The sequence below is a fragment of the Chromatium okenii genome (assembly GCF_016583745.1).
GTDB classification, from domain to species: Bacteria; Pseudomonadota; Gammaproteobacteria; order Chromatiales; family Chromatiaceae; genus Chromatium; species Chromatium okenii.
Window position 1 is genome coordinate 1 of sequence record NZ_NRRQ01000017.1, and the last position, 57,671, is coordinate 57,671.

Annotated in this window: 54 protein-coding genes (1 of these 54 running past the window's edge); 18 read left to right on the forward strand and 36 right to left on the reverse strand. The window is 53.3% G+C overall.

Annotated elements, in window-relative coordinates; all coding sequences use genetic code 11:
* Positions 1 to 196: 196 nt before the first annotated feature.
* Genes CKO12_RS08010 through CKO12_RS08035 form a run of 6 tightly spaced genes read left to right on the forward strand, consistent with a single transcriptional unit; the run spans position 197 to position 6,089 of the window.
* A complete protein-coding gene (locus tag CKO12_RS08010) occupies positions 197 to 646 on the forward strand; it encodes a GspH/FimT family pseudopilin (RefSeq protein WP_200154216.1) in 450 nt (149 codons plus the stop codon).
* Positions 643 to 1,116, forward strand: a complete 474-nt coding sequence (locus tag CKO12_RS08015) for a type IV pilus modification PilV family protein (protein ID WP_200154217.1) — start codon at positions 643 to 645, stop codon at positions 1,114 to 1,116. Before CKO12_RS08010 ends, CKO12_RS08015 begins: the two co-directional genes overlap by 4 nt.
* Positions 1,113 to 1,811, forward strand: coding sequence for a prepilin-type N-terminal cleavage/methylation domain-containing protein (locus CKO12_RS08020; protein ID WP_200154218.1), 699 nt, complete (start codon positions 1,113 to 1,115; stop codon positions 1,809 to 1,811). Before CKO12_RS08015 ends, CKO12_RS08020 begins: the two co-directional genes overlap by 4 nt.
* A complete protein-coding gene (locus CKO12_RS08025) occupies positions 1,769 to 2,752 on the forward strand; it encodes a type II secretion system minor pseudopilin (RefSeq protein WP_338032718.1) in 984 nt (327 codons plus the stop codon). The genes CKO12_RS08020 and CKO12_RS08025 overlap by 43 nt, the downstream gene beginning before the upstream one ends.
* Positions 2,749 to 3,831: a PilN domain-containing protein gene (locus CKO12_RS08030; protein ID WP_207146307.1), complete on the forward strand. Its 1,083-nt coding sequence runs from the start codon at positions 2,749 to 2,751 to the stop codon at positions 3,829 to 3,831. Before CKO12_RS08025 ends, CKO12_RS08030 begins: the two co-directional genes overlap by 4 nt.
* A 44-nt stretch (positions 3,832 to 3,875) precedes the next feature.
* Positions 3,876 to 6,089 carry a RelA/SpoT family protein gene (locus CKO12_RS08035; protein ID WP_200154221.1) on the forward strand — a complete coding sequence of 738 codons (2,214 nt, stop codon included), beginning with the start codon at positions 3,876 to 3,878 and terminating at the stop codon, positions 6,087 to 6,089.
* A gap of 15 nt (positions 6,090 to 6,104) precedes the next feature.
* Here the strand turns inward: CKO12_RS08035 and CKO12_RS08040 are convergent, their stop codons facing one another.
* Positions 6,105 to 6,467 carry a hydrogenase maturation nickel metallochaperone HypA/HybF gene (locus tag CKO12_RS08040; RefSeq protein WP_200154222.1) on the reverse strand — a complete coding sequence of 121 codons (363 nt, stop codon included), beginning with the start codon at positions 6,465 to 6,467 and terminating at the stop codon, positions 6,105 to 6,107.
* Positions 6,468 to 6,584: 117 nt separating this feature from the next.
* Here CKO12_RS08040 and CKO12_RS08045 point away from each other — a divergent pair, with 117 nt between their 5' ends.
* The 8 genes from CKO12_RS08045 (at position 6,585) to CKO12_RS08080 (ending at position 15,888) form a co-directional block, all read left to right on the forward strand.
* Positions 6,585 to 7,340 carry a HesA/MoeB/ThiF family protein gene (locus CKO12_RS08045; protein WP_200154223.1) on the forward strand — a complete coding sequence of 252 codons (756 nt, stop codon included), beginning with the start codon at positions 6,585 to 6,587 and terminating at the stop codon, positions 7,338 to 7,340.
* Positions 7,341 to 7,501: 161 nt separating this feature from the next.
* On the forward strand, positions 7,502 to 10,645 hold the full coding sequence (locus CKO12_RS08050; RefSeq protein WP_200154224.1) for a response regulator: 3,144 nt from the start codon (positions 7,502 to 7,504) through the stop codon (positions 10,643 to 10,645).
* A 23-nt stretch (positions 10,646 to 10,668) separates the two neighbouring features.
* On the forward strand, positions 10,669 to 11,985 hold the full coding sequence (locus tag CKO12_RS08055; RefSeq protein ID WP_207146308.1) for a hypothetical protein: 1,317 nt from the start codon (positions 10,669 to 10,671) through the stop codon (positions 11,983 to 11,985).
* Between the two features lie 10 nt (positions 11,986 to 11,995).
* Positions 11,996 to 12,403 (forward strand): type 2 periplasmic-binding domain-containing protein, encoded by a 408-nt coding sequence (locus tag CKO12_RS08060; RefSeq protein ID WP_242466259.1) that lies wholly within the window; start codon positions 11,996 to 11,998, stop codon positions 12,401 to 12,403.
* A gap of 102 nt (positions 12,404 to 12,505) precedes the next feature.
* Entirely contained in the window at positions 12,506 to 13,810 is a 1,305-nt protein-coding gene (locus tag CKO12_RS08065; protein WP_200154226.1) for a hypothetical protein, read from the forward strand.
* Positions 13,811 to 13,825: 15 nt separating this feature from the next.
* Positions 13,826 to 14,224: a hypothetical protein gene (locus tag CKO12_RS08070; RefSeq protein WP_200154227.1), complete on the forward strand. Its 399-nt coding sequence runs from the start codon at positions 13,826 to 13,828 to the stop codon at positions 14,222 to 14,224.
* Positions 14,225 to 14,306: 82 nt separating this feature from the next.
* Positions 14,307 to 15,050, forward strand: a complete 744-nt coding sequence (locus CKO12_RS08075; protein ID WP_200154228.1) for a metal ABC transporter ATP-binding protein — start codon at positions 14,307 to 14,309, stop codon at positions 15,048 to 15,050.
* Positions 15,043 to 15,888, forward strand: coding sequence for a metal ABC transporter permease (locus tag CKO12_RS08080; protein WP_200154229.1), 846 nt, complete (start codon positions 15,043 to 15,045; stop codon positions 15,886 to 15,888). Before CKO12_RS08075 ends, CKO12_RS08080 begins: the two co-directional genes overlap by 8 nt.
* Before the next feature lies 1 nt (position 15,889).
* Here CKO12_RS08080 and CKO12_RS08085 read toward each other — a convergent pair whose 3' ends face one another.
* A complete protein-coding gene (locus CKO12_RS08085) occupies positions 15,890 to 16,756 on the reverse strand; it encodes a M23 family metallopeptidase (RefSeq protein ID WP_338032719.1) in 867 nt (288 codons plus the stop codon).
* Between the two features lie 95 nt (positions 16,757 to 16,851).
* On the opposite strand from CKO12_RS08085, the gene CKO12_RS08090 reads away from it, so the two are divergent.
* The gene (locus tag CKO12_RS08090; RefSeq protein ID WP_200154231.1) at positions 16,852 to 17,313 is read left to right on the forward strand and encodes a DciA family protein; all 462 of its coding nucleotides are present in this window, start codon (positions 16,852 to 16,854) and stop codon (positions 17,311 to 17,313) included.
* On the opposite strand, the gene lpxC is transcribed toward CKO12_RS08090, so the two are convergent.
* The 10 genes from lpxC to CKO12_RS08140 form a co-directional block, all read right to left on the reverse strand.
* Positions 17,299 to 18,210: a UDP-3-O-acyl-N-acetylglucosamine deacetylase gene (lpxC, locus tag CKO12_RS08095; protein WP_200154232.1), complete on the reverse strand. Its 912-nt coding sequence runs from the start codon at positions 18,208 to 18,210 to the stop codon at positions 17,299 to 17,301. The two genes, CKO12_RS08090 and lpxC, sit on opposite strands and share 15 nt — an antisense overlap.
* Positions 18,211 to 18,456: 246 nt before the next feature.
* Positions 18,457 to 19,623, reverse strand: a complete 1,167-nt coding sequence (gene ftsZ / locus CKO12_RS08100) for a cell division protein FtsZ (RefSeq protein ID WP_200154233.1) — start codon at positions 19,621 to 19,623, stop codon at positions 18,457 to 18,459.
* Between the two features lie 123 nt (positions 19,624 to 19,746).
* Positions 19,747 to 21,006, reverse strand: a complete 1,260-nt coding sequence (gene ftsA, locus CKO12_RS08105; RefSeq protein WP_200154234.1) for a cell division protein FtsA — start codon at positions 21,004 to 21,006, stop codon at positions 19,747 to 19,749.
* A 5-nt stretch (positions 21,007 to 21,011) separates the two neighbouring features.
* Positions 21,012 to 21,827: a cell division protein FtsQ/DivIB gene (locus CKO12_RS08110; protein ID WP_200154235.1), complete on the reverse strand. Its 816-nt coding sequence runs from the start codon at positions 21,825 to 21,827 to the stop codon at positions 21,012 to 21,014.
* 8 nt (positions 21,828 to 21,835) lie between these two features.
* Positions 21,836 to 22,765 carry a D-alanine--D-alanine ligase gene (locus CKO12_RS08115; protein ID WP_200154236.1) on the reverse strand — a complete coding sequence of 310 codons (930 nt, stop codon included), beginning with the start codon at positions 22,763 to 22,765 and terminating at the stop codon, positions 21,836 to 21,838.
* Entirely contained in the window at positions 22,749 to 23,645 is an 897-nt protein-coding gene (murB, locus tag CKO12_RS08120) for a UDP-N-acetylmuramate dehydrogenase (RefSeq protein WP_200154237.1), read from the reverse strand. Before murB ends, CKO12_RS08115 begins: the two co-directional genes overlap by 17 nt.
* Positions 23,642 to 25,141 (reverse strand): UDP-N-acetylmuramate--L-alanine ligase, encoded by a 1,500-nt coding sequence (murC, locus tag CKO12_RS08125; protein WP_200154238.1) that lies wholly within the window; start codon positions 25,139 to 25,141, stop codon positions 23,642 to 23,644. The genes murB and murC overlap by 4 nt, the downstream gene beginning before the upstream one ends.
* Positions 25,142 to 25,208: 67 nt before the next feature.
* Entirely contained in the window at positions 25,209 to 26,405 is a 1,197-nt protein-coding gene (gene murG, locus CKO12_RS08130) for an undecaprenyldiphospho-muramoylpentapeptide beta-N-acetylglucosaminyltransferase (RefSeq protein WP_200154239.1), read from the reverse strand.
* Complete coding sequence (ftsW, locus tag CKO12_RS08135) at positions 26,390 to 27,595, reverse strand: putative lipid II flippase FtsW (protein WP_420826834.1); 1,206 nt, start codon at positions 27,593 to 27,595, stop codon at positions 26,390 to 26,392. The genes murG and ftsW overlap by 16 nt, the downstream gene beginning before the upstream one ends.
* A 29-nt stretch (positions 27,596 to 27,624) precedes the next feature.
* Positions 27,625 to 28,899, reverse strand: coding sequence for a CNNM domain-containing protein (locus CKO12_RS08140; RefSeq protein WP_200154240.1), 1,275 nt, complete (start codon positions 28,897 to 28,899; stop codon positions 27,625 to 27,627).
* Between the two features lie 123 nt (positions 28,900 to 29,022).
* Here CKO12_RS08140 and CKO12_RS08145 point away from each other — a divergent pair, with 123 nt between their 5' ends.
* Positions 29,023 to 29,922: a recombination-associated protein RdgC gene (locus CKO12_RS08145; RefSeq protein WP_200154241.1), complete on the forward strand. Its 900-nt coding sequence runs from the start codon at positions 29,023 to 29,025 to the stop codon at positions 29,920 to 29,922.
* Positions 29,923 to 29,988: 66 nt separating this feature from the next.
* On the opposite strand, the gene CKO12_RS08150 is transcribed toward CKO12_RS08145, so the two are convergent.
* Positions 29,989 to 30,624 carry a carbonic anhydrase gene (locus CKO12_RS08150; protein WP_200154242.1) on the reverse strand — a complete coding sequence of 212 codons (636 nt, stop codon included), beginning with the start codon at positions 30,622 to 30,624 and terminating at the stop codon, positions 29,989 to 29,991.
* Between the two features lie 137 nt (positions 30,625 to 30,761).
* Between CKO12_RS08150 and CKO12_RS08155 the strand changes: the two genes are divergently transcribed.
* Positions 30,762 to 31,733: a DUF58 domain-containing protein gene (locus tag CKO12_RS08155; RefSeq protein WP_200154243.1), complete on the forward strand. Its 972-nt coding sequence runs from the start codon at positions 30,762 to 30,764 to the stop codon at positions 31,731 to 31,733.
* A complete protein-coding gene (locus CKO12_RS08160; RefSeq protein WP_242466260.1) occupies positions 31,723 to 33,780 on the forward strand; it encodes a transglutaminase TgpA family protein in 2,058 nt (685 codons plus the stop codon). Before CKO12_RS08155 ends, CKO12_RS08160 begins: the two co-directional genes overlap by 11 nt.
* A 61-nt stretch (positions 33,781 to 33,841) precedes the next feature.
* Here CKO12_RS08160 and CKO12_RS08165 read toward each other — a convergent pair whose 3' ends face one another.
* From CKO12_RS08165 to fliI, 23 genes are all read right to left on the reverse strand, one after another.
* Positions 33,842 to 34,294 carry a DUF2802 domain-containing protein gene (locus tag CKO12_RS08165; RefSeq protein ID WP_200154245.1) on the reverse strand — a complete coding sequence of 151 codons (453 nt, stop codon included), beginning with the start codon at positions 34,292 to 34,294 and terminating at the stop codon, positions 33,842 to 33,844.
* Between the two features lie 36 nt (positions 34,295 to 34,330).
* Complete coding sequence (locus CKO12_RS08170) at positions 34,331 to 34,813, reverse strand: chemotaxis protein CheW (protein WP_200154246.1); 483 nt, start codon at positions 34,811 to 34,813, stop codon at positions 34,331 to 34,333.
* 91 nt (positions 34,814 to 34,904) lie between these two features.
* Entirely contained in the window at positions 34,905 to 35,771 is an 867-nt protein-coding gene (gene motD, locus CKO12_RS08175) for a flagellar motor protein MotD (protein ID WP_200154247.1), read from the reverse strand.
* A 6-nt stretch (positions 35,772 to 35,777) separates the two neighbouring features.
* Positions 35,778 to 36,524 carry a flagellar motor protein gene (locus tag CKO12_RS08180; protein WP_200154248.1) on the reverse strand — a complete coding sequence of 249 codons (747 nt, stop codon included), beginning with the start codon at positions 36,522 to 36,524 and terminating at the stop codon, positions 35,778 to 35,780.
* A 1-nt stretch (position 36,525) separates the two neighbouring features.
* The gene (locus tag CKO12_RS08185) at positions 36,526 to 37,608 is read right to left on the reverse strand and encodes a protein-glutamate methylesterase/protein-glutamine glutaminase (RefSeq protein WP_200154249.1); all 1,083 of its coding nucleotides are present in this window, start codon (positions 37,606 to 37,608) and stop codon (positions 36,526 to 36,528) included.
* 3 nt (positions 37,609 to 37,611) lie between these two features.
* Positions 37,612 to 39,678, reverse strand: a complete 2,067-nt coding sequence (locus CKO12_RS08190; RefSeq protein ID WP_200154250.1) for a chemotaxis protein CheA — start codon at positions 39,676 to 39,678, stop codon at positions 37,612 to 37,614.
* Positions 39,679 to 39,702: 24 nt separating this feature from the next.
* Positions 39,703 to 40,470: a protein phosphatase CheZ gene (locus CKO12_RS08195; RefSeq protein ID WP_200154251.1), complete on the reverse strand. Its 768-nt coding sequence runs from the start codon at positions 40,468 to 40,470 to the stop codon at positions 39,703 to 39,705.
* 146 nt (positions 40,471 to 40,616) lie between these two features.
* Positions 40,617 to 40,991, reverse strand: a complete 375-nt coding sequence (gene cheY, locus CKO12_RS08200; RefSeq protein ID WP_200154252.1) for a chemotaxis response regulator CheY — start codon at positions 40,989 to 40,991, stop codon at positions 40,617 to 40,619.
* Positions 40,992 to 41,026: 35 nt separating this feature from the next.
* On the reverse strand, positions 41,027 to 41,782 hold the full coding sequence (locus tag CKO12_RS08205; RefSeq protein WP_200154253.1) for an RNA polymerase sigma factor FliA: 756 nt from the start codon (positions 41,780 to 41,782) through the stop codon (positions 41,027 to 41,029).
* Positions 41,783 to 42,203: 421 nt separating this feature from the next.
* A complete protein-coding gene (locus CKO12_RS08210; protein WP_200154254.1) occupies positions 42,204 to 43,040 on the reverse strand; it encodes a MinD/ParA family protein in 837 nt (278 codons plus the stop codon).
* A gap of 4 nt (positions 43,041 to 43,044) precedes the next feature.
* Positions 43,045 to 44,298: a flagellar biosynthesis GTPase FlhF gene (gene flhF, locus CKO12_RS08215; protein WP_200154255.1), complete on the reverse strand. Its 1,254-nt coding sequence runs from the start codon at positions 44,296 to 44,298 to the stop codon at positions 43,045 to 43,047.
* Between the two features lie 40 nt (positions 44,299 to 44,338).
* A complete protein-coding gene (gene flhA, locus CKO12_RS08220) occupies positions 44,339 to 46,435 on the reverse strand; it encodes a flagellar biosynthesis protein FlhA (protein ID WP_200154256.1) in 2,097 nt (698 codons plus the stop codon).
* 6 nt (positions 46,436 to 46,441) lie between these two features.
* The gene (gene flhB / locus CKO12_RS08225) at positions 46,442 to 47,590 is read right to left on the reverse strand and encodes a flagellar biosynthesis protein FlhB (RefSeq protein WP_200154257.1); all 1,149 of its coding nucleotides are present in this window, start codon (positions 47,588 to 47,590) and stop codon (positions 46,442 to 46,444) included.
* Between the two features lies 1 nt (position 47,591).
* Entirely contained in the window at positions 47,592 to 48,374 is a 783-nt protein-coding gene (gene fliR / locus CKO12_RS08230; protein ID WP_200154258.1) for a flagellar biosynthetic protein FliR, read from the reverse strand.
* Positions 48,375 to 48,389: 15 nt separating this feature from the next.
* Positions 48,390 to 48,659: a flagellar biosynthesis protein FliQ gene (gene fliQ, locus CKO12_RS08235; RefSeq protein ID WP_200154259.1), complete on the reverse strand. Its 270-nt coding sequence runs from the start codon at positions 48,657 to 48,659 to the stop codon at positions 48,390 to 48,392.
* 13 nt (positions 48,660 to 48,672) lie between these two features.
* Entirely contained in the window at positions 48,673 to 49,419 is a 747-nt protein-coding gene (gene fliP, locus CKO12_RS08240; protein ID WP_200154260.1) for a flagellar type III secretion system pore protein FliP, read from the reverse strand.
* Positions 49,416 to 49,853, reverse strand: a complete 438-nt coding sequence (gene fliO, locus CKO12_RS08245) for a flagellar biosynthetic protein FliO (protein ID WP_200154261.1) — start codon at positions 49,851 to 49,853, stop codon at positions 49,416 to 49,418. The genes fliP and fliO overlap by 4 nt, the downstream gene beginning before the upstream one ends.
* A gap of 5 nt (positions 49,854 to 49,858) precedes the next feature.
* Positions 49,859 to 50,404: a flagellar motor switch protein FliN gene (gene fliN, locus CKO12_RS08250; RefSeq protein WP_200154262.1), complete on the reverse strand. Its 546-nt coding sequence runs from the start codon at positions 50,402 to 50,404 to the stop codon at positions 49,859 to 49,861.
* 13 nt (positions 50,405 to 50,417) lie between these two features.
* Positions 50,418 to 51,401 carry a flagellar motor switch protein FliM gene (fliM, locus tag CKO12_RS08255; RefSeq protein ID WP_200154263.1) on the reverse strand — a complete coding sequence of 328 codons (984 nt, stop codon included), beginning with the start codon at positions 51,399 to 51,401 and terminating at the stop codon, positions 50,418 to 50,420.
* 14 nt (positions 51,402 to 51,415) lie between these two features.
* Positions 51,416 to 51,982 carry a flagellar basal body-associated FliL family protein gene (locus tag CKO12_RS08260; RefSeq protein ID WP_200154264.1) on the reverse strand — a complete coding sequence of 189 codons (567 nt, stop codon included), beginning with the start codon at positions 51,980 to 51,982 and terminating at the stop codon, positions 51,416 to 51,418.
* A 91-nt stretch (positions 51,983 to 52,073) separates the two neighbouring features.
* Positions 52,074 to 57,011 carry a flagellar hook-length control protein FliK gene (locus tag CKO12_RS08265; RefSeq protein ID WP_200154265.1) on the reverse strand — a complete coding sequence of 1,646 codons (4,938 nt, stop codon included), beginning with the start codon at positions 57,009 to 57,011 and terminating at the stop codon, positions 52,074 to 52,076.
* Positions 57,012 to 57,029: 18 nt separating this feature from the next.
* Positions 57,030 to 57,515 (reverse strand): flagellar export protein FliJ, encoded by a 486-nt coding sequence (locus CKO12_RS08270; protein WP_242466261.1) that lies wholly within the window; start codon positions 57,513 to 57,515, stop codon positions 57,030 to 57,032.
* On the reverse strand, positions 57,473 to 57,671 hold the final stretch of the coding sequence (fliI, locus tag CKO12_RS08275) for a flagellar protein export ATPase FliI (RefSeq protein WP_200154267.1). 1,196 nt of this gene lie beyond the right edge of the window; the window shows 199 of its 1,395 coding nt (coding positions 1,197-1,395); its start codon lies off the right edge, out of view; the stop codon is at positions 57,473 to 57,475. The genes CKO12_RS08270 and fliI overlap by 43 nt, the downstream gene beginning before the upstream one ends.

A 57,671-nucleotide genomic window follows, 5' to 3' on the forward strand; every position in this document is an offset into this window, starting at 1 on the left:
ATACTTAACTGAACTGTCTTCTTCACGTCTTAAGAAATTCAAAAGTTGGTCTTCGTTGCACAGTTTCACTGTCGTAAGCTCCTACATTTTCTCTTATAGTATAGTATGTTTTGCGGATAACTATAAATATCAACACGCACTTTTCAAAATTCAACTGTGTCACAATTCACTGACAACTGACAACTCAAAAAAATCCATGCCTCGTCAAACCGGCTTCACCCTCGTTGAGCTTTTAATCGTGTTGGCGCTCGCCGCATTATTGATGAGTGCTGTGCCCGCGTTATTTTCCGCCGCCTTGCCCGGTTTGGAATTAAAAGCCGCTGCCCGGCGCACCGCCGCTACTCTGCGATTGGCGCAGGAAATGGCGATCCGGCGCGGCACCGTTACTGAAGTGCTGATCGACGTGGAATCGCGCCAGCTCACGCTCGCCGCCGCCCGTCCCGTTACTCTGCCGGCAAGTCTCACCCTGCAATTGGAAATCGCCGCCCGCGATTTGCAAGATGACCAACGCGGGATCATCCGCTTTTTTCCCGACGGCACCGCCACCGGTGGGCGCATCATGCTGACGTACAACGCACACGGCTATCAGGTCGGCGTCACTTGGCTGACCGGACGCATCACCATTGCTCCTTGGACGGAACCATGAACGCGCAGCGTCAACGCGGATTTTCACTGCTGGAGGTGCTCGTCGCCTTTGCGATTCTCGCCCTCACGCTCGGCGTGTTGCTCAACATTTTTTCTCGCGCCAGCCACAGCGCCATTCTGTCAACGCAATACAGCCAAGCAGCCGCGCTGGCAGAAGCGAAACTCAACGCCATCGGGATAACGACGCCGCTTGAAGCGGGCACCTACACCGGCGAACCGGAATACGGTTTGACGTGGGAAATCAGCGTGATACCAGTTGAATTCGCCAGCATCGCTCCGTTGCCAGACGCCGAAATAGTCGCGCCCACAGATGATGCCAACGCCGTGTCTACCGTCGCCACCGTCACGCCGTATCAACTCACTGCCACCATTCTGTGGCGCGAAGGCGAGCATGTGCGCCGCTTCAGTGTTGTCACCGTGCGACTGGGCACCGCCACAGATGTCGCCCCAATCGAACCCACCGCGCCATGAACACGCACCGGATTCCGCAGCGCGGCTTTACTTTGGTGGAATTATTGATCGCGCTGGCGCTGATTAGCCTCATCACGTTGCTGCTGTTTTCGGGTTTGCGCTTGGGCAGTCGGGCGTGGGAAGCGGTGGATGCTGCCGCCGAACGCACTACCGCCGTGCGGCTGGCGCACGGCTTTTTAACCCGCACCTTGAGCCAACTGCGCGTGACCACCGTCACGCTGGAGACCACCGCCGTGACCGTGTTTGCTGGTGATCACGACCGCCTCGAATTCGCTGCGCCATTGTCAGAACACGTCGGCAGCGGCGGGCTGTATGTGCTGCGGCTCACGCTCGAAACTCACGCAGGCACACCGATGCTGCTGGTCACGCGCTGGCTGCTGCACCCGGAAATCCTGCACGGCACCGATGATGTGCCTGCGTGGGAACCTCTCAGCGCCGATGCCGCGCCCGATCTCGCGCAGTTGCCGATTGAAATGGACGCTGCTGACGGCGCGTTTGGGCGCACGCCGCTGTTGGCAACGGTGGACACGTTCCAGCTCAGTTATTACGGCATCGCCGACGGTGAGACCGAACCGGCGTGGCGAGACGATTGGTTGGAGCAACCGCATCTGCCGCTGTTGCTGCGCATTCGCCTGACCAGCCCGACGCAAGCGTGGCCGGAGCTGGTCATCGCCCTGCCGCGAGCATCGACCTGATGCGCCCGCGCCCCAGCGCCAGCAGCACCCACCAACGCGGCATCGCGCTGATGCTGGTGCTGTGGGTATTGACCTTGCTGACGGTGATGGCAATCAGCATGACCACCACTCAGCGCGGCGAGTTGGCGCTGACGGAGCATCAGTTGGCTGCCACGCGCTTTCGTCTGCACAGCGACGCGGCGCTGGCGTACATGGCATGGCAATTTATCCAACCCTTGCCGCAGTTGGAGCCGACCTCCGGCGTGGGCATGACCGCTGCCGATGAAGCGGCCGTTGCGGCGACGCAGTGGCTGCCGGACGGCACTCCGCACGAGTGGCAGTTTGCCGGCACCACGTTCACGATCACGGTGTTTAATGAGCAGTCGCGGGTGGCGCTGAATCACGCCTCGGCTGCGACCTTGGCGGCATTGCTGGAGGCGCTCGCGGTGCCAGAAGCGGAGGCGTTGGCAGTGGCAGATGCGCTGGTGGATTGGCGCGATGCTGACGATTTGGCGCAGCTCAATGGCGCAGAAGATGGTGATTATGAAGCGGCTGGCGCGGCTTTCGGGGCGAAAGATGAGCCATTTACGGCGTTTGAGGAATTGCGGCAGGTGCGCGGGATGACGCCGGAGCTGTATCAGCGGCTGGTGCCAGAATTGACGTTGACGGACAGTGGCGACGCGCCGGTGCTGGAGTTTGCCTCAGCAGCGGTGCTGGCGGCGACGCAGGGCATCTCGTTGATAGACGCGCAAATGCAGCAGTCCGCGCAGGTGCAGCCGCGCAGTCGCGGCGGACCGTTGTATCGCGTGCGTGTGACGGCTGCGGAGCCGGACGCCGGTCAGCAATTCGAGGCGTTATTAGAACTGACGCCCGCGCAGCCGACGCCGTATCTGGTGCATTGGCGGCGGTTTGGATGGGCAGGTGCTGCGCCGCCGCTCGTCGCAGTTGATGGTGAGCAATGATGATATTTAAGGATTTTTTTAACCGATTCTCGCGCTTCCCGCTGCCCGGCGCGGGGCAGATGGCACTGCACCGGCGCTGGCGTCAGTGTGTGCCGCTGCGGTGGCGACGGGCGCTGGCGCGGCGGCATCGCCACTGGTTGCTGGATGTGCGCAGTCTCACGACGGCGCAGCAGTGGCGCGTGAGTGGTGAGGAACAGACGCTGCTGGGCGAGCTTGATCTGAGCGCCAGCGCGGACTGGTCAGCGCAGTTCAAACCTGAGCCACGGGCGTTGCCAATCCAAACGGTGTTACGGCTGCCGACGGCTGCGGTCTTAACGCGGCATGTCTCGCTGCCGGCACAGGTGCGCAGCAATTTGGCGCAAGTGGTGCTGCACGAGCTGGATCGGCTGTCGCCATTTCAGGCGCACGAGGTGTTTTTTGCATATCGGCTGCTGCCGACTGCGCCAGCGGCACTGCGGTTGACGCTGGAGCTGGCGCTGTGTCGGCGCGATCAGGTCACGGGATGGTTGACGCCGTTGGCAACTGCCGGAGCGCCCGTTGCTTGCGTGACGTGGCCGGGCGCGTGGGCGGAGGCCAATCTGTTGCCAGTGGCGGAGCGTCCGCAGCGTCGTTCGCACGTCACGCTGACGCACGGTTTGCTGGTGCTCACGGCGGTGCTGGCGCTGGCTGGGATATTTAGTCCGTTATGGCAATTGCAGCATCAGGTGGCGATGGTGGATGCCGAATTACGGCGGGTGCGGGAGCAGGCGGTGATGGTTGACACGCTGCGGCAGGAGTTGGAACGCGCCCGCGAGCGCAGCACGGTGTTATTGCGGCAGCAACGGGCGCAGCCATCGCTGTTGGAATTGTTGCGCGAATTAACGGAACGCTTGCCCGATGACACTTGGATTCAGACGTTGGAATATAGCGACGGTCACGCTGAGGTGCGGGGCGAGTCGGGGCAAGCGACGGCGTTAATTGCAATTTTGGAGCAAGCGCCGCACTTCGAGGAGGTGACATTTAAGTCACCAGTGACACGCATCGCCCGCACTGGCAAGGAGCGTTTTAACCTGTCCTTGCGCGTTCTCACCGACAACTGACAACCGCCAACTTTTTCCCGCCATCATCGTCTTTCTCAAAACACATGGTCACATCTACCGGCAATCTTCCCGACGCCACGACGACTGACGAGGGCGCAATTCACCACTGGCTGACGCAGTTAGCCCCGCATTATCCCGCCGAGGCGCTGACGCAGATCAGCGCGGCCTGCGCGGTGCTGATCGCGCACGAGGGCAATCGTCGTCTCGATACCGGCGAGCGTCACGTCCGCCATGTTCTGTCAACCGCCGACATCTTGGTCAAGCTCCAAATGGATGCGGAAACCGTTGTCGCTGCGCTGCTCAACGGCTGCCTCAATCATCCCGATTTAACCGCTACCGCGCTGCAAACGCAGTTTGGTAGCGGCATCGCCCGCATGGTCGGCGATCTTGCTCGCATCGGTCAGCTTGCCAATGTGGACGCGATCATCGCCGCCAAAGATCAAGAAGAGCATGAGGAAAATCTGCGGCGGCTGCTGTTGGGCATTGCTGAGGATGTGCGGGTGGTGCTGGTGGTGCTCGCCGAGCGGATGCACCTGATGCGGGCGATCAAAACGCTGGAGCCGGAGCGTCGCGCCAAGCTGGCGCGTGATACCCAGCGCGTCTATGCCCCGCTCGCCAATCGGCTCGGCATCTGGCAAATCAAGTGGGAATTGGAAGATTTGAGCCTGCGTTATTTGCAACCTGATGAATATAAACGGATTGCAAATTTGCTGGTGGAGCGCCGCGCCGAGCGGGAGCATTACATCGCGGCGGTGCTCGACATTCTGCGCACGGCATTTGCGGAGGCGGGAATTGAGGCTGAAATCACCGGTCGCCCCAAACATATTTACAGCATCTGGAAAAAGATGCGCCGTAAAGCCGTTGATATTGAAGAGATTTTCGATTTACGGGCGGTGCGGATTTTGGTGCCGAGCGTCGCCGATTGTTATGCCGCACTCGGGCTGGTTCACGGACGTTGGCGGCATATTCCCAAAGAATTTGATGATTACATCGCCACACCGAAGGGCAATTTTTATCAATCGCTGCATACCGCCGTGATCGGTCCGGAAGATAAACCGCTGGAGGTGCAAATTCGCACGCACGACATGCACCGCCACGCGGAATTCGGGGTGGCGGCGCATTGGGCGTACAAAGAAGCGAAAGGTCACGATGCTGCGTTTCAGCGCCGCGTGGTGTGGATGCGCAATTGGCTGGAGTTGAAAAACGAGGGCGAGCGCAGCGACGGCATCTTGCAGCGGTTTAAGTCTGAATTTGAGCCGGTTCATATTTATGTGCTCACGCCGCAGGCGAAGGTGATTGAGCTGCCGAAGGGCGCGACGCCGTTGGATTTTGCTTACGCGATTCATTCTGAGATCGGCAATCGCTGTCGCGGGGCGCGGGTCAATGATCGAATTGTGCCGCTCAATCAAACGCTGACCAGCGGCGATAAAGTGGAAATTTTGACCCAAAACAATGCGATGCCGAGCCGGGATTGGCTCAGTCCGCATCATGGCTATTTGGTGACGGCGCGGGCGCGGAATCGGGTGCGGCAGTGGTTCAAACAGCAGCATTTTGAGCAACACGTTCAAGACGGGCGCACCGCGTTGGGGCTGGAGCTGGCGCGGCTGGGGATTGCGGACAAGTTGCGGCTGGACGAGCTGGCGACCAAGTTTAATTTCCGGCGCGGTGACGATGTGCTGGCGGCGATTGGCTGCGGTGATCTCGCGGTCGGGCAGGTCGCCCGCCAAGTAGGTGAGCCGAAGGTGGTGGAAACGCCGCTGCTGCGGCCGGCGGTGAAAGCCAAAACCACTGCGGCAGCAAAATCCGCTGGCAATGATGTGGTGGTTGAGGGCGTGGACGATTTGCTCACGCAGTTGGCGCAGTGCTGCAAACCGGTGCCATTTGATGAGATCGTGGGTTTTGTCACACGCGGGCGCGGCGTCACCATTCATCGCCACAATTGCCCGAATATCCAGCATTTACCGGCGGCGGAGCGCGAGCGCCTGATTCAGGTGCGGTGGGCGGGGCAGCAGCCGACGGCGCTGTATCCGGTGGACATGCTGGTGATTGCGACGGATCGCAAAGGGTTGTTGCGCGATGTGTCGGCGGTGTTTGCGGATGTCGATGTGGACGTGATTGGCGTCAACACCTATTCCGAGCGCAGCACGGACTGCGCGACGATGCGCTTTTCGATTGAAATCAAAAACATGAAAAAAATCGAGCAGTTGACGAATCGGCTCCAGCAGCTTCCCGAAGTGTTGGAAGTGCGGCGCTCCTGATTGGTTGAGTAGTTGTCAGTTGGCAGTCGAATCCGACTGCGTCATTTCCACCTGCGCGAGCAGTAGCTCATCACCACTCAGCAACTGCGTGGTCACACTTCCACATGCGCCACAACTCAAGCGATTTGCCGTTGCTGGCGTGACTGCGCCGCAGTCCAAACAGGTCACGCGAATCGGCGTGGTCTCAATCACCAATTCCGCGTGTTCCGCACAGGTACCGAGCGCCGCCAGCGGGTAGGCATGTTGTAACAGCGTCGCCTCCACGCCGGCTAACGGGCCAATGATGAGGCGGATGCGCGTGACCTGCGTGGCGCTGTGTTGGATTGCCAACTGTTCTACTTGGGTGAGTAGCGCCTGACATAAGGATAATTCGTGCATGACAAGGTTCCTTGTGGGCGTCAAGCGAGGGCTTTAAGTGCCGCTGTTTGCAGGCTTTTTTAGGCCTATCGTTTCGCATAGACTGCAAAAATAAGCATTTCACTGATATTGATACCGATGACTGATGACCAATTGCTGCGCTACAGCCGCCAAATGTTATTGCCCAGCTTGGGCGTTGCTGGCCAACAACGCCTCGCCGCAGCGCGGGTGCTGATTGTCGGCTTGGGCGGTTTGGGATCGCCAGTGGCGATGTATCTCGCCGCCGCTGGCGTGGGACGCTTGCTGCTGGCAGATGGCGATCACGTCGATTTATCCAACTTGCACCGCCAAATCCTTCACCCCACCGCCCACGTCGGGCTGACAAAAACGGAGTCGGCGCGACGGACGCTGGCGGCGCTCAATCCTGACGTTGAATTGATACCGCTGGCAACGACGCTGACGGCGGAGACCTTGCCGCAGTGGGTAACGCAGGTGGATGTGGTATTGGATTGCAGCGACAACTTCGCCACCCGTTTTGCGATCAATGCCGCCTGCAACGCCGCCCGCGTGCCGTTGATTTCTGGGGCGGCGCTGCGGTTAGAAGGACAGGTGACTGCGTTTTCTGGGCAGCCGGGCGATCCTTGTTATCGTTGTTTATTTCCCGATGGCGCTGACTATGCGGGCGACACCTGCGCAACTAATGGCATCTTGCCGCCGCTGGTAGGCATTATTGGCGGAATGCAGGCGACCGAGGCGCTCAAACTGCTCACTGGCATCGGCACGCCGCTGTTTGGGCGCTTGCTGCTGCTGGATGTGGCAACCATGAGCTGGCGCAGCTTGCGTTTGCGGGCTGATCCAGCCTGTCCCGTGTGCGGACAGCGCCGCTTGAATTAAATACGCAGTTAGCAATTGGCAGTTAAACAACTAAAAAAAGATCATTGACTGCCAATTCGTTTTAATCGTCTTATTAAAAAAATAACTACTCACTTTTGATTCATTTTACTGCTTTGATTCATTTCACTTCCAACTGAACACTGCCAATTGAAAACTTCTTTATGAAATTGAGCCGTCTCTCGCTCGTTTTTTCCGCCACGCTGGCATTGATGCTCATCGTCAACGGCGCTTTTACGCTTTTTGTTTGGAATGCACACGTTCAATTGAGCGCCGCCCATGAACACCGCCAACGGGCGCTGGTGGTGGTGCAAACGCTGCAACGGGAAGCGGAATTGCTGATGCGGCTAGTAACGCTTTATATCAATTCCACCGACATGCGTTTTTTATTGATGTATTACGACATCCTCGCCATCCGCGAAGGTGAAAAACCCGTTATCACGCAACGCAATCCCATCGTGTATTGGGAACAAGCCATTGCTGGCGCGACCCAACATCAACTCCCCGTCATCGGCTTGCGCCAGCCTTTGCGCGAACGGATGCGCTCATTGGGATTTCAAGCCGCAGAATTAGCCGCGCTGGATGCAGTATTCACCGCCACCGAAGCCTTAAAAGAACTCGAACAAATCGCCTTTGCCGCCACCCAAGGTTTATATGATCCCAAAACCAACAGCTTCGTCTCCGACGGCGAACCAGATTTGAATTTTGCCCGCCAGCGCATTTCCAGTCGGGAATACAACCAACGGCGGCTGCGTCTCTCCGAAACGATTGATGTCTTGCTGGAGCGCGTCGATCAACGCACCACCACCGATCTGCAACACGCCCGCGCCCGTCTGCAAGATTGGATTCTCGCCTCAATTCTGGGCTTGACTCTGATGACTGGCTTGATTTTGATCGAAATTCGCATTTTATCGCGGCACGTTCTCGCCCCCGTGCGCCAGCTCCGCCTCGTCGCCGGGCAGTTATCGCAAGGGCAATATCACGTTCGCGTCGGGCGGCTGGCGGGTGTGGAGGAACTCATCATGCTCGGCACCACGCTGGACGATATGGCGCAGGCCGTCGCCAGCGATATTCACCACCGCGAAACCGTGCAGCAGGAATTGGAAAACTCCCGCCAGCGTGCCGAAGCGGCAACGGATGCGAAAAGCCGCTTTCTCGCCAACATGAGCCATGAAATCCGCACGCCGATGAACGCGATCATGGGCATGTTGTATCTCACGCTCGGCACCACGCTGAACCCGCAACAGCAGGATTATCTGGTCAAGGCGCAAGCCGCCGCCAAATCACTGCTGGGCATCCTCAACGACATCTTGGATTTTTCTAAAGTCGAAGCCGGACGGCTGGAACTTGATCCCTCACCTTTTGAATTGGAGCGCGTGATTGGCGAGGCGTTGCTGTTAGTGCAGCAACACGCGCAGGAAAAAGAGATCGAATTGCTCTTTGATGCGCGGGGATTGTGGGCGATTCGTCAACCCGGCGAGGTGCTGGGCGATGCGCTGCGGCTGCGGCAAGTGTTGACCAACCTGTTATCCAACGCGGTGAAATTTACCGCCGTCGGTCATGTGCGGCTGCTGGTGGAACCGATCCGCGAAAGCGCCGACGAAGTCGAGCTGCATTTTGCCGTTGAGGACACCGGCATCGGCATTACGCCGGAGCAGTTGACGCGCCTATTTACGGAATTCACTCAAGGCGATGGTTCGACCACCCGCCGTTATGGTGGCACTGGGCTGGGCTTGGTCATCGCCCAGCGCCTCGTTGACATGATGGGCGGACAGTTGACCGTTGACAGTCAGCCCGGACACGGCACGACCTTTTATTTCACCATCACCTTGCCTCGCGCCCGCACCAGCACCGTTGTCGAACCGCAGCCCGCACAATTCAAACAGTTGCGGGTGTTGGTGGTGGATGACTACCCCGAAGCGCGGATCACCTTGGTTGGTTTATTGCGGCATCTGGGCATTCAGCGGGTAGAAGAATGCAGCACTGGCGGGCAAGCATTAGAGCGTTTGGAAAGCGCGTGGACGGTCGGCAATCCCTACGATTTGCTGGTGCTGGATTGGATGATGCCGGGCATGGATGGTGCAGCGGTGTTGCGCACCCAGCGCCTGCGCAACATTCCCCCGCCGCCACATATTTTGATCGCCTCCGCCTGTGATCCGGGCGACATCCGCGATCAGGCGCTGCAATTGGGCGTGTGCGATTTCATCACCAAACCCGTGTTGCCACAGGATTTGCGCGAACGCCTGCGCCGGATGCTGGGAGCCGCTGCGCACCCGACTGCCGCCACCGTGTCCGCTGCGCCGTCGCAATTTTTTGGAATGCGGGTGTTGCTGGTGGAAGATAACTTATTAAATCAACAAATTGCGCTGGAATTGATGCAGGCGCAGGGCGCGATTGTGGAGCTGGCAAATAACGGTTTAGAAGCACTGGAACAGTTAGCCCGCCGCCCGGCGGATGCCTTCGCGCTGGTCTTGATGGATTTGCAGATGCCCGTGTTGGATGGCTATCAAACCACGCAACAACTGCGCGCCGATCCGCGTTATGACCAGTTGCCGATCATCGCCATGACTGCTCATGCGCTGGTGGAAGAGCGCCAGCGCGGGTTGGATTTAGGAATGCAGGGTTATCTCTCCAAACCTTTTGATCCGGCTGATTTATTTGCCATTTTGTCCCGCTACTGGTCAACCTCCGATCCCGCGCCCACCGCCTCCAGTGACGCCGCGCCTGCGCAGCCAGATGTGTTTGCGATTCAAGGGCTGGATGCGCAACAAGGTTTGATGCGCGTGGGCGGCAAATTAGCGTTTTATCAACGCTTATTGACCGGCTTTTACGCGCAATTTCACACCGCTCCGGCGACGCTCCGCACCGCGCTGGCGCAAGGCGATTGGGATGGTGCGCGGCGCTTGATCCACACGCTCAAAGGGTTAGCCGGAACCTTGGGCATGACGGCGCTGCAACAGGCGGCGCTGGCGCTGGAAGCGGCGCTGCGGACACAAGATGCGACGGCAACTGCGCGTTTAACGGAATTAATTGCACTGTTGGAACCGTTATTAGTGCAATTAGACGCGCTCACTATTCAAGAAACGCAACCATCCTTGCCGGCAATTGACAAAGAAGAATTACACCAACACTTAGCAACGTTGCGCCAATTATTAAGTGAAGGTGATGCCGAAGCACTTGAATTGTGGAATACGCACGCGGGCGCGTTTGCCGATTTATTTAATCCCAACACACTGCGCCGGATTCGCGTTGCGCTCGATCATTTTGATTTTGAAGCGGCGTTGGCACTACTCCAGCCAGATGCTTAATTGTATTTATTCAACAGTAAAAAATGATGGTGCGGGAGACTTTAATGACAGCAAGACAGCTTGCTTGGTGTGCGTTAATACTGCTGGGGATGCTACCTTTAATTGGGCGAGCAGAATTAAGCATCTCTGGTTTTGGTACTTTAGGCGGCACGATTTCCGATCAAGATTTCATTTATCAACGCTTTATTGATAATACTGGCACCTTAAAAAACGACACCATCGGCGGCTTACAATTAGACGCAGACCTCGGCACCACCTGGGGATTAACGCTGCAAACCAAACTCGCACCCTCACAGCAACGCGATACCGGTTTTGATCCCACGCTCTCATGGGCGTTTCTATCATGGCGACCAACGAATGAATGGTTATTGCGTTTGGGGCGCTTACGCATTCCGGGATTTCTTCATTCGACAAATATGGATGTTGGCATGTCATTTACTTTTGCCCATCTGCCCTTTGAAATGTATTCAGTGTCACCCACGTTTGATACTGCTGGAATTTCCATCAGTAAAACGTGGCTACAGCCCGGACGAGAATGGAGTTTGGATGGTTATTTAGGCGTATCGGAAGCGGATTGGCGTTATTATTTCCGCGATGGCATTCCAGCAAATGCACCGGCTGGTTCATTTTTTAGTGAAGTAGATATGGATTTAACCACTGGTGTAGTGGCGGCGCTAAATGAACACGGCAATCGCTGGCGCGTCGGTTTGCATCGCGTTGATTTCAAACTAGGTTTGCGTCCGTTATTAAATGAATATTCCTTTGTAACGCTCTTACCCGGCACCGAGATTGGTTATTATCAAACCCTAACCACACCATTGATTCCCAACTCACCGCACAACGTTGAAACCGCGATTGCTTATGCGCTAAATTTAAGCATGGAACTCAACTTACCGTATCAGTTGCGTTTAACCACTGAATATGTGCAACGGCGCATCGTCAATATCACGACTGGCTTGGATGTGAATGTGGGTTATATCGCTTTAGAAAAAAGAATTGGCAAATGGACGCCTTATAGTTATTGGTCAGGAATTCGTTCTCTTGCGCCCCGTCTCAATTTTTACGACGTCCTCAATAACAATCAAGTGCCTACATTTATTCCCAATTCCGCTGTGATTAACGCCACCCAACGCAGCGGTGCTGATTTACATCAATCTTTTGATCAACGATCTATTGCGCTGGGTGCTGCGTATCAGCTCACGCCGCAAAGTAAATTGAAATTTGAATGGATTAACACCCGCAGCGGAAGAGCGTCTAGTTTTATTGATGCACCACTTGGTGAAGAGACCGGGCATCGCCAGTTCAATTTATTTTCTTTTTCTTATAATGCAGTATTTTGAGGAACAGAACTTGCGCCTACTCATCCTCATTATCGTGTTATTGCTTATTATTTTACCCGCAGTTGCCGATCCGTTGATTATTGGTCATGCGGGATTGCCAACCATTGATCAGCCGACGGTGCAGCGCATTTATACGGGCAAAGTCGTTGAAATCCAAGGCATTCGTATCACTCCCATCAATCTTGCAGCGGGTCATCATTTGCGCCAACGGTTTCTGCAACTGTATTTACAACAGGATGAAGATCAATATGCTGCATATTGGATTGTGCGGCGTTATGTTGGCAAAGGTAAACCACCTAAAGATGTCAACAGCACTGCGGAAATGCGGCGGTTTATTGCAGAAACACCCGGAGCAATTGGTTATGTTGATGCTGATGAGGTGACTTCAGAACTCAACATCTTGCTTAAAAATCGCTGAAGATAACAAATGATTATTTCGTACCAAACAACACCAAATCCCATACAATACCCGCTAATTTTTTAAGTGATGTTGGGATTTATCGTCATATATGAGGATAAAATGATTGCGCATATCCAGCATCATTGTCTCGGTTTATTGTTGGTCACTTTCGGGTTATTAGTTGTATCCTTAACTGCATTAGCAGATGTCAAGCTCTCTGGGTTCGGCACCTTGGGTGGTGCAATTTCCGATCAAGATTTTATTTATCAACGCTTTATTGATAACAGCGGGACTCTGTACCGAGATTCGGTCATTGGCGTACAGCTTGACGTTACGCATCAAAATGGTTGGGGCTTGACTTTGCAAGCAAAAGCGGGTGCATCCACACACAACGACACCGATTGGGAAGCCGTATTGAATTGGGCTTTTTTATCATGGCGACCAGCAAACGATTGGTTATTACGCGCCGGGCGGTTACGCTTACCGTTAATGCTCCATTCTGCAAATAGTGATGTGGGCGTTACCTTTCCTTTTGCCCGCTTACCAACTGAACTCTATTCACTTTTGCCAACGGTTGATATGAATGGGTTATCAGTAGCAAAAACGTGGCTGACTGAGACAACGGAATGGACGCTCGAAGGGTATCTTGGCAAAACTCACGCCGATTGGCGCTATTATTTACGCGATGGCTTGGAGCCACTGTTTCCAAGTGGCGCGATGTTTTTAGCGTATGATTTTGAAATGATTGGGGCAGTATTATCTCGTATTAGTGAGCGTCATACTTGGCGCGTTGGTATACATCACACGACTGCGGCATGGGATGTTGGGCCAACGCCAATTCGGTTTCCTTTTGTGCCACTTATGCCCGGCAGTACGCTTGGTTATTATAAAGTTAGCCCTGAGCTGCCCGGCCCGCCAATTCGTTATGCGGAAAACTACGATATTTATTTATTCACTCTTGGCACGGAAATTCGCCTGCCGCAGCAGTGGCAACTCACAATTGAATACGGGCGGCGTCATTTCACAGAAGCAGTCGTTGGCGCTGATACTCATGCCGGTTATTTATCCTTATCGAAACACATTGGACGCTGGACGCCGTATTGCTACTGGGCGGGCATTCGTTCTGATAATCAAGGATTAAACCTTGCTAAAGCGATGAACCGTAATCAATTGCCTGCTACCGTGCCCGGCGCAGCACTTATCAATATGACCCAACGCGCCGGTGCAGATTTAATTGATCCTTATGAGCAAAAGTCTCTCGCCTTAGGTACCGCGTATCATCTATCACGCACCAGTTCTTTCAAATTGGAATGGCTGCACACCCGCACGGGGGCGCTATCAAGTTTTGTGAATGCCCCATTTGGTGAAGATAGCGGCGGACGGCAGATCAACGTTTTTTCGCTGTCTTATAGCCACACCTTTTGAGTGAGGTTTGATGCGATGCCGATTTTTTTAATTCTGTTATTTTTATTGGTGCAGCCGGCAGCGGCTGATCTCAGCATTATTGGTCATGCGACGGTGCCGCTGTTGGATCAAGCGACGTTGCAACGGATTTATACCGGCAAAACGGTGGCGCTCAATGGGGTACGATTAACGCCGGTTAATTTCCCGCCCAATCATCCGCTGCGCACGCAATTTTTACGCAACTATTTAGAACGCGATGAAAATGATTACACCGGTTATTGGACGGTGCGTTGCTATGTTGGCAAGGGCGTTCCGCCGCAAGAATTGCACTCTGTCACTGAAGTGTTACACTTTATTGCCAATACCGCTGGTGCAATTGGCTACATTGATGATAGTGATTTAACGCCAGAGGTTAAGGTATTATTGAAAAAATAATGAGCGATGGTAGTAAGTAACCGCGAATGGCGATACATTCAATGACTTTAATGTTTCATTAAAACCGTATTCTTTAATTATGATGACAGCGACTCCCGCAGTTTTAATTGAAAATTTGAACTTTTCTTATGGCGCAGCGCGGGTGTTGGAACGCATCAATTTAAGCATTATGCCCGGCGAATTTATTGGCTTAGTTGGCCCCAATGCGGGCGGCAAAAGCACGCTGTTGAAATTGATTTTAGGTCTGCTTGAACCGCAAACCGGACGAATTGAAGTGCTCGGACAAGCGCCGCGCCGCGCCGCCCGCCGTGTGGGTTATGTGCCGCAATTTCCTAGTTTTGCACGCGATTTTCCGATTTCGGTGGCCGAAGTGGTGGCGTTGGGCTGCCTCAGCGGGAGCGCGATCTGGAGCCAGCACCGCGCCGCTGATCGTGCCGCAGCGCAGCAGGCGTTGGCGGAAGTGGAGGCGCTCGATTTAGCCACCCGGAGGCTGGGCACTTTATCGGGCGGGCAATTGCAGCGGGTGTTGCTGGCGCGGGCGCTGGTGAGTGCGCCGGAGATGTTGATTCTCGACGAGCCGACCGCAAACATCGATCAGCGCGTGGAGGGCGAGATTTTTAACCTGTTGGCGACCTTGAATCAGCGCCTCACGATTATCGTGGTCTCGCACGACATCGCGTTTATTTCCGCATACGTCAGCCGCGTCGCCTGTCTCAATCGCACCCTGCTGGATCACGACACGGCGGCGGTGGACGACCACATCATTTCGCAACTCTACGGCGGGCACATTCGCCGCATCACGCACCGGCACCCGCACCATGACTGATTTTTTTACTGCATTGATCGCACACAGTTTTTTGCAAACGGCGCTGCTCGCAGGATTATTGGCGAGCGTTGGCTGCGGGGTGATTGGCACCTTCGTGGTGGTCAAACGGATCACGTTTATGGCAGGCGGCATCGCTCACGCTGTGCTCGGCGGCATGGGCGCGGCGCTGTATTACGGCATCGATCCATTATTGGGCGCATTAGCGGCAGCCATTTTGGCGGCGTTAATTATTGGCACAGTGCGGCTAAAATGGCAGGCGCAAGAAGATACGTTAATTGGGGCGTTGTGGGCGGTGGGAATGGCGATTGGAATTTTATTTATCGCCAAAACGCCGGGCTATGCGACGGATTTAATGAGCTTTTTGTTCGGAAATATCTTATTGGTGCCGCCGCGAGAATTATGGTTAATGGCGGGTTTAGATGGGATTTTATTATTAACAGTTGGCGCGTTTTATCGCCAATTCTTGCTCGTTACCTTTGATGAAGAATTCGCCCGCTTGCGCGGAGTGCCGGTGACTTTTTTCTATTTGCTGCTGCTGTGTTTAGTCGCCATCACCGTCGTATTGTTAATTCAAGTCGTCGGCTTGATTTTGGTGATTGCATTATTAACGCTGCCGGCAGCAATTGCCGGTCATTATGTGCATTCATTAGCGGGGATGATGGGATTGGCGACGCTGCTGGGTGGCGCATTCACCACCTTGGGTTTGGGATTGTCTTATGCGCCCGATTTACCTGCCGGGCCGACGATGATTTTATTGGCGGGCGGTGTTTATATTGCCTCCGCGCTGCTCAGTCATTTCATCACCTACCGCCAAGCGCGGCGGCAGGCGACGCTGTGAATTAACCCGCCGTGTTGGGAACCGTGCGCCACGCAGTGTCGCTGTTGAGATACGGCGTCGGATCAAGCGGACGGTTGGCGCGGAGCACTTCAAAATGCACATGCGGGCCGGTCGCCGTTCCCGATGTGCCGACGTTGGCGATTTGCTGGCCGCGCTGCACCTGCTGCCCAACGCGCACCAGATTACTGGCGTTGTGCGCGTAGCGCGTGACCAAACCGTTGTCGTGCCGAATGTCAATCACGCGCCCATAGCCGCTGCGCGTCCCGCTATAAATCACCTCGCCCGCCGCCACTGCCGCAATCGGCGTCCCGCGAGCGCAAGCAATATCAACGCCTTCGTGGAACATCCGCACCCGTTTGGTGGGATGAATCCGATAGCCAAAGCGTGACGAAACATAGCCCGACCGCACCGGCCAGCTTGATGGCGCAGTCACCGTGCGCCCTTCCACACGCAGGTCTTTTTCCACCAACAACTCATCCAACACATCCAGCTTCTGCTGCCGATCCACCAGCGCATCCACCACGCTGCCCAGCTCGTTGGCGAGCTCTTTGATGGTGTAATCGCGCACGCGCTGACGATCCGCTCCGCCCTGCGGCGGGGGATTGACGAAATCAAACTCTCGCGGATCCAAACCCGCCAGCTTCACCAACCGCTCGCCCAGCGCGTTGAGGCGCAACAATTCCGCCTCCATCGCCGCCAACTGCGCGGCCATTGCATTCACATCCTCCGCAGCACCCGCAGTTGGGACGACATCTAAAATGATTTCGCCGCCATCACTGGCGGCGAAAATGGCGCTGGCGGCGTCAGAATCAGCAGAATGCGCCAGCCAAAATCCCAAGCCGGCTCCCGCCGGCATTAAACACAACACGGCCAAAAGTATGACAACGGCCGATCCGCGAACAGGTAAATGATGATCGTGGTGGTACATTCGTTTCTCTCTTGGTTTTGACTTGAGTGGACAACATGAACGCCAAGCCGCAACGCATTGGCGCGTTATTGAGCAACCATCCGTTGCTCCAAACTCTGCTGCAACAGCGCCAGCACGACGCGGAACTGTTGGCGGTGGTACGCGCCCAACTTCCGCTGGCGATGCGGGCACATTGTCTGGACGTCCGCCGCCATGAGCAGTGCCTGACGGTGTATTTAGACTCTCCCGCGTGGCTGACCCGGCTGCGCTTCATGGCGACTGATCTGGCGGTCGCGTTGGCGAGCCATCAGATCAATGCAGTTCAAGGTCGCATCCAACTTGCTGCGCCCCCACCACCAGCGCCCAGCGCCAGCCCGCCGCGCTCCCCACTATCTGCCACTGCTGCCGCGCACCTGCGCAGTGCCGCTGCCGCCACCGCTGATCCTGATTTACAACGCTTATTTTTACAGTTGGCACGGCATCACACCGCAACTGATGCGGATTCAGAGCGCAGTTAGCGGTTGGGCATAGCAGATCGGCGCGGCTGCCGGGTCATCAAACGACACGGCTTCCCACGCAGTGGCATCAGCCAACAGCGCCCGCAACAGCGCGTTATTGAGCGCGTGCCCGGATTTGTGCGCAGTGAACGCGCCGATGAGCGTGTGGCCGAGCAGATACAGATCGCCAATGGCATCCAAAATTTTGTGCTTCACACATTCATCCTCATAGCGCAGCCCTTCTTCGTTCAGCACGCGATATTCATCAATCACGACGGCGTTATCTAAGCTGCCGCCCAACGCGAGCTGATGCTGGCGCAGGGTTTCAATCTCGCGCAAAAAGCCAAAAGTGCGAGCGCGACTGACTTCGCGGACAAAGGAAGCGGTGGAGAAATCAATGATTGCGCGATTGGTGTGGGCGCTGAAGGCGGGATGATCGAAATCAATCGAAAAATCAACCCGAAAGCCGTTGTATGGCGTGAACTGCGCGAATTTGTCGCCGTCGCGGACTTCCACCGGGCGCTTGATGCGGATGAAGCGTTTGAGGCGATTTTGTTCCTCAATGCCCGCTGCTTGCAGCAGAAACACGAAGGGCGCCGCGCTGCCGTCCATGATCGGCACTTCCGCTGCGCCAACATCAATCAACAGATTATCAATGCCCAGCCCCGCGCAGGCCGCCAACACATGCTCAACGGTAGACACGCGCTCGCCAGCTTGCGCCAAGGTGGTGGACAGCCGGGTATCGGCGACATTGAACGGAGTGGCTTTAATCTCAACGGGTTGCGCGAGATCAACGCGGCGAAACAAGATGCCCGTATCGGGCGGAGCGGGGCGGAGGGTGAGCTCGATCTTCGCGCCGGTGTGCAGTCCAATCCCGGTCGTGCCGATCGCAGTTTTTAAGGTACGTTGCCTGAGCATCGTTCGGGTCTCCATCGCTCCACAGTGGCTGACGGCGGGTCATGCGGAGCGACCGGGCGGTGTGATTCAGCATTCCCGGCTGAATCACACCTGATGTCTGATCGTCATCGCATTGTTCTAAGCGCACACAACGGCGCAATTAGTGGTCAGCCTAGGGTTTTCCCGAACTTTTTTCAAGTGTAATGTTGATTAAAGCACAAGGTCATTGTTTTTAATGACAATAAACCCCCACGAAGTCACGCAAGATCAATCGGCTTGCCGCCGCAAAAAGGCGGGAATATCAAGGTAATCGTCATCAATCGTTTCCGAAGCAATCGCCGCCCCGCCGCGCCGGTAAATCGCCGGACGCCGTTCCATTTCACGGTAATCTGGCTGCCCGTCGCCCGCGTCCACCGCCACCAAACGAATCCCCGGCTCGGCATGATTGCCACCGCGTTTGTGCGCACTCGCCGCCCGCCGTTCGCCGAGACCCGTTGCCACCACCGTCACCCGCAGCTCGTCTTCCAAATCCATATCGACGACCGTGCCCACAACGACCGTTGCCTCATCATCGGCAAAATCGCGCACCGTGCTGCCGACCTCGTCAAACTCGCCGATGGTCAGATTCAGCCCGGCGGTGATGTTGACCAAAATGCCCTTGGCACCTGCCAAGTCGATGTCTTCCAACAACGGACTTTTGATCGCCGCTTCCGCTGCTTCTCGCGCCCGATTCGCGCCAGTCGCCGAGCCGGTGCCCATCATCGCCACGCCCATATTCGACATCACCGTCTTCACGTCGGCAAAGTCCACGTTAATCAAACCGCGCCGCGTGATCAGCTCGGCAATGCCCTGCGTCGCGTTGAGCAGCACATCATTCGCCGCTTTGAACGCATCCAACAAACTCATGTCCTTGCCGAGCACCGCCAGCAGCTTTTCATTCGGGATGGTAATCAGCGAATCGACTGATTTTGCCAACTCCGCGATGCCTTCCTCAGCGACGCGCCGCCGTTTTGCGCCTTCAAACGGAAACGGTTTGGTGACAACGGCGACCGTTAAAATGCCCAATTCCTTGGCGACCTGCGCCACGACTGGCGCCGCACCAGTGCCGGTGCCGCCGCCCATGCCCGCAGTGATAAACACCATATCTGCGCCTTCCAGCGCCTCCTGAATCCGATCCCGATCTTCAATCGCCGAATGACGACCGACTTCAGGATCGGCACCCGCGCCCAGCCCTTTCGTAATTCCGGCGCCCAACTGCAAAATCGTCTTCACATTCGAGCTTTTGAGCGCCTGCGCGTCAGTATTGGCGCAGATAAATTCCACGCCCTCGATGGTGGACGCGACCATGTGATTGACGGCATTGCTGCCGCCGCCGCCGACGCCAATGACTTTAATCACCGCATTCGGATGGTTGTTGTCTACGATTTCAAACATCGGTCAAGCTCCTGATTGCGCTCGCGCAACCTTAAAAACAGCGTTAAGTCACACACCGTCTGTGTACGACCGCCTTTCGACATCTTCACACGCCTTCTGGCATCTGACGCAGCCGCATGTGCGCTAAAAATTCCCCTGAAACCAACTGCGCATCCGCGTCCAAGTGCCTTTCAAACCTTGCTGTTCGACCATTTCTGGATTCGGCGCAAAACGATGTTGACGCGCATAAATCAACAGCCCCACGCCGGTGGCATGAATCGGATTATTGACCACCTCATCCATGCCAATCACATGCTGCGGCAAACCCAACCGCACCGGCATTTGAAACACAGACTCCGCCAACTCCAACAGCCCTTCCATCTTGGCACTGCCGCCGGTGAGCACCACGCCGCCAGCAATCAAATCCTCAAAGCTGCTGCGGCGTAACTCGTTGTGCAGCAACGTTAAAAGCTCCTCATAACGCGGCTCCACCACTTCAGCGAGAGCTTGCCGCGCCAGCCGGCGCGGTGGACGGTCGCCGATGCTCGGCACCTCAATCGTTTCGCCGCTGCCGGTCAATTGCGTCAACGCGCAAGCGTGATTCACTTTAATCAATTCCGCGTGTTGCGTGGGCGTCCGCAGCGCGACAGCGATGTCATTAGTGACTTGATCGCCTGCAATTGGAATCACCGCCGTATGACGAATCGCGCCATCGGTGAACACCGCCAAATCCGTCGTGCCGCCGCCAATATCGATCACGCACACGCCGAGCTCCTTTTCATCCTCGCTGAGAACGGCATAACTCGAACTCAATTGCGCCAGCACCAGATCATCCACCGCCAACCCGCAGCGTTCAATGCACTTCTTGATGTTCTGCGCGGCGCTCACCGCACCCGTCACCATGTGGACTCGCGCTTCCAAACGCACCCCACACATGCCAATCGGCTCGCGGATACCTTCTTGATTATCAATGATAAATTCCTGCGGCAGGATGTGCAGGATTTTCTGATCCGCCGGAATTGCCACCGCACGCGCCGCATCAATCACCCGATCCACATCCGCTTGCGACACCTCGACTTCTTTAATCGCCGTGATGCCGTGCGAATTCAGGCTGCGCACATGGCTACCCGCAATGCCGGCATACACCGAATTGATTTCACAACCCGCCATCAATTCCGCTTCTTCCACCGCCCGCTGAATTGCTTGGACAGTGGATTCAATATCCACCACCACGCCTTTTTTTAATCCGCGTGACGGATGAATACCGATGCCGATGATTTCGATTTGATCGTCATCTTTTAATTCACCGACCAGACAGGCAATTTTTGAAGTGCCAATGTCCAATCCCACTAACAAATTCTTATCGTTACGTCTGTCGTTACGTTTATCGTTACGTCGCGGCATCCAATTTATCCTCGATTGCCGGATCGCGGCGGGCGATCCGGGTTCGGTGCGGGAATCGCTGGCTCAACATTTGGCGCCCAAGTCACCGCAAACCCGTTGCGATAGCGCAGATCGACCTTGAGCGGGTGGCCGACAGCCTCAAGCTGGGGCGCACTGGCGATGAAACGGGCGAGTCGTTCTTCCACTGCCTCGGTGCCCAGCCGCAACCGAGTTCCCTTCACTAATTCAAGCTGCCAGTCGCCGCGAGAATCGACCGCCAACACTGCAATCACATGACTGATCTGCTGCAACGCGAGATGCCATTTTTGATACGCCGTCACCACTTCAACGCTGCGCTGATCCTCAGCCCGCAGTTGCGGCAAGCCTGCCGGCACCGTGCCGCCACCTTGCTTGAACACGACGCCATCAGCGGTGACGAGGCAATCATCATTCCACCGCGCCAGCGGGCGATATTCCTCAACCTGCACCTGCAACCGATCCGGCCACACGCGGCGCAAGCTGGCGCGTCCAACCCAAGATAACTCCTCAGCAGCGGTTTTTAAGTCAAGTAAATCAACGGTTAATAACCCACCATGCAGCCGCGCTGTCAGCGTTTGTTGCAGCAACTGCGATGAATGCTGATGGAGTTCGCCCTTGACCTCAATCACGCGAATCGGCAGCAAGCGCGGTTCCCAATCTTTGAACACCCAACTGCCCGCACTCAACGCAGCGATCAATAACAATGCCAAGATCGCACGAAAGCGGGACATTCCCGACCGCTCGCTCGGCGGTGGCGGCGCGGGTGCGGCGGTGGGCGCAGCAGGTGGCGCAGGTTCTGCCATAAACGCAATCAGCCTCGCGCCACACTCGTCGCCAAAATCCGCCGCACCAGCGCATTAAAATCAATGCCAGCCGCTCGCGCCGCCATCGGCACCAAGCTGTGATCGGTCATCCCCGGCACGGTGTTGATTTCCAACAAATACGGCTGCCCGGCGGCGTCCACCATAAAATCCACCCGTCCCCAGCCGCTCGCGCCAGCGGTCGTAAACGCAGCCAGCGCCAGCTCGCGGAAGTGCTGCTCGGTCGCGGCATCCAACCCGCACGGGCAATGATAACGGGTGCTATCGGCTTGATATTTCGCTGCAAAATCATAAAACAGATGCGGCGTTTCCAACCGAATCAGCGGCAACGCCTCGCTGTCTAAAATGGCGCAGGTGTATTCCGGGCCATCAATCCACCGCTCCGCCAGCACCAAATCATCGTAATGCGCGGCAGCTTGCCACGCCTGCGCCAACGCTGGCGCATCTGCCACTCGCGCCATGCCGATGCTGGAGCCTTCGTGTACCGGCTTAATCATCAGCGGAAATCCGAGCGCGGCAGCGGCGGGTAAATCCGCAGCACTGCGCAATAACACCGAGGCAGCAGTCGGCAAACCCGCGCCCGTCCACGCCAATTTGCAGCGATATTTGTCCATGCCCAGCGCCGAGCCGAGCACGCCGGAACCAGTGTAGGGCAAGCCAATCGTTTCCAGTGCGCCCTGAATTTGCCCATCTTCGCCGCCGCGCCCGTGCAACATGATGAAAGCGCGGTCATAACTGCCACGGCGCAACTGCGCCAGCACCGTGTCATCGGGATCAAGCGGATGGGCGTCGATGCCCTGCCGTTGCAGCGCCGCGAGCACAGCTTGTCCACTTTTCAGAGAAATCTCGCGCTCGGCCGCACGTCCGCCGAGCAGCACTGCGACCTTGCCAAATTGTTGGGCGTCAAGCGTGGTTGTCATCAGAATGTCCAGTAATTTGATGCACTTCGGGAATCAGGTGAATGCCGGTGTGCTGCGCCACCTGCTGCTGCACATAGTCAATTAAATGGCTGATGTCAGCGGCAGTGGCGCTGCCGGTGTTGATGATGAAATTAGCATGTTTTTCAGAAACTTGCGCTCCGCCAATGCGATAGCCTTTCAGCCCCAGCGTGTCAATCAAGCGGGCGGCGTGATCATTGGGCGGATTGCGGAACACCGAGCCGCAGCTCGGCTGACCAATTGGCTGCGTCGCCGCCCGGCGCTCCAGCATCTCGCGCATTCGCTCCAACGCTGCCGCACCATCGCCGGGCGTCAATTCCAATTCGGCAGCGACAAACCATTCGCCGGCTGCGCCGCTGACTTGACGATAACCGACGCTGAATTCTGCCGCCTCGCGCCAGCGCAACGTGCCACTGCGATCCAGCGTGTGAACGCAGCGGACGTGCGGCCACGTTTCACCGCCCCACGCGCCCGCGTTGAGCGCCAGCGCCCCGCCAAAAGTGCCGGGAATGCCGGTCAGAAATTCCAGCCCGCATAAATTGTGCTGCGCCGCAAATCGCGCCAGCTTGGCGCTCGGCACTCCCGCGTCAACGACAATGCCGGTCGCGCCGCGCTGTTCCAGTCCGGTCAAGCCGCCGAGCGTGTGAATCACGGTGCCGGCAAAACCGCTGTCAGCAATCAACACATTGCTGCCGAGTCCGAGCCACAGCAGCGGTTCAGCGGGCGGCAATTCTCGCAAAAATGCCGCTAAATCAGCAACATCAGTTGGGCGATACAGTTGTCGCGCTGGGCCGCCCACGCGCCAAGTCGTGTAACGCGCCAGCGGTTCATCATGGCGCAGGATGCCGGAATAGGTGCTCATACAAATCCCCCCAACCCCCCTTTTTCTAAGGGGGGCTCTTGATCTCCCCCCTTTGGAAAAGGGGGGCAGGGGGGGATTTCAGACCACTGCTGCGGCAATCTTGCCGCCAATGCGCCGATGTCGCCCGCGCCAGAAATCAACACGATGTCACCAGATTGGAGCAAATGCGGCAGCAGTTCTGGCACCTCGCTGACCTGCTGCGCAAATACCGGCTCCAGCGCCCCGCGCATCCGAATTGCCCGAATCAACGCCCGTCCGTCTGCGCCAGCAATCGGCGCTTCACCTGCCGGATACACCTCGCACAGCACCAGCGCGTCGGCCGTCGAAAGCACGGCAACGAAATCCTCAAATTGCTCCTGCGTGCGGCTGAAACGGTGCGGCTGAAATACCAGCACCAGTCGGCGCTGCGGCCAACCGGCACGAATCGCAGCGATGGTCGCGGCGACCTCGCGGGGATGATGCCCGTAATCATCAATCAACAGCAGCTCGCGTCCGGCAGCATCGGTGATGGCGCTGGCGACAAACCGCCGTCCGACGCCTTCAAACTGCTGCAATGCGCGAGCAATCGCCGTCTCGCTCACGCCCAATTCCAGCGCGATGCAAATCGCCGCCAACGCATTCAACACGTTATGACGACCGGGCAGATTGAGCGTGATCTCCAGCGGCGCTGCGAGCTGGGCGCTGTGGACGACAAAGCGCGTTTGCATTTCGTGCTGGCGCAGATCGGTCGCTCGCACGTCTGCGTCAGGATGGGTGCCATACGTCCGCACGGCGCGTCCGACCATCGGCACCAGCGCCCGCACTTCGTCGTCATCAAGACAGAGCACCGCCAGCCCGTAAAACGGCAGATGGTGCAGGAATTCCATAAACGTGCTGCGCAAGCGATTGAAATCATTGCCATAAGTGCGCATGTGATCGGCGTCGATATTGGTCACGACGGAAATCATCGGCTGCAAATACAAAAATGAAGCGTCACTTTCGTCGGCTTCGGCGACCAGATATTTGCTGGTGCCGAGCTTGGCGTTGGCTCCGGCGCTGGTGAGACGACCGCCGATGACGAAGGTCGGATCAAGTCCGCCTTCCGCCAAAATGCTGGCAACCAAGCTGGTGGTTGTGGTTTTGCCGTGTGTGCCAGCGACCGCGACGCCGTAATAAAACCGCATCAATTCCGCCAACATTTCCGCCCGGCGCACAATCGGCAGCCGCGCTGCGCGAGCGGCAGCGATTTCGGGATTGGTTTCATCAATCGCAGTGGAGACGACCACCGCGTCGGTCGCGGCGACCTGTTCAGCACGATGTCCGATAAACACGGTGACACCGAGCGCAGTCAGGCGGCGCGTGGTGTCGCTCTCGCGCAGGTCAGAACCGCTGACTTGGTAGCCGAGATTGGCCATCAATTCAGCGATGCCGCTCATGCCAGCGCCGCCGATGCCAATGAAATGCAAACGCCGGATACGCCCCATGCGCTCGGCGGTGTGTTCAAAATGGGTGTTCATTTGAGTTGTCGGTTATCAGTTGGCAGTTGTCAGAAAACAACTGGGAAGTGGGCGGGGAAAAAAGTTGTCAGTTATCAGCCGGTCGGTCGCGGTGCGCGATGGTGAGACAAGCAGCGGCAATGCGAGCGGTGGCCTCGGGTTGCGCCAGTTGACGAGCGCGGGCGCTCATTGCCGACAAAGTGCTGCGATCTGCGAACAATTCGGTCAATAACGCGCTCAGGCTGCTGGCGCTGAGATCGCGCTGCAACACCAGCCGCGCTGCGCCAGCATCGGCGAGATAACGGGCGTTGCCGACTTGATGATCGTCCACTGCGAACGGATACGGCACCAGCACGGAGGCGACGCCTGCTGCGGCGAGTTCGGCAATGGTCAACGCGCCAGCACGACAAATCACCAGATCAGCCCAGTCATACGCTGCCGCCATGTCGTTGATAAATGGCGTGATCTCGGCGCTGACGCCAGCGGTTTGATACGCAGCTTGCGCAAGCTGCAAAGTCCGTTCACCGGCTTGATGACGCACTTGCGGGCGCTGCGCTTCTGGCAACGCGGCGAGCGCAGCGGGCACGATTTCATTTAACGCTTGTGCGCCGAGCGAGCCGCCGAGAATCAGCAGATTAAATCCCCCCAACCCCCCTTTTTCTAAGGGTGGCTTTTCTTCTCCCCCCTTTGGAAAAGGGGGGCAGGGGGGGATTGGTGAGATCGGGCTTGTTGCATCAAATCCCCCCAACCCCCCTTTTCCAAAGGGGGGCTTTAACTCAAGAATCGCCTGCCGCACCGGATTCCCGACCGTGATTGCGCCTCGCGCTGGCGGAAAACTGTTCGGAAAAGCCTCAAAAACTTGCGTGGCGAGCCGCGCCAACCAGCGATTGGTCAAGCCCGGAATTCCGTTTTGCTCGTGAATCACCAGCGGAATGCCCAACATTCGCGCCGCTAATCCGCCCGGGCCGGCGACAAATCCGCCCATGCCCAGCACCAGCGCCGGTCGCCGTCGCCGCAAAATGGATTGCGCTTGCCAAACTGCGCCAGCCAAGGTGAACGGCAGCCGCAGGCGCGTCGCCCAACCTTTGCCGCGCACGCCGGCGATGTCGATCCATTCCAGTTCAAAACCGTGTTCAGCGACCAGTCGCGCTTCCATGCCGCTGCGGGTGCCGATCCAAAACACCTCAACGCCGTGCTGGCGCAGCACTTCGGCGACCGCCAGCGCCGGGAAAACGTGCCCGCCCGTGCCGCCCGCCATGATGCCAATCGTTATGCGCGAACCCATCGCACCCCCTGCTGTGGTTTAGGCGCAGTCTCGACCGCGAGCTGGCGCACGGTGGCATCAATTCGCAACAGAATGGCGATGGCCATGCAGCCAACGATCACGCTGTTACTGCCATAACTGAGAAACGGCATGGTTAATCCTTTGGTCGGTAAAAAGCCGATATTGACGCCGATATTGACAAAGGCTTGCAAACTTAGCCACAGCGCAATGCCTTGGGCAACGTGCGCAGCAAAACGTTGATTCAATGCTTCGGCGCGGCTGCTGATAGCAAATGCGCGTCGTGCTAAAAAAACAAATGCGCCAATTAAGGCGACAACGCCAATTAAACCGAATTCTTCGCCGACAACGGAAACGAGAAAATCGGTGTGCGCTTCGGGTAGAAAGAATTGCTTTTGAATGCCATTGCCCAAGCCAACGCCAAACCATTCGCCGCGCCCAAATGCAATTAACGCTTGGCTGAGTTGATAGCCGCTATTAAACGGGTCTTCCCAAGGATTGAGAAATGAAATGACCCGTTTCATGCGATAGGGCGAAAAAATCACCAATGCCACTAAACCCGCGCCGACACTGCCCAATAAAAAAGCGAATGGCAGCAGGCTGGCGCCGCCGAGAAATAACAATCCCATGACCGTTGCCAGCATGACGGCGGTGGTGCCGAAATCTGGCTGCATTAAAATCAATGCGGCGGCGACGCCAATTAACAGCATCGGACGAATAAAACCGACGATTTGATTGGCGACGGCGCTGGCGTGGCGCACGAGATAGCCGGAGACATAAATCACCGCAAACAATTTGACGAATTCTGATGGTTGCAAATTGAGTGGACCGAGTGGAATCCAGCGCGTTGCGCCGTTGACGCTGCGCCCGATGCCGGGCACCAATACCAGCGCCAGCACTGCAATTCCTAATAAAAATAAAACGGTGCTGGCGCGTTCCCAGCGTTCTAATGGCACAAAATAGGTCGCTAATCCGCAGCCGAGTGCCAGCGTTAAAGCGAAGGCGTGGCGAATCACATAAAAAAATGGATCGTGACAGCAGCGTTCGGCAATCGACATTGAGGCGGAGGCAACCATGATGAAACCAAATGCCAGCAAGCCGAGAGCGCAAACCAACAGCGGATAATCGAGCTGAGATGGGCGCTCGCGGCGGCGAGAAAGTGGGCGCGGAGCGCGTTTGACAATCGCCATCATCAATTATTTCTCCTGTATATCCAAAGACTTCAGCGCCGTAGCTTGCGCACCGCCCGCTGAATCACTTTGACAGTTTTCACGCCCGATTCAACGGTTTGAATGATTTCAAGCGGATGCGTGTGCAGCAACAAGCTGGTGCCCGGCTCGGGAATCGTTTCCAGATAATCCAAAATCAAACCGTTGAGCGTTTTGGGGCCATCAGTCGGCAGTTCCCAGCGCAGCGCCCGGTTGAGATCGCGCAGCCCAATGCTGCAATCAATCAACAAGCTACCATCCTCAGCGTGGTGAATTTCCTCCAAACGGTCGTAAGGATCGGTCGTGAATTCGCCCACGATTTCTTCCAACAAATCCGTCAAAGTAATCAAGCCCTTAAAATCGCCGTATTCGTCCACCACCAGCGCCACCCGCCGTTTGAGGCGCTGAAAATTGAGCAACTGCTGATACAACGGCGTGCCTTCTGGCACAAAATACGGCTCGCGGGCGATCTCACGCAGGCGGGTTTTGGTCAAGGTTTTATCCAGCAGCGCGTGCAGCGCATTTCGCGCATGAAACACGCCGAGCACGTTGTCCACGCCGCCATCAAACAGCGGTAAACGGGTGTAATTGGTGTTGCGGATGGCCTGCAAGATGTCATCTTCACTGTCTTGCAAATCAATTCCTTCGACGGCATGGCGCGGAATCATAATGTCCTCAACGGTGGCGCGTTCAAGGTCAAGAATCGCCAGCAACATGGCGCGGCTGCGTTCTGGCACCATCGCGCTCGATTCGCTCACCACCGTGCGCAATTCCTCGCGGCTCAGGGCAGTGTTGGGGCTGTCGGTGGACGCGATTCCCATCATCTTCAGCAAGCCGTTGGTGATTAAATTCACTGCCCACACAATGGGATAGAACAGTTTGAGCAGCACGGTGTAGACATAAGCCGCCGGCAGCGCCAGCCGTTCTGGATACAGTGTGCCGTAGGTTTTGGGCGTGACCTCGCCAAAAATGAGCACGACCAGCGTCAACAGTCCGGCTGCGATGCCAATCGCCGCCTCGCCGCCCAGCCGCAGTGCCAATACGGTCGCCAGTGCCGAAGCGATGGTATTCACAAAGTTGTTGCCAAGCAGAATGATGCCAATCAACCGATCCGGGCGTTCTAACAGCTTGCGAGCGAGCCGCGCTCCCCGATTGCCCTGATCGGCAAGATGGCGCAAGCGGTAGCGGTTGAGCGTCAGCAACGCGGTTTCGGAACCGGAAAAAAATGCTGACAGCGCAATTAACAACACTAAAGCGATGGATAAACCGGTTAATGACAGATCGTTCACACGGAACCGTGAGGTGAGGACAGTTGCGCGATTCTAACGGAATCGCTCCGCGCTTGAGATTAAGACTGAACGATTCACTGCGCACCGCGCTTGAGCAGGTGCTTTTTCTATTTAGGACGAACCATGTTTAAGAATGCCCGATTATTGCAGCTCACCACCTCTTTACCGCAAGAAGTGACGGCGCTGGCGGAACAATTGGCAACGCGGCGCTTTCGCTCCTGCGGTGCCTTGGAAACGACGACGCTCGGCTGGGCACCCGCGCTCGGCGCTGATCCGCAATTGGTGTTCGCTGTGAACGATTGCCTGTTGCTGTGCGCTCGCAAACAAGAGCGGTTATTGCCAGCGGCGGCGCTTAACGAAGCACTGGAAGAGCGCATCAGCGAGTTGGAAAGTCAGGAAGCGCGGACGGTGGGGCGCTCCGAACGGCGGCGTTTGCGCGAGCAACTGCTCACAGAAATGCTGCCTCACGCCTTCACCCGCTCGCGGCGGACGCGGCTGTATCTCGACACTGCGACCAACTGGCTGGTGATTGATGCCGCCAGCGAAAAACAGGCCGAAGAGGTCGTGACCTTGCTGCGCGAGACGCTGGGCACCTTGCCCGTGCGCCTGCCGGAGCCGCAACGCGCCCCGGCTGCCGTGATGACGGAATGGCTGTTGACACAAAAAGCGCCGTTGGATTTTGTCGCCGGTGACGCCTGCGAACTGCGCGATACCGATGCCCCAGATGGCGTGGTGCGCTGTCGCGGTCAAGATTTAGCCAGCGCGGAGATATTGAATCATTTACGCGCCGGCAAATTAGTCACCAAGCTGGCGCTGGAATGGGATGAGCGGTTCACTTTTGTATTAGCCGATGATTTATCATTCAAACGCATTCAACTGATTGACGCAGTGCCTGATGATGCCAATGATGATGCCAATGACGAATTAGAAGCCACCGCGCAATTGCAAACAGACTTTGCGTTATTTGCATTGCAGATGCGGGCATTGATTCAGCGTTGTGAAACCGTATTTGCATTACAATAACCCGCGCTCTTAACACGCAACGGCGGCAGTTTTCTTGTCGCTCGTTGCAGCAGTCGGTGAATACAATTAGGCGCTGGGCAGCTCGTCAAAAAAATGCACCACTCCGGTTTCCAACGCATATTCAGCGCCAATCACCACCAAGCCATCTTGTGCAATGAGGGATTCAATAATTGCTGAACCATGCCGCAAATGATTGACCGAAGCGCGAACATTTGCACGAACGGCGGCGCGATGTAATGCCAAGCGATCATGGCGCAAATCGGTATCTAAAAACCCTTCGACCGATGGTTTCACGCGATTCACAATGGCCGCGATATTGCGCGATTCCGTGTCTTCACCATCGAGTAAGGCCTCAATTGTTGCGGTCACTGCGCCACAATGAGAATGTCCAAGTACAACCACTAAGCGCGTGTGATAACGCGATACCGCGAATTCAACGCTGCCGATTTGTGACGGCGCAACGATATTGCCAGCAACCCGAATCACAAATAAATCGCCCAATCCTTGATCAAAAATAATCTCAGCCGGGACGCGGGAATCAGAACAGCCAAGAATAATGGCAAATGGTGTTTGACACGCCAAGGATTCCAATCGCTGGGTATGATTCAGCAGCGTGTTACCAATACATTGATTGGTTGCAAAACGTTGATTACCCACGCGCAAACGAGCGAGGGCTTCAGAAGCAGAAATGGATTGATTCATAGAATAAACAGTGCTGTGATTGCTAATGGATAGAATGCTAATTTTAACCGGAATGCGCACCGTTGAAACCGACTCACGCGCAGTTGCTCTCAACAACGTTGTCGTGCGAACACTTTAATGATTCCAGCAGGTGAACGATGTTAAACCGTATCCAACGCTATTTCAAAACGCTATTGCGACAGGTGCCAACGAGCAGCGATGGCATGGCGCGGATTACTGCTCGCCAAATTTACATTTTACCAACCGCAACTGGCTTGATCTTTGGTAGCGTCGTGATGCTGATGTTATTAGGATCGCTCAATTATCAAAATAATCTCGGTTTATTATTCACTTTTTTTCTCGTTGCCATTGGCTTATTAGCGATGCACCATGCGTGGTTTAATTTACTACATTTAGCGATTCAAGTGCGCGGAGGTGCCGCAGTATTTGTCGGAGAAATGGCAAGTTTTATAATAACCATCCGCGCTGAAACACAACGACCACATTATGACATCAGTATTCATGCCGACACCGCCACATCATTACCAGCAAGCGGCGTATTAATTGCTGGTCATCAGCAATCTACCATTACCCTCACCCTGCCCGCCACGCAACGCGGTTTATTGCCGCTCAATTCCGTGCGTATTGCAACCCACCATCCGATGCACCTGTTTCGTGCGTGGTGTTACATTTCCACCACTGCCACGACCCTCATTTATCCGCAACCAGCCCCACACGCGCCGCCACCGGAGACCGATGCGGGCAATGTCAACCGTCCGCAGCAACGGCGGCGCAGCTCTGGCGTGGAGGATTATCTCGGTTCGCGCCCGTATCGTCCCGGCGATTCGCCGCGCCACATTGATTGGAAAGCGGTGGCACGGGAACGCGGGCTGGTGGTCAAGCAATTTGGCAGCGATCAGGGGCAAACGCTGTGGTTAGATTGGTCACAGCTCCACCTAGCAGACCCGGAATTGCGGTTGAGTGTGTTAGCGCGGCAGGTGTTGGATGCTAACCACAATGGGGTGCGTTTTGGGTTGCGGCTGCCGGGCGGAGTGATTGAACCACCGGCGCAAGGGGCAGCGCAGGTACACCGCTGCCTCACTCACTTAGCCCTTTTTAATGGCAGATAACTCCATGATTCCATTTATTAAACGCGCTAAACGTCCGCCAACAATCACTACCGAACGCGCTGATTCAACGGCGGTGCTCGCGATGAGCATCTTGGTGATAGTGGCTTGTTTACCACTGTTGCGCTTTTTTCACTGGCAAATCACTCTTTTTTTATTCTGTATTGCTGCGCTGCGACTCATTAGTTGGCGTTGGAGTGCCGCATTACCATCAACTGGACTGCGGGCAGTATTCACTTTAACGGGTATTGCCAATTGCCTTTATAGTAATCATACGTTAGTTGGTTTAGATGGCGGTGCCGCATTATTGGCGACCATGATGCTGTTAAAGTTATTAGAACTTAATACTAAACGTGATTTGCGTATTGTAGCAATTTTAATCGGATTTTTAGTTGTCATTCAATTCTTATTTGATCAGAGCTTACTGCTGACACTGTATTGCAGCTTGATTTTTTTTGGCATGATAACGCTTTTGATCGAATTCAATGATGGTTTTAGTGACACAAATCACTGGAAAACTGCTCTACGCCTTGCCGGTTATTTTTCTATACAAGCATTACCGATAATGCTGTGCTTATTTCTACTCTTTCCGCGTTTGAATGCGCCGCTGTGGAATCTCGGTTTAGATTCTGGACAAGCGATGATGGGCATGAGTGACCACATGGAACCGGGCGCAATCAGTGAATTAGCAGTGAGTGGTGAATTAGCATTTCGTGCCCGCTTTGAAGGCGCAATTCCACCGGTCAATCAACAGTATTGGCGCGGACCAGTATTATGGCACATGGATGGACGGCGCTGGTCACCGCTTGCCACAACGGGAACATTCACAACGCAAATTGAGGTAATGGAAAAGCCAGTACGCTATGACATTATTTTGGAGCCAACGCAACAAAAATGGTTATTCGCATTAGATATTCCGGTAACTGTTCCGGCAACGGCACAACGTAATGCTGATTTACAATTATTAGCGCATGATTCTATTGATAAGGTATATCGCTATCAAGTGCAATCGGTATTCAATTATCGCCTTAATGAACCCTCGGCAGCACGACGCGCACTGGGGCTGCAATTACCGCATAACATCACGCCGCGAATGCGCGAATTAGTAGCAAGCTGGCAACAACACGCCACAAATGATTGGGAATTAGTGCAGCACGGATTAGCGTTTTTTAGTCGAGAACAGTTTTATTATACGTTATTGCCGCCGCGTTTAGGATTAAATCCAACAGATGAATTCTTATTTGAAACGCGACAGGGGTTTTGTGAGCACTATGCCAGTGCTTTTGCATTATTGATGCGGATTGGTGGCGTACCAGCGCGGGTGGTATTAGGTTATCTTGGCGGCGAATTCAATGCGCTGGGTGGCTATTTAATGGTGTGGCAATCTGATGCTCATGCGTGGGTGGAAGTGTTAATTGCTGAACGTGGTTGGGTGCGTATTGATCCGACAGCAGCAATTGATCCAGCGCGAATAGATCACAGCAGCGCCTCACAATTACTTAATGCCGGACAATCGGCACGGTTTCATTTAGATCATACAAATGTATTCGCACAATGGGCGCGTCAGATTCGCGTATTGGCGGATACTGTAAATGCTGCTTGGCAGAATTGGGTGCTCGATTTTTCAGCACAAGATCAGTTGATGTTATTAGAACAATTAGGGTTTGGCGCGTGGAAAGAATACGGTTTAGCAATACTTATGGTAATGACAGTTGCATTAACATTAGGATTAACGGTATTGGGATTATTGCGGCAACGACCGCTATTAACTCCGTTGGAAGCGCATTATGTGTGCTTTTGTCGGCGTTTGGCGCGTGTCGGTTTGGTGCGACAATCGTATGAAGGGCCGCGTGATTTTGGACAGCGGGTGATTAAAGAACGACCGGAGTTGACTGAATTCGTTAATGGCTTCTTGGCGGTATACATTCCAGCGCGGTTTGGCACCCAAACAAGCAATCAAATAGTGCAACAACTTGCACAACTATTGCGTCATTTTCATCCGCACCAACCACTATTGCAGCGGGTATTCACAAGACTAAAAAAACACTAATTTTAGTGATAAAATCCTGATCGTTTAATCAAGTTTAAGCTGTCAATTTTAGTATTTGCAATCATTGATATGGCTCAAAACGCGACATGCTGGGGTCAGTGGTGCCTTGACCATGCAAACTGAATAACAAATCGACCTCCGATTCAGTCAGTCCGCACAATTTGCGCACTTCCTCACGACGGCGTCCTTCATAAATCAATTGAATTGCTTGCGGATATAAGCCTGCGTCTACCTCGCGCAAACGCATTTCGCTATGTTCATCAGTGAGCCGTTCGAGGGTGCGTTTTACCGTACTTTGCATTCGCCCATGTGTAATCACATCTTCAGCAATCACCTTCATCGCGCCATTCAGTGCCAACAGTGAAGTGTTGTAACGATGAAAGTCGTTTTTAAGTTCTCGAAGTTGTGTACGCAAGGCAGCGGTAGCGATTAAAGCGCGGATCGCAATGATTAAAGTCAGGATGGTGAGTAGCAGTACGCCCCATCCGTACAGTGGAATTTCATAGAATGACATGCACGACCAATAATTGAAACGTTGTAATGGTGAGAACTAATGTTCGCGGATTGCTGCCCATTCGTCGTCAGACAGCAATTTATTCAGATCAATCAAAATAGTGAGCTTTTCTTCTTTACTGCTCACGCCAAGAATAAACCGACTGGTCTGATCGTTGCCAACCGCTGGAGCCGGATCAACTTCATCGGGCGGAATGCTCACCACTTCGGCGACTGAATCAACCAAAATACCAACATTTTGGTTATCGACATCAATAATCACAATGCGCGAAGCATCATCTGGTGCCCGCTCTGGTAATTGCATCCGACGCCGCGCATCAATCACCGTTACCACATCACCGCGCAAATTAATAATGCCTAGAATGTAATCTGGCACTCCAGGAACCGGCGCGATTTCTGTAATTTTTAATACTTCTTGCACCTGCAAAACATCAATTGCATAAGTTTCATCTTCTAAACTAAAGGTAACGTAAGATGAGGAGTTACTTTTAGGATTAGTTTTATGCTCTATCTCGGACATTGCGGTCGCATCCTCACAAAAAACGATTATACAAACGAATTAAAACCAGTGGTTATTGCGCCCTGCCAGAATAGCTCATATCACATCACTCTCAACGAATTTGACCGACACCACCTGTTTCATAATCAGCACGTACTTTCTCCGGTGCTGATCCAGAAGTTGATGACAATCCCGGCAAAGCAATGATCGCTACGCGGCGATTTTGTGCGCGTCCGCGCTCGGTATCATTTCCGGTAATGGGTTGAAATTCAGCATAGCCGATGGCAACCATGCGTTTTGGGTCTACGCCGTTTTGCGCAAAAAGATTCACCACCGTTGCTGCCCGCCCTGATGATAATTCCCAATTTGAGGGATAGACTGGATTTTTAATCGGTAAATTATCCGTGTGACCTTCAACATGAATGCGCGATTCACGTTTCACGAGAATAGCAGCCACACTTTCTAATGCTGGACGCGCAGCGGTTTCTAATGTCGCCGAACCGCTGGAAAACAAGAGGTTAGAATTGATGTTAATCTCAAGCCAATAGGCTTTGCGCGTCACTTGAATCGTACCATCTTGAATTAGTCCACCAAGCGACGATTCAATTTCATTTGACATTTCAGTCACTTCTTTAAGAATACGGGCGCGTTCAGCAGCATCAGCAGCATCTAATGAATCCTCAAAGGCAACTTCAGTGGGTGAGGTGGCATCTTCAATAGGGACTAATAGCCGTTTCACTTCATCAGGCGATAAATTTGACGCCAAACTTGGATCACCAACTTGCACTGGATCAAGCGGAACATTAGAACCAAAGGCTTGCACGAGCGAATTAGATAGCACCCGATATTTACCAGCATCGACGACCGAAACTGCATACATCACTACAAAAAATGCTAATAATAGCGTCACCAAATCGCCATAGGGAATTGCCCATGCTTCATGGTTGCCATGTTCTTCGCATTTATGCCGCCGTGCCATGAGGTGTTATTGCCCCTGTAAAAAACCGTTTAGTTTATTTTCAATGTGACGCGGATTTTCTCCTTCCGCAATTGAAACCAAACCTTCCAATAACATCGTTTCGTAATTGATACGGGCTTGAATAACACTTTTGAGTTTATTGGATACGGGTAAAAACAACAAATTGGCTAAAGCAACACCATAAATCGTTGCCACAAACGCCGCCGCAATGCCATGACCCAGTTTGCTAGGATCGGCGAGGTTTTGCATCACTGCCATTAACCCCATTACCGCGCCAATAATACCGAGCGTTGGTGAATAAACGCCCATACTTTCAAATACTTTTGCGCCTTGCAAATCAAAGGCTTCACGATTATCTAAATCGGATTCAAGAATTTGCCGCAAGATCATTGGCTCGGTGCCATCAACTAATAATTGCAGCCCTTTGCGGATATAAGGGTCTTGTTCGGTATCAGAAAAATTCTCTAAACCCAATAACCCTTCTTTGCGCGATACCTGCGACCATTCAATAATTCGCGCTACCGTCGCACGCGCATCAAATTTAGGTGGCTTAAACACCCATAACACAATGCGGAAAGCGTGCAAAAATGCGGCTTGCCGACTTTGTACAAGTGTTGCTGCTAAGGTACCAATAATGACAATAATAAAGGCGGCGACATTCCATAACGCACCTAAACTACTACCTTTTGCTACTGCGCCACCGAGAATGGCAAAGAGTCCAAAGATAATCCCGATTAGGCTTAAAATATCCATATCAGCAGAAACTCTTAATCAACGTTGGCCCCACATCTTTTAATGCCAAAATGTGATCCGCTAATCCTGCTTCAATAACCGCCGCTGGCATTCCAAAGACGACTGAACTGGCCGCATCTTGCGCCCACACCTGCGCCCCAAGTTCGCGCAAAGCGCGGGTTCCTTCGCGCCCATCCGCGCCCATGCCCGTGAGCACGACGGCCAGCACCTGTCCCTTAAACGCCGTCACCGCCGAGCGAAACGTAATATCAACGCTGGGTTTATAAATCGTCCCCGGCGGGCTGTCTTGAATGCGGATGCGCGTCTGCGCACCACCTTCTAACACCATTTGTTGGCCACCCGGCGCGAGCAGGGCGCAGCCTGGGTGGAGCACGTCACCGGTCGCCGCTTCGCGCACTTCAATGTTGCAGAGATTATTGAGGCGTTGCGCAAAGGCTGGAGTAAAACTCGCGGGCATGTGTTGCACCAAAATAATCGGCAACGGGAAATTTTTTGGTAATTCTTTCAACACGTTCTGCAATGCCACCGGCCCCCCAGTGGAGGTGCCGATCAACACCGCACGCAGCGAATGTAACGGCGTAGCACTCGCCACCGTGCGCGGCGCGGGCGGTGGCGTGTCTTCCGCTCCGCCGACACGGTCGCGCAACAGCGGCGTCGCCAAGCGCGTCACCGGTTGATGCCGCGTTCGCGCCAGCGCCAACGCCCGCACCCGCCGCCGCAGCATGACCTTGGCGGCATCTTCATCCTTCGCAATTTCACTAAATCGCTTCGGCATGAAATCCATCGCGCCAGCATCGAGCGCATCCAACGTCGCCTGTGCGCCCTCGGTGGTCAGCGTCGAAAACATCAACACCGGACGCGGTGACTCCGCCATGATCCGGCGCACGGCAGTAATTCCGTCCATCACCGGCATCTCAATATCCATCGTCACCACATCGGGTTCCAACCGCTTGACGACCTCCAGCCCTTCCAAGCCGTTGACCGCCGTCCCCACCACTTCAATGCCAACATCCGCGTTGAGAATTTCCACGATACGACGGCGGAAAAACCCAGAATCATCGACCACTACCACGCGCACAGCCATGATCTAAACTCCCACTGCCGCAACTGACCGGCTGGCGCGAGAACCGCGTCCACCGTAGCCCGGTCGCCCCATCAAGCGCAGAAGTTCAGGAATATCAATAATTAAAGCGATACCGCCATCACCAGTGATCGTCGCCCCTGCCAACCCGGGTACCCCCTGCAATCCGCGTCCCAATGGTTTAATCACCACCTCCTCCTGTCCGACTAACCCGTCCACCACCAACCCCACTTTGCGCTGCGCCACATGCACCACCACCACATGCGCCTCAGCTTGCGGTTCAACCAACCGCCCCGGATGTAACCAACGCCCAACGTAATACAGCGGCAGCGCATGACCGCGCACCATGATCGCCTCTTGATCGTCCACAAAATGACTGCGCGTCAAATCCAAATCGAGGATTTCCGACACCGACGCCAGCGGAATCGCAAACTGCCGCCCGTCTAAAATCACCATCAACGCCGGCAAAATCGCCAACGTCAACGGCAACTTCACCTGCAATTTGGTACCGCGCCCGACCACCGAATCAATTTCAACCGTGCCATTGAGCTGCGCGATGCGGGTTTTCACCACATCCATGCCCACGCCGCGCCCGGACACGTCCGAAATCTCCTCTTTAGTTGAGAATCCCGCCAAAAAAATCAAATTAAACGCATCACGATCCGACAACCGCTCCGCCATCGCCGGTTCCAACAAACCCTTCTCGACCGCCTTACGCCGCAGCACCGCCGGGTCCATGCCGCGTCCATCATCTTGAATAATCAGCGAAATATGATCGCCTTCTTGCGCAGCACCGAGGACAACAGTTCCTTTGCGAGGTTTACCACTCGCCTCCCGCACCGCCGGCAACTCCACCCCGTGATCGACCGCATTACGGATCAAATGCACCAACGGATCAGCGAGAGCTTCCACCAAATTCTTATCTAAATCAGTCTCTTCGCCAAAAATTTCCAGATCAATTTCCTTGCCGAGACTACGCGCCAAATCACGCACCACACGCGGAAACCGACTAAACACCTTTTTAATGGGCTGCATTCGGGTTTTCATCACCGCCGTTTGCAGATCAGCCGTCACCAGCGCCAACGCCCCAATCGCCTTGCCCAGCTCGTCATCCATCGTGCGGGTTCGCAACATGCTCATGCGATTGCGCACCAACACCAGCTCACCAACCAAATTCATAATCTCATCAAGGCGTTGCGTATCTACCCGTACCGACGTTTCCGCCCCACTTGCCGCCGCCGCATTGCGCGAACTCTTTCCCGACCCGCCTCCGGCAGATTCCTCTTTCTCGGCAGAACTCGCCATTGGTTCCACCACCGGCGCAGGTTTCGGCGGCGGCGCGGGCGCAGCAACGGCTGGAGTTGGCTCGGCGGCAACTGTTTTATTTCCCTGCAATTGATCGAGCAGGGCATCAAATTCTTCGGCAGTGATTAAATCGTTGGAGGTTGCTGCCGCAGCCTCAACGACAGGCGCAGACACCGCTGGCGCAGCAGCGGGTGGCGTTGTGCCCGACATGATGTCCAGCAGCGCCTCAAATTCGGCTTCGGTGATGTTGTCCCCGGCGTGAACGGTGGGTTCCGTTGTGGCGACAGGAGTGGGCGCGGGCGCGACGACCGCAGGTGGTGGTTTGGGCACGACTTTGGGCGCAACAACCGCTGGCGCAGATTTGGGTGGCGGCGCATCCCCCGGCACCGCTAACCGCGCCAGATCAGCGACCAATCCTTCGGGAGCGGGTTCTGGCTCATGCCCTGATTTCAGATCGCCAAACATCACGTTAAGCACATCAAGAACCCGTAACACGGTATCCATTAAAAATGGTTCAATTTTGCGCTGATTATTGCGCAACAAATTAAACACATCTTCAGCGTGATGACAGACAACCACCAACGCATTGAGATTTAGAAAACCAGCGCCGCCTTTAATGGTGTGAAAACTGCGGAATACCGCATTTAATAAATCACGATCCTCAGGATTTTGCTCAAGGTCAATCAATTGTTCATTCAGTGCTTCGAGCAATTCTCCGGCTTCAACCAGAAAATCCTGAAGAATTTCGTCTTGCGGATCGATTGCCATGCAAAATTACCTGATAACAGTGCGCTAGAAGCCAAGACTGGATAACAGTGCATCCACGTCGTCCTGCCCGCTGACAACATCTCCAGTAGCATCATGGGTATTCGGAACAATGGGACCATGACTGGTTGGTAGTTCTTCGTGTGGTGTTTTTCCCGTTGCTTTCGCCACGCCCTTACTCGAATCCATCCGCGCACTAGAAAGCCGAATTAATCCTACCAAATTTTCTTCAACTTCATGCACCAAACGAATAACGCGGCGAATAATTTGTCCAGTCAAATCCTGAAAATCTTGCGCCATCATTACTTCTGACATGAGCGTGCGCAGCCGCTCTGTTTCTTCACTACTCGCAATAAAAAATGTATCCATCTCGGTTGCCATATTGCGGAATTCAGAAACTGTCAATTCCCGCTGGCGAAAGCGTTGCCAAGTTCCCGTCAATCCATGCGCTCGCGCTTGCAGTGATTCCGCAATTGGCATTGCTTCATCCAACGCATTTAAGGTGCGATGCGTCGCTTGTTCCGTCATGGTGACTACATAATTTAAGCGTTCTTTGGCGTCAGGAATATCATCTTGCGTTAATTCCGCCAACCGAGAATCACCACGAAAACTATTGAGTGTTTCATGCAAATCACGGGTTAATTTGCCTAACTCCTCAAATAGTTCCCGCTCATACGGAACGCGCAACTGACGAATCACTGTTGCCGCATCATCGACCAGACCAGCTTCTAAATAGCCAACCAATTGCTGCGCCAAGTGCAATTGGAAGTTAAGGTTGTCTTCGTCACTGTCCATTGATGATCCTCAGGCGAACTCCGATATGACGAACGCGCAGAATTCACCACGATTGCGCATATTGCTTTGCTCGTTGTCTGTTCAAACGTCACCACCATTGCTGACGTTCAATTGGCGCAATCTTTGCCACCCATGCAACACTGCGTTCAGCCGTCAATGCGCTCAAAAATTTTATCAATCTTTTCTTTGAGCGTTTCTGCCGTGAAAGGCTTGACAATATAACCATTAACGCCAGCTTGCGCTGCTTCAACAATCTGATCGCGTTTTGCTTCGGCAGTGACCATCAATACTGGCAGGTTTTTTAATGCAGGATCAGCACGAACTGCGCGTAATAAATCAATGCCTTCCATGTTAGGCATATTCCAATCGGTGACTAAAAAGTCAAAGCCGCCGTTTTTCAGCATCGGCAAAGCAGTACTGCCATCATCTGCTTCCATCGTATTATTAAAACCCAATTCTCGCAGCAGATTTTTAATAATGCGTCTCATGGTGGAAAAGTCGTCCACGATGAGAATTTTCATACCTGTATCCACGCAAAACCTCCAATGGCAATCTGTTAAATAGAGACTGAATCAGCACCGTTGTGGTGCCATTCTATAAGACGCGCCTGTAAACGATGAAGTGTTTGACTGCGAATTTGACTGACCCGCGATTCGGTCACTCCCAGCACTGCGCCGATTTCTCGAAGATTGAGTTCTTCATCGTAATACAGCGCCAAAACCAACCGTTCTTTCTCCGAGAGGGTGCCTAGCGCGTGCGCAAGGGCATCCCGTAGCTGCTCCTGTTCAAACTGCGCCCCCGGACCGGGTTCACTTCCTGCCACCAATTGATCGGGATCGGCATCTTCGCCAAACAGGTCTTCCCAACCAAAAATCCGCGTGCTGGCGCAATCTTGCAACATCGCATGGTACTCCGCGATGCTGACTTCCAAAGCAGCGGCAATGTCGCTATCCCGCGCCGCTCGCCCAAATTCGGCTTCCACGCGCCGGATTGCCTCAGCGATCCGGCGACTGTTGCGATGCACGGAACGCGGCGTCCAGTCAGAGCGCCGCAGCTCGTCGATCATCGCCCCACGAATGCGAATGCTGGCATAAGTGGCAAAGGTCGCACCTTGTCCGCATTGAAACTGCCGCGACGCTTCAATCAAACCAATCATCCCCGACTGCACCAAATCTTCAACCTGCACTGATGCCGGTAATCGCGCCATCAAATGATGGGCAACCCGCCGCACCAGATCAAGATGCGCAGTCACCAACTGCTCAGATTGATCGGTCTGACCCGCATATCCCGGCAAAGCGCGATTCGGCATCATCGGAGCGCGTCACGGATGACGAGCGATCCGCCCGCGCACTGCGTCCCGACTGTTCGCGCCGCGCTGTGATGCGCAAACAAGCAGGGAACAGCGCGAGAGCCGGCGCATCAAAACAGTCGCACGCTGGTTTTTAGCAGGCATTTTCGTTGAGAAAATCGGTCTTTCCCAGCGGTCAACACTGATGAATCCCTCCGCAGGTGTCAGGGTTACAGCGCCAGTCTTTCCGAACCGCACTGCCCATTGTCCCGCCCGGTGCTGTTTAACGATTCGGTATCCCAAGGAGTGTTCTTGAACGTTACGCATATCGTTTACTCATCAATCCCCTTTGAAATAAGGGGCAGGGAGGGATTTCAGGTCGGCTGGTCAATCAATTCAAAGGTTTATGCCAACGACGGCGCGGGACTTGTATCAAAGCGGGCGCTCAACAGGAACCTTGCAACATCCGCTCAACAAAAAAACCGATGCCACCGACATCGCTATCCGCCACCGCCCAGCGATCCGCTTGACGCGCCAGCTCTACCAGCGCCCGTCCCGACAAACTGTTGGGATACAAACTGACCACCGGCTCCCGGCGCTGCACCGCCCGTCTCAAATCCTCATCCATCGGAATCATGCCAGAGGCTTCTAAAATCACCTCCGGCAGATACTGCATACACACCGACGACAACTTTTGCATTAACCGCCGTCCTGATTCTGGAGTGCGGAGCATGTTGCACACCACCCGAAAGCGCCGCAGCCCGTGATCTTGATGTAAGACCTTGATGAGCGCATAGGCATCGGTCAACGACGCCGGCTCATCACAAATCACCACCGACACGTTTTGCACCGCAACACAAAAACTGGTTACCGAATCCTGCAACCCGGCTGCCGTATCCACAATCAACACATCAAGCGGCTGATCGTAAGTGCTAAAAGCCCGAATCAAGCCCGTGTGCTCCGCCGGCGTGAGATTCGCCATGCCGCTGATGCCAGATGCCGAGGGCACGAGTAACAACCCATCTGGCCCTTCAGTCACAATTTCTTCCAAGGTGGATGCTGTGCCCGTCACGAGATCGTGCAGACTGCGGGTTGGACGCAGCCCCAGCAGCAAATCCGCGTTCGCCAGCCCTAAATCGGCATCAAACAGCATCACCCGCCGTCCCATGCGTGCCAGCGCCACCGCTAAATTCACCGCCACGTTAGTCTTGCCAACACCGCCTTTACCACTGGCAATGGCGATTGTTTTCAGCGGTCGGCTATTCCTCATGGGAATGTGCATCAACTTATTTCCTGAAAGGAACCACCGATTCTAAAACCATCGTCTCGCGGGGGTTGGATAACAGTGGTGCGGGTACTGACGCGCCCAGCGTTGCACGCTGTGGCAATGACTCTTGCATCCGCGGCGTTACCTGCTGCGGTTGCATGAGCATGATGTCTTCGTCATCAAAGACTGAACGCGCCGCCGTCGGCGCTGGCTCTTGCAATGCCCGCGACGTGAGATAGGTGGTGTCCGCTTGATGAAAGTCCCCATCAATTCGCTGTCCATCACTGTAGAACACCAAACCGAGAGGTTGCTCAAGAAGCACTGACAAGGTCTCTCCTAATTGTTCTGCTTCGTCCACCTTCGTTAATACCAATGCTGCTGGCTCACTGCCTTGAAACGACTGCAACACCTGCCGCAACACCGATGCCTGATGCGTTGCTGGAATCACCAACCAAGTTTCCAACGGAATCAGATGCCGCACCTTCGCAAACAAATTCCGCTCTGCCGCCTGCCGCGCTGCCTGTCCTTCGGTATCAATCAAAATCAAATTACCATCCCTAGCGCGTCCCGCGAGTGCCACCAAATCCCGCTCACTTTCCAATAACTGTACCGGAATTCCCGCCATCTGCCCGAAGGCTTGTAACTGTTTATGAGCGCCCACGCGCTGGCGGTCAAGCGTCACCAAACTCACGGAATCGCGCCCCAAACGGCGAATGTGCCGCAGCGCCAGCCGACAGATGGTCGTAGTCTTGCCAACGCCAGTTGGGCCAATCATTGCAAGCATACCACCGCGTTCTAATACCGATGGAGTTGCTGTTGCAATCGACGCCGACAAGCGCGTCCGCAGCCGCGCCCACGCCGTTTCAGGCGTCAAATCTTCCTGCACACTCCCCGCCAAACTCCGCGCCAGCTTCTCGTGAAATCCACAATGCCGCAGCCGCTCAACACAGCCAGCCGCCAACGGATGTTGCGCCATCCATTGATCTTGCTCATTCCACACCTGCTGGCGCATCAACAGCGTGCGTAGATCGCACAGCTCCCGGCGCATCGCCGCCAAATCAGGATCAACCCCAGTCGGCATCGGCGGTGGTGCCATCGGCACATCATCAAACGCCGTGAAACCAGAATCCAACGCTGGATCGTAAGCAGCGACCACTTCCAACAGTCCATCCACCCGACGACTCGATAAAATGACCGCATCTGCGCCCTGTTGCTCACGCACCTGCCGCAGTGCATCCCGCATGTCTCGCGCCCGATATCGCCGTACATTCATCTGCTTACTCCTGTTCGTTCATGTCGCGCCGGACGCGATTTCAGCCCCCTTTTCCCACTGTCGCTACTACGCGGATGCGACGGTTATCTGGGATTTCAGTGAAGGCCAAAACTGTGAGGTTACGCACTGCCCCGCGTAACCAACTGGCGATCCAAGCGCGAATTTCTGGAGCAACGACCAAAACTGCTGGCGCACCTTCCGCTTCCTGCTGCGCCGCTGCTTCCGTAACCGACCGTTGCACCCGTTCCGCCAGCCCCGGTTCGATCCCGATGCTTTCGCCCTGACTGCTTTGAAGGGATTTGTGCAAAATCTGCTCCAAACCCGGATCCAGCGCGATCAGCGGCAGCTCGTCATCAGCACCCACCAAGTCCTGCACGATTGAACGCGCCAGCGCGGTTCGCACCGCCGCCGTCAGCACGGCAGAATCCTGACTCTTGGGCGCTCGTTCCGCCAAAATCTCGACGATGGTGCGCAAATCGCGGATAGAGACCTGCTCTGCCAGCAAGTTTTGCAACACTTTCAACAACAAGCCCAACGGGACAGTTTTGGCAGCCAACAGACTTTCCACCAATTTTGGCGACTGCCGCGCCAGTTGATCGAGCAGATGCTGCACTTCCTCATAACCAATCAGGCGCTGGGCGTGATCACGAAAAATTTGCGACAGATGAGTCGCAATCACGGTCGCCGCATCGACGACGGTATAACCCGCACCCTGCGCCGCTTCCCGATCCAACGGATCAATCCACAGCGCATCAAGATGAAACGTCGGGTCCTTGGTAGGAGTGCCAGCGACGCTGCCAAACACCTTGCCGGGATTGATCGCCAATTCCCGATCTGGAAACACTTCCGCCTCGGCAACGATTACGCCAAGTAATGAAATTCGATATTGATTCGGCGTGAGATCAAGGTTATCGCGGATATGCACCGGCTGAATTAAAAACCCAAATTCTTGCGACAACTTGCGGCGAATTCCTTTAATGCGCCCCATCAATTGTCCATCTTGGCTGCGATCCACCAGCGGAATTAACCGATAACCCACTTCCAGCGCAATTAAATCAACCGGCGGCACGTCCTCCCACGATAAATCACGATCTTCCATTGGCGCAGGCAGCTCGCCACCGCTGGCTAATTGTTCCTCATCACCCACCACAACCAATTCTGACGCTTTACGGCTTTGCAAATAAGCACCGCCTGCCAACATTGACGCCAATCCGAGAAAAACCAGATTCGGCATCCCCGGAATTGCGCCGAGGATCGCAATCACTCCGGCGGCGATATACAGCACGCGAGGATTGGAAAACAACTGGCTGAATACCTGTTGCCCCATATCCTGCGCAGTATTAGCGCGGGTAACGACGATGGCGGCTGCCGACGACAGCAGCAACGCTGGCAATTGCGCGACCAACCCGTCGCCGATACTCAACAACAAATAATTATTTGCAGCATCGTTAAACGTCATCCCGTGCTGGGTGGTGCCGATGATGATGCCGCCGAGAATGTTGATAAATAAGATTAAAATGCCGGCCACCGCATCGCCGCGCACGAATTTACTGGCACCGTCCATCGAGCCATAAAAATCCGCTTCCTGCGCCACATCCGCCCGCCGCTGCCGCGCCACTTCCTGCGAAATCAGCCCCGCGTTGAGATCAGCATCAATCGCCATCTGCTTGCCGGGCATCGCGTCCAACGTGAAGCGGGCGCTCACTTCCGACACCCGTCCTGCGCCCTTGGTGACCACCACGAAATTGATGATGATCAGAATCGCAAACACCACGATGCCGATGGCGAAGTTGCCACCGAGAACGAATTGTCCAAATGCTTCAATCACTTGACCGGCAGCTTCGGTACCTTCGCCACCTTTCAGCAAAATAACGCGAGTAGAGGCAACATTTAAGGCGAGGCGCAGCAGCGTGGCTAACAACAAAATGGTGGGAAAAGACGCGAAATCGACCGGACGCGGGGTATAAACCGCCACCATCACCACGATAAGTGACAGCGCGATATTGAAAGTGAAAAGTAAATCCAGCGCCAACGGCGGCAGCGGCAAGACCAACATTGCCAGCAATGCCAACAACATCAGTGGTGCGCCCAAACCCAAGCGCCCCACGCCGCCAAGCCGTTCGCCCAGCGTCGCCATCAGTAATTAGCGCCGCACTTGGCGCGCAGTGCGTTGATCGAGATATTCATCCGGCACCGGTAAATCATCAGGCAATGTGAGTTCCTCAATATCATCTTGTTTTAATTGATAGACATAAGCGAGTAATCGCGCCACGGCGACAAATAACCCATTAGGAATCTCTTGTCCAATTTCAGTGGTGAAATAGATAGCGCGAGCGACTTTGGGCGCAGTAATTTGCGTGATATTGTGTTCTTCTGCCAATTCCCGAATAGCCAATGCAGTATCATCAACTCCCTTCGCTAATAATTGCGGCGCGATCATTTTTTCTGCTTGATAGACAATAGCCACTGCATAATGCGTTGGATTAGTAATGACCACATCTGCTTTGGGAACATCCGACATCATGCGCTGCTGCGCCATTTCCTGCTGCAATTGCCGAATGCGTCCCTTAACTTCCGGCTTGCCATCGCTTTCTTTATATTCATCTTTGATTTCTTGCAGCGTCATCCGCAACTGCTTGTTATGATTCCATAATTGAAATGGAACATCAATCAACGCCACAGCAATGAGTGCGGCGGATGCGACTAAAAAAAGGTGAATTGCCATATCACCAGTTTGCGTAATTGCGGTGACCAATGGCAGCTCACCTAAATGCATCAACGCATCCCACATTCCCGCAATAGAAAACCACGCAACCGTACCAACTAACACAAATTTACCGAGTGATTTCAGAAGTTCTGACAACCCCTGAACCGAAAATATCCGTTTAATGCCGGTGAACGGATTGAGTTTTGAAAACTTTGGCGCAAAGGCTTGACTTGAAAAATTGGCACCACCAATCAAAATGGGAGCAAAAATAGCAATAACCATCATTAAAATAAATAACGGCGTAATAATCAACAATGCTCGCGTCATCAATTCTTGTAAACGCGGGATAATTAAACCCACATCAAAAACGAGTTGGCGCTCTATAGTGAGCGCCTCAGTGAGCAATTGCATTATTTGGACGGTAAAATCGCCACCGAGGAAATTAAAGTATGCGCCGCCGATTAACAAAATTACCAGCGTATTAAATTCGCGTGAACGCGCTACCTGCCCCTTTTCGCGTGAATCGCGTAACCGTTTCGCGGTGGGTTCTTCAGTTTGTTCTTGACCATTTTCGTTTTCAGCCATCTTAACGGCTCATCATCTGCTGAATTAAATCAAAAGCGAGCAGCAATAGTTCGCCAATACGCGCTGGAAAATTAGGCAAAGTAAAAACGAGTACAAAAAAACCGGCAAGAATGGTCAACGGAAATCCAATCGCAAAGATATTCAGTTGCGGCGAAGCGCGAGTGACCACGCCCATCGCCAAATTCACTAATAATAATGAAGCCATAGCGGGCAAAGCGATTAACACTGCATGAGAAAACATGGTGTGTCCAAACGTCACGATTGCCCATAAATCATCACGCAATAATCCAGTGCTGGTTACTGGTATGGATTCAAAACTTTTTAACAAGAGTTGAATAAACACGAGATGACCATTTAACGCAAGAAAAATCAGCATGACTAAAATAGTGAGAAATTGCGAAATCATGGGCACCTGAACACCACCAACCGGGTCCATTGCCGAAGCAAAGCCTAAACCCATCGACAACGCAATATATTCTCCAGCTTGCGTCAACGCAGAAAACACCATTTGCAACACAAATCCCATACTGATTCCAATCAGGACTTGTCGGATAGCAACCACTACGCCTTCTAAACTCAGTGGATCAATTACCGGAGGTGTTTGTAGTTGTGGCACAACTACCAACGCTAATAACAATCCCAACCCAATTCTAACGCGGACATTAACAGTGCGTGCTCCAAATAAAGGCGCAACCAATAATGCAGCACTGATGCGCACAAATGTCCATAACCATGCCCCAACCCACAACGCTAAATCTTGAGTAGTGAGTGCTAAGGGTGACATAAAAAATAACGCAGACTAACCGATTAAACTAGGAATAGAATGATATAAACGAATGACATAATCTGTAATCAAAGACAACATCCAATGCCCAGAAAAAACCAATGACGCACCAATGCCCAATAGTTTTGGGATAAAACTTAAAGTCATTTCCTGAATTTGTGTTGCAGCTTGGATCATACTGATTACCAAACCAATAATTAACCCCGCCAATAGTGGTGGTGCAGATAATAAAATAATCATCTCGCCCGCCTCTTTACCAACATCAAGTACTATTTCTGGTGTCACTTGTATTTTCATCCTAACTGTAAAAACTTTGCGCCAAAGTGCCCATGATTAACGACCAGCCATCAACTAAAACAAACAACATAATTTTGAATGGTAGCGAAATAATCAGCGGCGACAGCATCATCATACCCATCGACATCAACACACTTGCCACCACCAAATCAATAATTAAAAAAGGAATCAAAATTAAAAACCCAATTTGAAAAGCAGTTTTTAGTTCGCTGATGATAAATGCCGGAACCAAGAGATTGAGCGGGATTGCGTCTGGTGATGCAAAACCATCAAGACCTTTAATTTCGGCAAATAATGCAATATCGGTCTCGCGGGTTTGCTCCAACATGAACGCACGCAATGGTTTCACTGCCGCAACAATCGCTTCTTCAGTACCGAGTTTTTCATCTAAATAAGGTAACACAGCAGTATTATAAATATCTTCAAAAACGGGAGCCATAACAAACAACGTTAAAAAAAACGCTAATCCTAAAAGAACTTGATTAGACGGTGTTTGCGAGGTTCCTAATCCCTGACGTAAAATTGCCAAAACGACAATAATACGGGTAAACGAAGTCAACATAACCAGTGCTGACGGCAACAATGTCAACACCGTCATAAATAACAAAATTTGTAGTGTTAATGAATACACTTGACCGCCATTCGGAGCGGCGGTCACTGTCACGGCATTCATACCACCAATTTGGGCAAATACCAGTTCTGGCAATAATAAAAAAAACGCCAGCACCAGCCAGCGTTGCTGAGTCATGGTTTTGATCCTACTGAACGGAATTGTTTGAGTAATTGTTCAAACTGTCCAGAGGATTGCTCGGATATTGGTATAATAAGAGGCGTGCGCAAAGTATGAAGATGTGATAATCCTGCTGGCGTTAAGCCAATTAAAATCTGCTCTTCACCTACTTGAACTAACAACAATTGTTCGCGACTACTAATAGCACGCACAGCGAGAATTTCAATGACTGACGACCCTGCTGTTGTTAAACCGGGAATGCGCCGCAGGAACCAAGCTAAAAGCAAAATCATCAAAATAATGATCACCAAACCACCAATTAGTTGGGTAAGATAACTAGCGGTTGGTGAAATTGGTGTATGAATTGAATCAGTAACGGCAGCGGCTGAGTGACTTATCAATAGCCAACCGGTGATGATGTAATAATAACTTGCGGTGTGTAAGTGACACATTGACGCTACTGCCGTAACTTGCGAACACGTTCACTAGGACTAATAACATCTGTTAAACGAATGCCGAATTTTTCATTAACAACCACCACTTCTCCATGCGCAATAAGAGTGCCATTAACTAAGACATCCAGCGGCGCACCTGCCAAGCGATCTAATTCAACTACTGATCCTTGATTGAGTTGTAATAAATTGCGAATTGTAATTCGTGACCGCCCGATTTCCATCGAAATCGTCACTGGCACATCTAACAACATATTGAGATTAAGATTTTCCAACGCAGTTGGCGATGAATTGGAAAAATCATCAGGATTCAATGGTTGCGCTCTTAGCGAATCCATTGTTTCTTCACCAAATCGCCGCAATTTTGGTTGTGGCTTATTGCCGTCTTTACCACCATTCAGTGCATCACCATCACGCTCGCGCCCCTGCGGTTTTTTTGCAGCCGGTGGATCGGGTATAGAAGGCTCAGTGGCTTCTTTTTGTTCTTCCAATGCCATTGCCCAATCATCAGCAACAGCATCACCTAAATCAGTATCGCTATCGGTACTCATTATGTATTACTCACTAATGCTTTGCTTGGATATATTCGGAAACTTTAATAGCATTATGACCATTAGAAACGCCAAACTTACCGCGTAATAATGGAATATCTTCAACGTACAAAACCACTGTTTCCGGCAAATTGATTGGAATAATGTCACCAGGGCGCATATCCAATAATTGCTCCACAGATAACTCAGTTTCCACTAAAGTTGAACTGACATTCACGATTGCTGTTGGAATTTCTTCTTGCAAGGCACGCAGCCAACGCTCATCCACTCCAGAGCGATCTGATTGCAATCCAGTATCCAATTGTTCACGAATTGGTTCGATCATTGAATACGGCAGAGTAACATGCAGGTTACCGCCGCCGCCGTCCAATTCAATATGAAAATCGTTAATCACCACAATTTCGGTGGGGCTGACGATATTTGCAAACTGCGGATTCACTTCTGAGTTAATGAACTCAAAAGTCAACTGCATAACCGGTTCCCAAGCCTTTTGCATATCTTCAAAAGCAGCATCAAGCAAATTTTTAATCACCCGCATTTCCATTGCGGTAAAATCGCGCCCTTCAATACGCGAATAATAACGACCATCGCCTCCAAAAAAGTTATCTACTAAACTGAAAACCAGTTTAGGATCAAGCACGAATAATCCTGTGCCGTGCAATGGAATTACCCGCACCATATTTAAACTGGTTGGCACATAAAGTCCGTGAATGTACTCTGAAAACTTTGTAATACGCGCACCAATGACAGAGACCTCTGATGAACGGCGCAACAAATTAAATAGGTGAATACGCAAATAACGCGCAAACCGTTCATTAATCATGTCGAGCGTGGGCATTCGCCCGCGAACAATTCGTTCTTGAGTGGCAAAGTCAAAAGGACGCGCATTTCCATCAGATGGAAACGGATTAGAACTGGTATCAATTTCCCCGTCATCTACGCCGTGTAATAGGGCGTCGATTTCATCTTGACTGAGAATATCAGTCTGTTGTGCCATGTTTTGCTCGTCCTTTACTGCATCAATAATTCTGTAAACAGAATATCTTGAATGTCAGCAGGTTCACGCGATTTTGTTAGAATGTCATTCAGCATTTTTTTCAAACTTTCACGCAGTGAATTTTTACCTTCTTGAGTATTTACAACAGCGTAGCTTTGTCCAGAAAGCTGCGTTAGTAAATCATTTTGGATGCGCGGTAAATGTTTTTCTAAAGCTGCTACTACTGCTGCTGTACGGGTGACGACGGTAATATTAATACGCAAAAAACGCACCGGACCGGACGCAGCAATATTCACTGTGAGCGGTTTGAATGCGTGATAAATTACCGGCACTTGTTCAATAGGATGATCGGTTTTAACAGCATGGGTGTCTTCAGTTGCATGTCCATCTGTTGTTTCTGAACCTTCAGCAGGTTCAGTGTGCGCAGCAGGTGCCATCACTAAAAAGTAATAAGCTGCTCCACCACCTGCAACGAGCACAAAAACAACACCAACGATTAATAAAATCAATTTGGTGTTTAAGCCTTTTTTAGGTTCAGTGTCTTTTTTTTCAGTCTGCGCCGGAGTAGGTTTTTTAGCCATAGTTTAGTTCCAAAAATGGTTAGTGATAAAAGCGTGTATACAAAAAACGGCATAAAACTAATTGTAAAAATGCCGGTTTTTAATCAAAAAATTACGCAAAATCATCTAATTGGTTCAGCGAATCTGCTGGTTGCTGTAAATCAGAATCAGGCAATTCTTCATCGCTATCGTCAAGCGCATATGATTGACTTTGTGAATTTTGCGTTAATTCTCGCTCTGAGCCACGCCGGTCTTGTGGCAATTGATCTGTAATTGATACATTGCCCAGTTGTAAACCATCTTGTGCAAGACTATCGCGTAATCGTGGTAATGCTACTTCCAACACATCACGAACAATTGCACTAGAGGAAACAAACTGTATGTGTGCTTTTTCTGCTTCCATTGTTAATCTGACATCTAATGCACCTAAATTTGCAGGATGCAATTTTAATTCTACTGTATCAGTATTTGTTTGCACCAGCCACTTGACTGGATTAGCAAGATATGATTCACCGTTCGGTTGTAAAAGATTATTCAGATCAAGTGGCTGTTTAGATAACATTACCGGAGGTGCAGACAAAGAGGAAAACACAGACGGTGTTATTCTTTGCTGTCCTAACATTGTCAATCGCTGCGCATCTTCGTTGATAGAAGTAGCTATGGTTTGACTGAAGCTCATCGTATCATCATTCGCTACAGAATGCACATCATCATTTATTGATTTATATGATGATCGCAATAGCGTTCCACGCGCTGAAAACAGCGGCGGAACCTGTGATTCACTAATATACGATGGATTAGATATAGTGATTTGTAGCGGATCATTTTTTAATGATTTTATAGGGATTTCCACTTTAAGTGTAGCAGATGATGTTGCATCAGATGATTCAATATCTACCGTACTGATATTTTCTGATGTTGAATCATCATTTGCTAGTGTAGATTGGTTAATACGCATTCCCATGACGGGAACAAAGTTTGGTTGTATGGCAGATTTTTCAATACTAAAAATTTCAACTTGACTCAACGGACTTTGATCTACATTTTGAATCGGCGTAACTGGCGCGGGCGCAACAATCGGTTCAATCTCAACTTCTAGCGCAGTTTGAATAGTCGGTTGAATCGGTGCAGCTGGCGCGGGCACAGCCTTTTCAATCACCGGCGCAGCAATTGGATCGATCTCAATTTCCGGTGCAGTTTGAACAGTCTGTTGAATCGGCGCAGCGGGCACAGCCTTTTCAATTACCGGCGCAGCAATTGGATCAATCTCAATTTCCGGTGCAGATTGAATAGTCGGTTGAATTGGTACAGAGGGCGTGGGCGCAGCCTTTTCAATCACCGGCGCAGCAATCGGATCAATCTCAATTTCCGGTGCAGTTTGAATAGTCTGTTGAATTGGCACAGTTGGTGCGGGTGCAGCCTTCTCAGTCACCGGTGCAGCAATTGGATCAATCTCAACTTCTGGCGCAGTTTGAATAGTCGTTTGAATCGGTGCAGCGGGCGCGGGTGTAGCTTTTTCAATTATCGGCGCAGCAACTGGATCAATCTTAATTTCCGGTGCAGTTTGAATTGTTGGTTGAATCGGCGCAGCGGGCGCGGGCACAGCCTTTTCAATCACCGGCGCAGCAATCGGTTCAATCTCAAATTCCGGTGCAGCTTGAATAATCGGTTGAATCGGCGTAACTGGCGCGGGCGCAGCTTTTTCAATCACCGGCGCAGCAATCGGCTCAATCTCAATTTCCGGTGCAGTTTGAACAATCGGTTGAATCGGCGCAGCAGGCACAGCCTTTTCAATCACCGGCGCAGCAATCGCATCAATTCCAATTTCTGGCGCAACTTGAATAGCCGGTTGAATTGACGCGGGCGCAGCTTTTTCAATCACTGGCGCAGCAATTGGATCAATTTCAATTTCCGGTGCCGTTTGAATATTCGGTTGAATTGGTGCAGCTGGCGTGGGTGCAGCTTTTTCAATCACTGGCGCAGCAATTGGATCAATTTCAATTTCCGGTGCCGTTTGAATAGTCGGTTGAATTAGTGCAACTGGCGTGGGTGCAGCTTTTTCAATCACCGGTGCAACAATTGGATCAATCTCAATTTCCGGTGCAGTTTGCACAGTCTGTTGAATTGGTGCAGGTGCAGCCTTTTCAATCACCGGCGCAGCAATTGGCTCAATCTCAATTTCCGGCGCAGCTTGAATTGCCGGTTGCAGCGGCGCAGTTGGCGTGGGCGCAGCCTTTTCAATCACCGGCGCAGCAATCGGATCAATCTCAATTTCCGGTGCAGCTTGAATAGTTGGTTGCATCGGTGCAGCTGGCGCGGGCGCAGCCTTTCCAACCACCGGTGCAGCAATTGGATCAATCTCAAGTTCTGGCGCAACTTGAATAGTCGATTGAATCGGTGCAGCTGGCGCGGGTGCAGCCTTTTCAATCACTGGCGCAGCAATTGGCTCAATCTCAATTTCCGGTGCAGCTTGAATAGTCGATTGAATGGGTGTAGCGGGCGCAGCCTTTTCAATCACCGGCGCAGCAATTGGCTCAATCTCAATTTCCGGTGCAGCTTGAATAGTCGGTTGAATGGGTGTAGCGGGCGCAGCCTTTTCAATCACCGGCGCAGCAATCGGCTCAATCTCAATTTCCGGTGCAGCTTGAATAGTCGGTTGAATGGGTGTAGCGGGCGCAGCCTTTTCAATCACCGGCGCAGCAATCGGCTTAATCTCAACTTCTGGCGCAGCTTGAATAGTCGGTTGAATCGGTGCAGCTGGCGCGGGCGCAGCTTTTTCAACCACCGGCGCAGCAATTGGATCAATCTTAATTTCCGGCGCAGCTTGAATTGCCGGTTGCAGCGGCGCAGTTGGCGTGGGCGCAGCCTTTTCAATCACCGGCGCAGCAATCGGATCAATCTCAATTTCTGGCGCAGCTTGAATTGTCGGTTGAATTGGTGCAGCAGGCGCAGCCTTTTCAATTACCGGCGCAGCAATCGGCTCAATCTCAACTTCTGGCGCAGTTTGAATAGTCGGTTGAATCGGCGCAGCAGGCGCAGCCTTTTCAACCACCGGCGCAGCAATCGGTTCAAGCTCAATTTCCGGTGCAGTTTGAACAGTCGGTTGAATCGGCGCAGTTGGTGCGGGTGCAGCCTTTCCAATTACCAGCGCAGCAATCGGTTCAATCTCAAATTCCGGTGCAGCTTGAATAATCGGTTGAATCGGCGTAACTGGCGCGGGCGCAGCTTTTTCAATCACCGGCGCAGCAATCGGCTCAATCTCAATTTCCGGTGCAGCTTGAACAGTCGGTTGAATCGGCGCAGTTGGTGCGGGCGCAGCTTTTTCAATTACCGGCGCAGCAATCGGATCAATCTCAATTTCCGGTGCAGTTTGAATTGTTGGTTGAATCGGCGCAGTTGGTACGGGTGCAGCCTTTTCAATCATCGGCGCAGCAATCGGATCAATCTCAATTTCCGGTGCAGTTTGAATTGTTGGTTGAATTGGCGCAGTTGGTGCGGGCGCAGCTTTTTCAATCACCGGCGCAGCAATCGGCTCAATCTCAAATTCTGGCGCAGTTTGAATAGTTGGTTGAATCGGTGTAGCTGGCGCGGGTGCAGCCTTTTTAATTACCGGTGCAGCAATCGGATCAATCTCAACTTCTGGCGTAGCTTGAATTGTCTGTTGAAGCGGTGCAGGCGCAGCCTTTTCAATCACCGGCGTTGCGACCGCTTCAATCGGTTTAATCTCGATTTTAGGTGCATTTGTAGGCTTTGTTGAGGCAGCAATTGCAGCAAGCCTATTCGCTAAATCAGTAATTGAGTTTAGCATCACTAATTCAGGAGTTTGTGTTGATTTTGGTGATAGTTGAATAGCTGGTTTTTCAGTTCCAGTGTTCAGTAATTCGGCAATCGCTGACGCAACCGGCGTGGGAATTTTATTCGCTATAGCTGGCGGCAATTCAACCGGTGTCGGCGGCATTTCTAACCGCACTTGAGGCACTGCCTGATCCGTTTTTATTTCAGAAACTGATGGCGCTGGCACCACTGTCTCCGCCGGACGCGCCAGCGCCGGTGACGATTTTTGCGGCAACGGTGCGAGAGTCACGTCCGCCAAAAAATTGACAGATTCGGAATCCACCGCGCTCACATCCACTGTTGCTGCCGCGCCCGGAATTGGTGGCGCAACCGGCAAAACAAAAGATTCCGGTAACTGCTGAGATTTGCTTGTTTTTTCAACGGGTTTGACGGGAGCAGGTGGCGCGTTGGCAATAATCGAAACAATCGCATCATTCGCTGCGGCAGCGTCAACATCCGCTTTTACTACCGGCGCGGGTGCCGCAACCGGAATTGGTGGCGCAAGCGGCAAAACAAAAGATTCTGGTAACTGCTGAGATTGACTGACTTTTTCAGATGATTTGGCGGGAGCGGGTGGCGCGTTGGCAATAATTGGAACCGCCACATCATTCGCTGCGGCAGCGTCAACATCCGTTTTTACTACCGGCGCAGGTGACGCGACCGGAATTGGCGGCGCAACCGGCGGAATAACCGCTGGCTCTGACCAACTGACCGGCACCGCCGATTCCAGCAACCGCTGCAATAACTCGTTGCCCTCATCTTCGGAAGGTTCCTCAACCGCCGCTAAAACCTCCGCCACCTCCGGAGCAACCGCAGCCGCATCAGTTGCTGCTGCCGCAGGCGCAAGCGTCACCGCTGCGATTGCAATCGGCGCAGCTTGAGCGGGAGCAGCGTCTGAATTCGTGATCGCCACCGGCGGAGACGGAGCCGTTGTTTCTAATGGCGTGATTGGTGGTGTTATTGACGGAGTTGGTGCCGCCGCTGCTGGTGTCAACGTCAGCGCCTGTTGCAACAGCGCCCGCCCCGACAGCGCCGCAATTTTTGCCGGATCGCTGCCCGCCGCCATCAACGCATCTTTCAAACGCAATTCAAAGGTAGCGATGAACTCGCTCGGATCAGTCGCGCCCGCGCCATCTGGCGTCGGAAAACTGCCGCCCAGCAATTGCAACAACGCGCCAGCAGAAGTGCTGGGAAAAAGCGTGCTGGATTGAATCATCACCCACCTACTGGCATGTTATGCCGAGTCATCAACGGACTTTTGAAACGCTTGGCGCGTCACCCACAAATCCTGCTCAAACTGTTGTTTCCGCACATCAAGCCTGCTCTCCACCTTCTGCCGGCGTTCAATCAACTTCTCCAGCGACAAACTCGCTTGATGCAGCTCCAGCCACGCCGAACGCGCTTTCTCCATCTGCGCACTCACCGCCACCACTCGCGCTTCCTGCTGCTGCAACGCCCCGCGCAACTGCTGCTGTAACAGCGCGATTTGCTTCAGAATTCGCGCATCGTTGGGCAAATTGCTGTGGAAATAATGGCTTTGATATTCCTCCAGCAAATCGCGCTGCTGCTCGGCTTTGTGCAAATCCGCCAGCCGCTGCCCCAGCACCACCGCCCCCTCATTTTCCTGCGCTTCCCGAATCCGCAGCAGGCGTTGAAATCGTTTGACGCTGCTACTGCTCATCGCCGCTCCATTCCCGTCGGCATATTCAGCAACGTGCATAATTCTTGCCGAGATTGCACAAAACTGGCGGCATCGGTGCGGTTCTGGCTGAGATACGCCTCCAAACGCGGATTCATTTGCACCGCTTCATCCAACTGCGGATCAGCGCCTTTGCGATACGCGCCCACCGCAATCAAATCGCGGTTGCGGGTGTAG

What these genes read in the sequence shown, in the direction of transcription:
- flhF (WP_200154255.1), bottom strand. Translation starts at nt 44,298, where the DNA reads ATGAATGTACGGCGATATCGGGCGCGAGACATGCGGGATGCACTGCGG.
- CKO12_RS08190 (WP_200154250.1), bottom strand. Translation starts at nt 39,678, where the DNA reads ATGGCAATCGATCCGCAAGACGAAATTCTTCAGGATTTTCTGGTTGAA.
- flhA (WP_200154256.1), bottom strand. Translation starts at nt 46,435, where the DNA reads ATGGCGACGCTGGGCGAACGGCTTGGCGGCGTGGGGCGCTTGGGTTTG.
- CKO12_RS08070 (WP_200154227.1), top strand. Translation starts at nt 13,826, where the DNA reads ATGCCGATTTTTTTAATTCTGTTATTTTTATTGGTGCAGCCGGCAGCG.
- CKO12_RS08010 (WP_200154216.1), top strand. Translation starts at nt 197, where the DNA reads ATGCCTCGTCAAACCGGCTTCACCCTCGTTGAGCTTTTAATCGTGTTG.
- CKO12_RS08195 (WP_200154251.1), bottom strand. Translation starts at nt 40,470, where the DNA reads ATGGACAGTGACGAAGACAACCTTAACTTCCAATTGCACTTGGCGCAG.
- CKO12_RS08165 (WP_200154245.1), bottom strand. Translation starts at nt 34,294, where the DNA reads ATGTCATTCTATGAAATTCCACTGTACGGATGGGGCGTACTGCTACTC.
- CKO12_RS08080 (WP_200154229.1), top strand. Translation starts at nt 15,043, where the DNA reads ATGACTGATTTTTTTACTGCATTGATCGCACACAGTTTTTTGCAAACG.
- CKO12_RS08040 (WP_200154222.1), bottom strand. Translation starts at nt 6,467, where the DNA reads ATGCACGAATTATCCTTATGTCAGGCGCTACTCACCCAAGTAGAACAG.
- CKO12_RS08270 (WP_242466261.1), bottom strand. Translation starts at nt 57,515, where the DNA reads ATGCACGTTGCTGAATATGCCGACGGGAATGGAGCGGCGATGAGCAGT.
- CKO12_RS08045 (WP_200154223.1), top strand. Translation starts at nt 6,585, where the DNA reads ATGACTGATGACCAATTGCTGCGCTACAGCCGCCAAATGTTATTGCCC.
- murG (WP_200154239.1), bottom strand. Translation starts at nt 26,405, where the DNA reads ATGGGTTCGCGCATAACGATTGGCATCATGGCGGGCGGCACGGGCGGG.
- CKO12_RS08020 (WP_200154218.1), top strand. Translation starts at nt 1,113, where the DNA reads ATGAACACGCACCGGATTCCGCAGCGCGGCTTTACTTTGGTGGAATTA.
- CKO12_RS08090 (WP_200154231.1), top strand. Translation starts at nt 16,852, where the DNA reads ATGAACGCCAAGCCGCAACGCATTGGCGCGTTATTGAGCAACCATCCG.
- fliP (WP_200154260.1), bottom strand. Translation starts at nt 49,419, where the DNA reads ATGACTCAGCAACGCTGGCTGGTGCTGGCGTTTTTTTTATTATTGCCA.
- CKO12_RS08185 (WP_200154249.1), bottom strand. Translation starts at nt 37,608, where the DNA reads ATGGCTGTGCGCGTGGTAGTGGTCGATGATTCTGGGTTTTTCCGCCGT.
- CKO12_RS08205 (WP_200154253.1), bottom strand. Translation starts at nt 41,782, where the DNA reads ATGATGCCGAATCGCGCTTTGCCGGGATATGCGGGTCAGACCGATCAA.
- ftsW (WP_420826834.1), bottom strand. Translation starts at nt 27,595, where the DNA reads ATGATGGCGATTGTCAAACGCGCTCCGCGCCCACTTTCTCGCCGCCGC.
- CKO12_RS08015 (WP_200154217.1), top strand. Translation starts at nt 643, where the DNA reads ATGAACGCGCAGCGTCAACGCGGATTTTCACTGCTGGAGGTGCTCGTC.
- CKO12_RS08115 (WP_200154236.1), bottom strand. Translation starts at nt 22,765, where the DNA reads ATGACAACCACGCTTGACGCCCAACAATTTGGCAAGGTCGCAGTGCTG.
- CKO12_RS08170 (WP_200154246.1), bottom strand. Translation starts at nt 34,813, where the DNA reads ATGTCCGAGATAGAGCATAAAACTAATCCTAAAAGTAACTCCTCATCT.
- CKO12_RS08155 (WP_200154243.1), top strand. Translation starts at nt 30,762, where the DNA reads ATGTTAAACCGTATCCAACGCTATTTCAAAACGCTATTGCGACAGGTG.
- CKO12_RS08030 (WP_207146307.1), top strand. Translation starts at nt 2,749, where the DNA reads ATGATGATATTTAAGGATTTTTTTAACCGATTCTCGCGCTTCCCGCTG.
- CKO12_RS08035 (WP_200154221.1), top strand. Translation starts at nt 3,876, where the DNA reads ATGGTCACATCTACCGGCAATCTTCCCGACGCCACGACGACTGACGAG.
- CKO12_RS08065 (WP_200154226.1), top strand. Translation starts at nt 12,506, where the DNA reads ATGATTGCGCATATCCAGCATCATTGTCTCGGTTTATTGTTGGTCACT.
- CKO12_RS08210 (WP_200154254.1), bottom strand. Translation starts at nt 43,040, where the DNA reads ATGCACATTCCCATGAGGAATAGCCGACCGCTGAAAACAATCGCCATT.
- murC (WP_200154238.1), bottom strand. Translation starts at nt 25,141, where the DNA reads ATGAACACCCATTTTGAACACACCGCCGAGCGCATGGGGCGTATCCGG.
- CKO12_RS08050 (WP_200154224.1), top strand. Translation starts at nt 7,502, where the DNA reads ATGAAATTGAGCCGTCTCTCGCTCGTTTTTTCCGCCACGCTGGCATTG.
- CKO12_RS08075 (WP_200154228.1), top strand. Translation starts at nt 14,307, where the DNA reads ATGACAGCGACTCCCGCAGTTTTAATTGAAAATTTGAACTTTTCTTAT.
- fliO (WP_200154261.1), bottom strand. Translation starts at nt 49,853, where the DNA reads ATGTGTCACTTACACACCGCAAGTTATTATTACATCATCACCGGTTGG.
- ftsA (WP_200154234.1), bottom strand. Translation starts at nt 21,006, where the DNA reads ATGCCGCGACGTAACGATAAACGTAACGACAGACGTAACGATAAGAAT.
- lpxC (WP_200154232.1), bottom strand. Translation starts at nt 18,210, where the DNA reads ATGCTCAGGCAACGTACCTTAAAAACTGCGATCGGCACGACCGGGATT.
- CKO12_RS08145 (WP_200154241.1), top strand. Translation starts at nt 29,023, where the DNA reads ATGTTTAAGAATGCCCGATTATTGCAGCTCACCACCTCTTTACCGCAA.
- CKO12_RS08055 (WP_207146308.1), top strand. Translation starts at nt 10,669, where the DNA reads ATGATGGTGCGGGAGACTTTAATGACAGCAAGACAGCTTGCTTGGTGT.
- CKO12_RS08180 (WP_200154248.1), bottom strand. Translation starts at nt 36,524, where the DNA reads ATGGATATTTTAAGCCTAATCGGGATTATCTTTGGACTCTTTGCCATT.
- CKO12_RS08150 (WP_200154242.1), bottom strand. Translation starts at nt 30,624, where the DNA reads ATGAATCAATCCATTTCTGCTTCTGAAGCCCTCGCTCGTTTGCGCGTG.
- cheY (WP_200154252.1), bottom strand. Translation starts at nt 40,991, where the DNA reads ATGAAAATTCTCATCGTGGACGACTTTTCCACCATGAGACGCATTATT.
- CKO12_RS08160 (WP_242466260.1), top strand. Translation starts at nt 31,723, where the DNA reads ATGGCAGATAACTCCATGATTCCATTTATTAAACGCGCTAAACGTCCG.
- flhB (WP_200154257.1), bottom strand. Translation starts at nt 47,590, where the DNA reads ATGGCTGAAAACGAAAATGGTCAAGAACAAACTGAAGAACCCACCGCG.
- fliR (WP_200154258.1), bottom strand. Translation starts at nt 48,374, where the DNA reads ATGTCACCCTTAGCACTCACTACTCAAGATTTAGCGTTGTGGGTTGGG.
- fliM (WP_200154263.1), bottom strand. Translation starts at nt 51,401, where the DNA reads ATGGCACAACAGACTGATATTCTCAGTCAAGATGAAATCGACGCCCTA.
- fliN (WP_200154262.1), bottom strand. Translation starts at nt 50,404, where the DNA reads ATGAGTACCGATAGCGATACTGATTTAGGTGATGCTGTTGCTGATGAT.
- CKO12_RS08265 (WP_200154265.1), bottom strand. Translation starts at nt 57,011, where the DNA reads ATGATTCAATCCAGCACGCTTTTTCCCAGCACTTCTGCTGGCGCGTTG.
- CKO12_RS08260 (WP_200154264.1), bottom strand. Translation starts at nt 51,982, where the DNA reads ATGGCTAAAAAACCTACTCCGGCGCAGACTGAAAAAAAAGACACTGAA.
- CKO12_RS08110 (WP_200154235.1), bottom strand. Translation starts at nt 21,827, where the DNA reads ATGGCAGAACCTGCGCCACCTGCTGCGCCCACCGCCGCACCCGCGCCG.
- murB (WP_200154237.1), bottom strand. Translation starts at nt 23,645, where the DNA reads ATGAGCACCTATTCCGGCATCCTGCGCCATGATGAACCGCTGGCGCGT.
- ftsZ (WP_200154233.1), bottom strand. Translation starts at nt 19,623, where the DNA reads ATGTTTGAAATCGTAGACAACAACCATCCGAATGCGGTGATTAAAGTC.
- motD (WP_200154247.1), bottom strand. Translation starts at nt 35,771, where the DNA reads ATGGCACGGCGGCATAAATGCGAAGAACATGGCAACCATGAAGCATGG.